Source organism: Micromonospora sonchi, from assembly GCF_014646235.1.
Lineage (GTDB): Bacteria > Actinomycetota > Actinomycetes > Mycobacteriales > Micromonosporaceae > Micromonospora > Micromonospora sonchi.
Window position 1 is genome coordinate 1 of the sequence record NZ_BMNB01000037.1, and the last position, 56519, is coordinate 56519.

Sequence of the window (56519 nt, forward strand, 5' to 3'; positions counted from 1 at the left end):
ACAGCCCCGGACGCGGAGAACCGGCGCACCCGCAGCGACACGCGACCAACCCACACCCACCACAGGCAGACAAAACGGTCAAGCCGAAACCGTCAAGCAGGGATCAAAACTCTCTGACGAATCGAGGGTAAGGGTGGCAGCAGCCCGCTACACGCGAATCATCGAGGTTTGCGGTTCTCGGTCTTCCCTGATACCAGAAGATTCGCGTTTGGGTAGCCGGGACACACCCGATCTTCGGGTGGGAGTGTGGTCGGCTGAGTTGATGTGCTGCGGTCGATGCATGTCTTAGCGTCACCGGTCGTGCGATTCCTTCACACCTCGGACTGGCATCTGGGTCGCCATCTGCACGGTCTCAGCCTGCACGATGCGCACCAGGCATTCATTGATCATCTGGTCGAGATCGTTCGTAGTGAACGGATCGATGCCGTGCTCATTGCCGGTGACCTTTACGACAGGGCGGTGCCGCCGCCTGACGCGGTCGGTCTCTGGGACCAGGCCCAGACCCGGCTCGTGTTGGAGGCACAGACGCAGGTAGTCGTCATCGCCGGCAACCATGACTCGCCGGCTCGGTTGGGTGTCAGTTCCCGGTTGCTGGAGCGAGCCGGTGTCCACGTGCGCGTGGGCACGGGTGCGGTTGGCACGCCGGTACTCCTTGAGGATGAGCAGACGAGAGTCGCTTGCTACCCGATACCGTTTCTCGAACCAGCCTCGGCGGTAGCCGACTGGGGAATCGAGGATCGGAGCCATGCTGCGGCCCTGCGTGCCGCAATGAAAAGGGTCCGGGCGGATCTGGCCGGCCGCGCCGGACACCGGTCTGTCGTCATGGCGCATGCTTTCGTCTTCGGTGGGCAGGGCTGTGACACCGAGCGGGACATCAGTGTGGGTGGCGTGCAGCATGTACCCAGCGGGGTCTTCGAGGGCGTCGACTACGTGGCGCTTGGGCACTTGCATGGCCGCCAGCGTCTGGCCGACGGGCTGCGGTACAGCGGTTCGCCGTTGGCTTTTAGTTTTTCCGAGGCTGCTCACGTCAAGTCGTCCTACCTTGTGGACTTCAATGACGGGCTGAGCCGGGTCGAGGAGATTCCTGCCCCGGTCCCAAGGCGGATGGCCCGGCTCACGGGCAGCATCGAGGAGCTGTTGAACAGCCCCGTCTACAGCGAGTATGAGCAGTGCTGGGTCGAAGCGACCTTGACCGACCAGGTGCGACCGGTTTCGCCGCATGAGCGGCTCAAACGCCGGTTCCCACATCTGCTGAAGCTCGTCGTGCCGAGCCTGACCGCTGACGTGGGAAGCCGGGACCTCGCCGACCTTGATCGACTGGCGCCCGTCGAGGTGGCGCTCGACTTCGTCACCGAGGTACGCGGTCGACCCGCCGACGGCGACGAGGTCGACCTGCTGCACCGCGCCTTTGACGAACTGCGCCGCTTGGAGGCGACCAGCTGATGCGACTTCACCGGCTGACCATGACCGCGTTCGGACCGTTTCCCCAGACGGTCAGCGTCGACTTCGAGGCGCTCGCGGTTGACGGCTTGTTCCTGATCCACGGTGACACCGGTGCGGGAAAGACCACGATTCTGGACGGGATCTGCTTCGCGTTGTACGGAGCCGTACCCGGCGCACGAGACGACGCCAGGTCGCTGCACTCCCACCACGCCGACGCTGGCTGCGGCCCACGTGTCGAACTGGACGTCACCCTGACCAACAGGCGACTGTTGATCACACGTACCCCGGAATGGAACCGTCCCCGTAGACGCGGTACCGGAACCACCCGCGAACGGGCACATGTCGAGATCGTCGAGCAGCGACCGGATGGTACCCAGTCGTTCGTCACCCGTGATCACCGGGAAGTCGCCGACCTGACCACGGCGGAGATTGGCCTTGACGTCCACCAGTTCTGTCAGGTGATACTGCTGCCCCAAGGCGGGTTCGCCAGATTCCTGCAGGCATCTCCCGACGACCGGCAAGAACTCCTGCGCCGCCTCTTCGACATCGAGATCTTCACTCGCGCCGAGCGTTGGCTGGCCGAGCACCGTACGCAACTCGGCCAGCAGGAACGTTCGGCCCTCGGCTCGATTCGTGACCTGGCGCAGCGCTTCGCCGAGGTGGTCAAGGAGGAAGTGCCGGCGGATCTCGACAAGCCCGAGGCCTTGGTCGAGCTGAGCACATGGGCTGCCTCGCACCGAGCCCGGTTCGATGAGCTGGTCGAAGCCCTGACCCAGCAGGTGGCTGCGGCCTCGGCAGCGGAACAGCGCCTCGACCAGACCCGGCAGGCAGCCGTGACCCTCGCCGGGCAGCAACGCGAGTACCATACGGCGATCCAGCAGCGCGACGAATTGACAACGCGTACGCCCGAGCGTGAACAGTGGAAACACCAGCTTGACCTCGCCCGCGCGGCAGCGGCGCTGAAGCCGTACCTCGACCAGGTCGACCGCCGATACAACCACCTGGACCTGCTCCGTCGGGCGGCGGTCGCACACCTCGAATCCCTGCCCGCTGACGTAGTGGTCCTGCCGGACCGTACCTCGTCGCCTGACTCGGGCAGTTGGGACGACATCAATGTAGCCGACCTCGACCCGGAGGCACTGGCCGGCGCTGAAGAGGGCCGAACCGCGCAACTTCATCAGACCCAAGGCGCACTCGACAGCGAGGCCCAACGGGCCAAACTGAGGCGGCAGCGGACAACGGCCAGCAAGAAGCTTGAGGATCTGGCCAGCAGAAGCGAGAAGATCAACACCCTCCTCGCCGAGTTGCCAGTCCAGCGTGCGGAGCTTGCCGCCCAACAGGAGCAAGCCCTTGCTGTGGCCGTTGGTCGGAAAGCTGCCGAACTAGTGCTGGCCGAAGCGCAGAAGCAGGCCAAAATGTGCAAGCGGCGCGACGACCTCGCCGGGCAACTCACGACCGCCGAGGAGCAACGCCGTGCCGCCACCGACAGCCACCAGGTTGCGGTGGCCCGGCACCTCGACATACGGCAGCGCCGACTCGCCGGCATGGCTGCGGAACTCGCCAGTGAGCTGCGGCCTGGACAACCCTGCGGGGTGTGCGGCTCCCCGGAACACCCCGATCCCGCGCGGGCCGCAGCCGATGCCGTCTCTGCCGCTGACGAGAAACTCGCCGAGACTGAGGCCGGCGAGCGGCTCAATGGCCGTCAAAGCGCCGAGATCGCCGTCGAACGCATCAATGCCCAGCTGAAGGAAATCATTGATGCGGTCGGCGACCTGATGACAGCCCAGGCGACGTTGAAGGTCACCGAGGCGCGCCGGACGGTCCGGACTGCCACCGAGGCAGCAAAACTGGCCGAAGAACTCGGCGCCCAACTGGAAACACTCGACGTGTTGCTGGCCGACCAGAACCGCGAGGCCGCCGAAGTCGACCGGGACACGGCAGCAGCGACCACCCAACAGAGCACACTGACCGAGCAGATCACCGAACTCACCGCAACCATCGACGCCATCCGCGGCGAGGACAAGAGCCTCCAGCTACGGGTGGCGCGACTGACCCAGGAACTCGCTCAGATCAAAGCCGCAGCGACCAGTCTAGGGGAGTGGCGACAGGCAGCAAAGGAACTGACCGACGCCCACCGGGAGGCACATCACCACCTGCGCCAGTCACAGTTCGCCGACGCCGTGGCAGCGCGTAGCGCAGCCCTAGCCGAGCCCGCGACGCTCGAGCTGCAGGAGCGAATCGACGCCTTCGACAGCGAATACAGCAAGATCACAGGACGAGTGCAGGACCCCACCCTGCTCGCGGCCGCACACGAACCACCCCCAGACGTCGAGGGCAGCGAACAGGCCTACCAAACGGCGAAACGCCATGCCACCGAACTGCACACCCAGCGTGACCTTGCCGCCGGGCAACACGATCGCCTGAAGCAGTTGGGCCCCGACCTGGACAACGCCCTCGCCCAATGGAAGCCCATCCGCACGGCCTACGAGATCGCCAACCGCCTCGCCCAACTCGTCGAAGGCAAGAGCACCGACAGCAACACCCGGATGACCCTCACCACCTATGTACTGACTCAACGGTTCCGGCACGTCGTGACGGCCGCGAACACCCGCCTCGGGCAGGTCACCTACAACCGCTATTTGTTGCGCCACGTCACCGAGGCAGACACCGGCCGCCGCGCCGGACGGAACGGCCTCGGCCTAGCAGTCGTTGATGCGTGGACCGGCCAGGAACGCCGCCCGGCCACGCTCTCCGGCGGAGAAACCTTCCTGGTCTCGCTGTGTCTCGCCCTCGGCCTCAGCGATGTCGTCCTGGCCGAGGCAGGCGGCACCCAACTCGGTAGCCTCTTCGTCGACGAAGGCTTCGGCAGCCTCGATCAAGAGGCGCTCGATCAGGTGCTCGACGCGCTCGACGCCCTCCGCTCCGGCGGCCGGACCGTCGGACTCGTCAGCCACGTCGCGGAACTACGCAGGCGCATCCCATCGCGCCTACACGTGCGCAAAACCGCCACTGGCTCCTCCGTGGTCGTCGAGGCTCAGGTACTCGACTGAGATCACCGCCGCCGGTCGAGTGGCTCTCATTTGGCCTGCGCAGTCCCGGGAGGACCTTCCGGTCGGCGGCAGGTGCTGTGATGTGGACCGGCGACCCGCGTTCGTTAGATGGAGAGCAGGAGGTCTGCTCTGCCTCAGCCTGGGATGGTCAGCGGGGTGAATCGTCTGGTTCCGTTGATGACACGAGGTCGGCCAGTGACGCCGCAGGCGGAGAATCCGCCTGCGGCGCACCAGCGCACCGTCTTGTCGCTACCAGCATCCGCCCGGATCTGCCCATGCCAGAGCGCGGCCTATCCGTGCACTCGGCTGCGCTCAGACGGCATATGTCTTCATGAAGAATTTTGACATGTCCAATATGAGGCAATGCAGGCATGATGAGTGCGTTGAGGGGCAGGCTGGCCGCTTGTGATCGTCGGTGTTGGCGATCAGGTGGCGCGGCCGAGGATGTCGCGGGCGGTACGGGCAACGGCAGCGTCGATCATCCTGCCGTCGGCGTCGACGGCGACGCCGAGGCCGGCCTCGACCGCGTCGGAGAGGCGTGCGACGAGGTCAAGGGCGCCGGCGACCTCCTCGGGGGAGGGTGTGAAGACCTCGTTGATGACGGGCACCTGGGCGGGGTGGATCGCGGTGCGGGCCCGGAAACCCTGGCGGAGCAGGATCCGGGTGCTCCGATCGAGGCGGTCGGCATCGCGTACCGCCGTCTCGACCGGACCGACGGGCGGTGCGAGGCCGGCCGCCGCCGAGTGGAGGACCACCTTGGCCCGCAAAGACCACAGCTCCTCCTTGTCGGGACCGGGCCGCAGGCCCAACTCGGCGGCAAGGTCCGCCTCGCCGAGGCCGAGTCGGCAGACCCGCGGCGCGGCGGCGACCCGGTCCAGGGCGATCACACCGCGCGCTGTCTCCAGCAGCGCCAGCACCCGGATGGCGCCGGGGGGCAGCGCGCGCTCCGACTCGGCCCGCCCGAGTGCCGCCGCAACCTCAGCGAGCAACTCCGGTTCGGCCTTGGGTATGACCACGCCGTGCAGGGCCGGGCACGTTACCGCCGCGATGTCGGTGGCGGCCGAGTCTGCGTTGATCCGCACCCACCACTCGCCGTCGCGGTGCGGTGGGTCTGCCAGGAGCGCGGCGACGCTGTCCCGGGCGGCGGACTTGCCCGCCGGCGGGACAGCGTCCTCCAGGTCGCAGATCACCGCGTCGGCCACGCCCGCGGCGGCCTTGGCGAGCTTCCTCGGCTCGTTTCCGGGGGCGTACAGGTAGCTGCGGGGCGTACGGGTCATCTCGGTGCTCCGGTCACGCCGGCCGAGCCAGATAACGCCCGCGCGGAGCGCCGATGACCTTGCCTGCTTCCAGCACCCGCTCGCCGCGTAGGAAGGTGTCGGTGACCTGGGCGGTCAGCTCGATGCCCTCGAACGGGGTGTAGTCCTGCGTCGACTCGGAGTCGGCGGCGCGGACGGTCCAGGTGTGGTCCGGGTCCACCAGGCAGAAGTCCGCGTCGAAGCCTTCGGCGATGTCGCCCTTGGTGCGCAGCCCGAAACGCTTGGCCGGGTTCCACGCGGTCAGCTCCGCGATGCGGTGGTACGGCAGGCCGCGGCGCGCGCCCTCTGAGACCAGGCCGGGCAGCAGGTACTCGGCGCCGCCGAAGCCGGACTTCGCCAGGAACACATCGTCGCGGGGATCGCCGAACTTCACCTCGTCGCGGCAGCAGGCGTGGTCGCTGACCACCCAGTCGATCTTACCGTCCAGGACGTACTCCCAGAGGGCCTCGACGTCCTCGCGGGGCCGGATCGGCGGGTTCACCTTGGCTCCCACATCAGGCGCGGTGTCGATATCAGTGAGCAGGTGGCCGATGGTGACCTCCCGGCGGAAGTCGATGTGCGGGAAGGCCTGCGACATTCGGACGGCGGCGTCGACGGCCTTGCGCGACGAGAGGTGCAGCAGGTTGATCGTCGGCAGCTGGGTTTCGTGAGCAAGGTACGACGCGATGCTGATCGCGAGGCCTTCGGAGTGCGGCGGTCGGGAGGCGTGGTACGCCGCGAGCCCGGATAGGGACCCGTCCTCCTCCACCATTCGGGTGTACGCGTTCATGATCTCGGCTGTTTCGCAGTGCAGCGACAGCGAGATCTCGTCGGCTAGCTCGGGGAACCGCTCCCGGGCCGCCTGCACGCCACGCATGACGAACTCGAAGTGCGCGTAGTCGTACCGCTCGTCCTCGGGAATCATCAGGAAGCTGCTCTGGTCGGCCGAGCGTCCGTGCAGGCCGTGGCTGCCGTAGAACATGAAGACCTTGAACGACGTGACCCCGTGTTTGTCGATCAGCTCGGGGATCTCCGTGATGTGCTGCTTCGACATCGGCGCGAGGTGGAAGGTGTAATCCACATAGCTCCGCTCGGCGGTGGCGGCGAGCACCTCGGGGAAGAAGTCGGCATACGCGCCGCCCCGGTTGAGGTAGTACTGCCCGGTGCGCATGTACGTGATCGCGGAGGTCACCCCGCCCTGGGCGCAGGCCCGGCTCTCCGTGGCCGCATCCTGGTCGAGCGGGTTGTAGATCCCCCAGTGCTGGTGCGCGTCGACCACACCGGGGAAGGCGAGCTTGCCGCCGCCGTCGACCACCGTGCGGGCCAGCGCCCGGTCGATGCCGGCGGCGACCTGGACGATGCGGCCGTCGCGGACGGCGATGTCCACCTGCCGCGGCATGGTCCACGCGTGCCGCACCACGCGTACGTTCGTCACGAGCAGGTCAAAGGACATCATGGGCTCCTCCGTAGGGTGAGTGGGTCGGGATTCAGGCGGGCCAGTGTGCGTGGGATCTCGTCAACGGAGTCGAGGTCGTCGAGACGCAGCACCAGGTCCTCGACCCGGCGTGCCGTCTCGTCGGTGAGGCGACCGGCGACGTTCTCCCGGAACTTGACTGCGAGTTCGTCGTCGGTGAGCGGGTGCTGCGGGCCACCCCGGTTCGCCAGCACCTCCTCCGTCCACTCCCGCCCGTCGTCGGTCCGGACCGTGACGATCGCCGGGAACTGGTACGGGAAGATGGCGTCGCAGCGTTCGTCGGCGAGAACGTTCACCGTGGCCATCAGCGCTCGGCGGCGTGGATCGCGGGCAAGGTCGTCGGTGTAGTCGGCCAGCCCGACACCGAGCCCGGAGCCGCCGAGGAGACCGGCGACCACCGCGTACGGACCGGAAAACTGGGCCTGGTATCCGGTGTCCGGAGCACGTTTGACCTCGATCGGCTGGCCGATGGTGCGGATCACCGCCGCCGGGACCCGGAGGTCGATCCGCGTGATCCGGTCCACCGGCACGCCGCGCTCGCGCATCCGCAGCCCGGCATCGATTGCCGCGTGGGTGAAGTGGTTCGCGGGATACGGCTTGAAGAAGATGTCCGGCACCGACCAGAGCTCACCCAACCCGTCGGAGACCTGGTCGAGGTCGACCTCGCCACGCAGGAACGCCCGGAAGAAGCCGAACCTGCCCTCCAGCACAGTGGGCGGGCCGGTGAAGCCACGGCGCACGAGCTGCGCGGCGGTGATCGCGGAGTGGGCCGCCCAACCGCAGTGCAGCCGCTTCACCGTGCCCCCGGTCCGGTTCGCCTCGATGATGCCGGCGGCGAAGGAGGCGGTCAGGCCGAGGGTGTGCGAAACGCCCTCGGCGTCGAGCCCGAACAGCAGCGCCGCCGAGACGGCACCCCCCATCGCGCCGCAGATGGAGGTGGCGTGCTGGCCGTGCTCGAAGAAGACGGAGTTGCCGAGCTTCCGGTCGTAGCCGGCCATGCCGAGCCGGACGGCCACCTCCAATCCGGCCGCCACCGCCGCTGCCAGCTGCTCCCCGGTGGCGCCTGCCGCCTGCGCGGCCGCCAGCGCGGCCGGCACCACGGCAGCGCTCGGGTGCAGCACCGACGGCAGGTGCGTGTCGTCGTAGTCGAGCGAGTGGGCCAGCACCCCGTTGGCGAAGGCGGCCTGTGCGGCCGGCACCGCTTCGGGCAGGCCGACCGCGTGCGCCTCGGGCCGACCGCCCTGCTCCGCGACGAACCCGACCGCTGCGGCGCTGGTCGGCAGCCGGTGTGCGGCGACACAGAGTCCCAACACGTCCAGCACCCGTTGGCGGACACTGTGCCGGACATCGTCGGGAAGCCCGGTACGCATGGTGGCGGCGGCGAACGCGGCGAGCTGTTCGGCCAGCGTGGTCTCAGCCATTGCCGACCACCGCCAGCGGGCGGACCGGGGAGCCGGTCGCGCCGAAGAGCGGGAGCGGCGCCAGGACCAGGGTGAACTCGTGCACACCGGCGGCAGCGAGTTCCTCGAGCGCCATCGCCTCGATGATGTAGACCCCGCGTTCCACCAGGAGCACCCGGTGCGCCGGGAGCACGCTGTGCCCCGCTCCAGGACGTAGGCATTCGAAGGCGATCGTGTCGGCGCCGACCGCGTGCACTCCGTGGTCGGCGAGCCAGACGGCCCCGGCCTCGCCCACACCGGGCACGCCTGACGTGAGCCCGACGTAGACGGTGCGGTCGGCGTGGTCGAAGAACCGGCCCCAGCCGCTGCGCACCAGGACGATGTCGCCGGCGCCGATCGGCGTGTCCTGAGCCGCCTCGGTTGCGGCAAGGTCGTCCGGGGTGATTTCGTAGCCGGCCGGGCAACCTTCGCCGGCGCTGAGCGCCCGGGGCACGTCGAGCAGCACGCCGCGACGCACCATCGGGGCGATCGTGTGTGCGCCCAGCTCCACGTACCTGCCGCCCCGGCCCGCCTCGACCGCGTCCGCCCCGCCGTACAGCCGGCCGTGGTGCGACACGTGGGCGAGCGCGTCGATGTGCGTACCCACGTGTGTGCCCATGGTGATCATGTCGTTGGCGGCGGAACCGCCGTCGGACCGGACCATGTCCCCGTGCCGGCGCGGAAGAGAGTGCCAGTAGGCGGGGTGGTTGGGAGACTGGGGCATGCCGACGGAGAGCGGACGCCCGAGGTCGTAGACGCTCACCCCGCAGCGGACGGCCGCGAGCAGCGGATCGGCGACGGGGGCATTGGTGGGGGGTATCACGCGATGGTTCCTCACTTTTCCGAAATCGAACGACCGACCACAGGGGGCGGTCAGGCGACGACCTTGCGCTCGCGCAACTCGGCCAGGAGCTCGGGTGGGCAACCCAGCTCGGTGACCAGCAGCTCGTCGGTGTCGGCGCCGAGGGGCCGTCCGGTGAACCGGATCCGCCCCGGCGTCTCCGACATTCGCCACATCACGTTGTGCATGCGTACCGGGCCCAGGTCGTCGTCCAGCACCGTCGTGATCATCTCGGTCGCCCGGACGTGCTCGTCCTCGATCAGGTCACGGGCGTCGTAGACCGGTGCGACCGCCGCGCCGGCTGCGGTGAACTCACGCACCACCTCGTCCCGGGTGCGGTCGCCGATCCACGCGCCCACGTACCCGTCGAGGAGGTCGGCGTGCGCAGCCCGGCCCCGGCCGGAGCGGAACCACGGCTCGTCGATGACCTCGGGGCGGCCGACCAGGCGGAGTACCCGCTCGGCGATCGCCTGAGCACTGGTGGAGACGGCGACCCAGCGCCCGTCACGGGTCCGGTAGGTGTTGCGTGGAGCGTTGTTCGTCGACCTGTTGCCATGCCGCTGCGGCACGACGCCGAGCTGGTCGTACGCCGTCGGTCCGGGACCCACCGCGGCCATGATGGGCTCCAAGAGGCTGAGGTCGACGACCTGCCCGCTGGCCCCGTGGGCCGCGCGTGCGTAGAGGGCCATGACCGTGGCCGAGGAGGCGGCGATGCCGCAGATGCTGTCGGCGAGGCCGAACGCGGGCAGCGTCGGTGGGCCGTCCGCCTCGCCGGTCAGGTGCGCGAAGCCGCTCATCGCCTCCGCCAGCGTGCCGAACCCGGGCCGGGCGGCGTAGGGGCCGGTCTGACCGAAGCCGGTGATCCGGACGATCACCAGGCCGGGGTTGACCTCGTGCAGCCGTTCGGGGCCGATGCCCCACCGCTCCAACGTCCCGGGGCGAAAGTTCTCCACCACGACATCCGCACTGGCGACGAGCCGCAGGAAGAGGGCCGCACCGTCCGGATCAGACAAATTGAGTCCGACAGTGCGCTTGTTGCGTGAGATTTCCTTCCACCACAGGGGCACGCCGTCCTTGGCCTCGCCGTGACCGCGCATACTGTCGCCCGAGACAGGGTGCTCGATCTTGATGACGTCGGCGCCGAAGTCACCGAGCAGTTGGCAGCAGAGCGGCCCGGCCAGGATCGTCGAGACGTCGAGCACCCGGATGCCGTGCAGCGGGCCGTGCCGATCCTCCGCCGTGTCCCTTTGAATCACCGCTGGTCCCCTCCCCATTCGTGCCGACCGGGTCATGCCGTCCACAGTCCGCCGTTGACATCGACCGTGGCGCCGTTGATGTAGCTCGCCCTGTCGCTCAGCAGGAACGCGATCGCCTCGGCGATCTCCGCCGGTTCGGCGGCCCGGCCGAGCGGAACCTGGCCGACCAGATCTGCCATCTCCCTCGGGGAGAGGCGCTCGGTCATCGCCGAGCGCACCGGCCCGGGCGCGACCGCGTTGGCCCGCACACCCCGGCCGCCGAACTCCTTGGCGATGTTGCGGGTCAGCGCCAGCACGCCCGCCTTCGCTGCGGCGTAGGCCGGCCCGGACAGGGCGTTGCCGCCGTGTCGCCCATTTACTGAGCCCATCAGCGCGATGGCGCCGCCGCCGGTGGCCAGCATCCCCGGCAGCACCGCCCGGACCACGGTGAAGGAACTGGTCAGGCTGTCGTCGAGAATGTCGCGCCACTGCCCCGGCGAGACATCCAGAAGGCCGCCGTAGCCAACCGACCCGGCCACGTGCGCCAGCCGGGTCGGTGGCCCGGGCAGCCCGTCCAGGAACTCCTGGACCTGGCGCGGGTCGGCGGCGTCCACGCCGTCGGCCCGGTCGAGGACGTACACCATGAGGCCGTCCCGGCGTAGGGCGTCGACCACGGCGGATCCGATCGCCCCGCGGCCCCCGACCACCAGCGCGGTCATGATCGGCGGGTCCGGGTGTTGATGCCGGTCAGGTCGGCGGCGGGCGTGACCCGACCGGAGTCGATGGCAGAAAGCCACAGGTCGGTGGCCCAGAGCAACGCGTTGGCCCCGCGCGGCAGCAGCAGGTAGCTGATCGCCTCAGCCACGTCCCGCTCCTCGGCCCCGGCCGCGTACAGCCGGTCGAGGTGGTGAAGGAACGGCTCCTCCTGCTGGTGCACCGCGTGCACCACCACCGCGACGAGGTCGACCTCGCGCGTCGACAGGTCCGGCGCAGCGGCGGCGAGGAGGGTGCGGTACTGCGCGATGCCGTCCATCGGCAGCGCGTGCGCCCAGGCCCGGGTGGCGAAAGAGATCGGCCGCCAGGCGGCGGCGACGCCGGCCAGCCTGATCGCCTGTGACATCTCGTCGGCGGTCAGCCCGGCGGCGAAGCCGCGCTCCACGTGCAGCGTGCCCACCGCCTCCTCGTCGGCGACGAGGAGGCCCACCCAGATCAGCTCCCGTTCCCGGGCCGAGAGGTGGCGCGCGTCGAGGGTGAAGCGGCGGTAGAGCCTCAGGTAGGCGTCGAGAAATCCGGGCTCGGTGCGGGCGTAGAGCTCGTGGTACGAGAGCGTGTAGCCGCGCTCGGCTCGGATGCGGGCGATCTGGTCGAGCTGGCTCATCGCGGGGCCGGGGTGAGGCTCGGCGTCAACGAGTCGTCGTGGTCGTAGAAGGCGGGGATGAGACTGTCGAGGTCGTGGCCGGGCAACGGCTCGCGGTAGTCGGTGCTACCGAAGTCGTTCTTCCGGATCAGGGAGAAGTTGCCGTTGCGGCTGTAGAGCGGGCCGTGCCAGGTCTGCGGGCTGCGGAAGAAGTAGCCGCCGGGCTTGACCACACCGCGGCGCCCCATCATCAGGTCGCCAGCGATCTTGAAGGACTCCTCGTAGACGGGGTGTTTCTCCTCGTTGAGCGCGGTGTAGCCGGGCAGCATGCCGACGATGAAGACGATGCCCGCCTCGTCGCGGCGCAACCACCGGATCCGGACGTCGGCCGGCTGCGGCTCGTCACCGCGCCAGCTCATCGAGGCCCACTCGTCGCGGCTTTCGTGCAGCACCGTGAGCGCGCCTGTGCCCTGCCCAGGTGCGAAGTCCGGTGCACCGTGCGGTCCGAAGAAAAGTACCGTTCGACCTACGCCGGGGACCCAGTCGATCTCGGTCATCGCCTGGGCGTGCACGTACGTGCCCGGGGCGTACGGCTGGTCTTTCACGGTGCCGCGACCGGTGAGCACGTAGAAGTCGCACGCGACGCGGAGCACGCCGCGCTGCCGGTTGGTGATGGCCAGCAGGTCGGTGCGGGCCCCGTCCTCCTCGTCCACGGAGAGGGTCTTGCGCAGGCCGCCGCCGTGGCCGGCCCCGAAGAATCCACCCGGGACCGGGGCCCAGGGCAGGTCATGGGTTGAGATGAAGTCGGCGTCCGGACGATTCCACATGTCAGGCCTTCACACCTTTGCCTCGGAGTGCCCGGGATGTCGGCACGGAACGGCTAGCGTTCCGGTCATGCGAACGACGGTTTCCCAGGCGGAACTGACTGGATACTGTCGTGCGACGACCCGGGCTGTCAACGGCCCGGGCGATCCACTTGTTCGAATCAACAACTGGAAGGTGGGTGGCCCTCATGGGTGTCGAACCGGACCGGAGCGACACGGCGGGGAGTGGCGGAGGTGGCGTCGGTGCGCTGGTCCCGCCGGAAAATCCAACGGTGGCGACCGAACTGCGTGCCCTGCTACCTGGGGATCTCGGCGTCCACATCGCGCCGCTACCGGTGATCCCAGGGACCTTGCGGGAGCGTCTGCTCGGCTACAACGACGCGCTCACCGCGACAGCGGGGACCATGCGCGCCGTCCAGCCCGACGTCGCCTATTTCGCCTGCACCGGATCGTCCTACCTCGTGGGTCCGGATCGCGACGCGGCGCTGCACGGCGCGATCGAGGCGGCGGGGGCCGGACGGGCCCTCACTGCGGCCCGGGCGATCCTGGAGACCCTGGCCGAACTGGAGCGCGAGCGGGTGCTGGTGATCTCGCCGTACCCGGGCTGGCTGACCGATCTCGCGGTCGCCCACTGGGGTGCCGCCGGGCTCGCGGTGGTGGACGTGCGGAAGGTGCCGGCACCGAACGGCATCTACGCCATCACCCCGGGCGAGGTTGCCCGGCTGCTGCGTGACCTGCGGCCCGACCCGGACGCGGCGGTGCTGCTCAGCGGCACCGGCATGCCGACGGTCGAGGCGATCGCGGAGGTCGGCGATGGACTTGGTGTGCCGGTGCTCTCGTCGTCGCTGGCGGCCGCGTACCGCGCCCTGCACCGCCTCCCGGGGGCAGGGGCGGTGCCGGCGTGCCTGGCCAACGACCTGGTCGGCCGCTGGCGCTGACCGCCGTCGGCCGTTTGTACCGGCTGCCGATCGACCCTTGACGGCGCTCGGGAGCAGCAACTAGCGTCCCGATATCCATAACCGGACCGGCGTTCCGCAGGGACGAACGACTCCAACTCCTCAGCTTGCGCCCTAGGACGGGGTCGCCAGGAGGGTGATGACCATGCACGGCTGGCGAGCCCGAATCGGATTGATCATTCCCCATGTCAACATGACGATGGAGCCCGAAATCAACTCCGTGCTGCCCAGGGGCGCGTCCGCCCACGCGGCGCGGATGGTGATTCCGCAGCTCGACCCCGAAGGCCTGGTCAGGATGGCCGAGGACGCCCTGCGCGCCGCAGATCAATTGTCCGAACTGGACGCCGATGTCGTTGTCTTCGGCTGCACATCCGGCAGCTTCGTCGGTGGCCAGGACCACGAATCAGACCTGGTGAAACGGATCGCTGGGCGAGTTGGTTGCCCAACGCTCTCCACATCGGGCGCCGGCGTCCAGGCTCTTCGCGCTCTCGGCGTCACCCGGGTCGCTGTTGCCACGCCCTACGACGACACCATCAACCAGCGGTTGGGCGCGTTCTTCGCCGCTCACGGCCTTGACGTGGTCAGCCTCGTCGGCCTCGGCCTACGGGAGCGCACCGCTCACTTCCCGCTCGCTCGCACACCGGTCTCGGCTATCGCGCAGCAGTCCGAGGAGGTCGTCTACCGGCTTGCTCGTGCCGCCGCCCGTCCTGACGTCGAGGCGTTGTTCATCAGTTGCACGAACCTGTCGACTCTCGGGCTTGTCGCCGAGCTCGAAAGCGACCTCTCAATTCCTGTGGTCACCGCCAACCAGGCCAGCTTCTGGGCTGCGTTCCGGGCGGCCGGCCTCGGCGACTCACCGGCCGCCTTCGGCTCCCTCGGCCGGTACTGATCCGCCACCACCTCATCCCCTAACACTCACCCCCTCCGGGAGTAGCCATGTCGTACGGAACACCCCTGTCCCGCCGCCACCTGTTCAGACTCGGTGCCCTGGCCGGCGCCGGCGGCCTGCTGGCCGCGTGCTCCCGCCCCGATGGCGCGCCGGCCGGTGGCGGCAACGCCAACGCTTCCTACACCACGATCCGGTCGACCGCCGTCTCCTACATCTGGGCTCCTTTCCTCATCGCGGAGGCGAAGGGCTACTTCGCCGAGGAAGGGCTGAACCAGAACGGCAAGGTCGCCGGCCAGGGCGTAGTGGCCAACATCGTCCTCGCCGGCGACGCCGATTTCGTCGTCGGTTCGCCGATGGACACCATGAAGTCCACCGCGGTGGGCCAGCCGCTGATCAGCTTCTGCGGCATGGTGACGACGCTGGCCACCAACATCGTCGTCAGCGCCGAGGCGTTCGAGAAGGCCGGCCTGACCGAAGCGAGCACCGCAGAGCAGCGCGGCGCGGCCATGCGCGGCATGCGGCTCGCCTCCACCGGCGTCGCCAGCACACCCGACCTGCTGATCCGGTACGTCTCCAGCAACCTGGGCAAGCTCGACCCCACCAAGGACCTCCAGATCGTGCCCATCCAGGGCGGAGGGTCGGCGATGCTCGCGGCGGTGCAGAACAAGCAGATCGACGGGATGGCAATCTCGTCACCGATCTCGGACCAGGCGATCTCCGACCTCGGCATGAAGTACCTCTTCGACATGTCGAAGGACCCGGTCGAACCGCTGGTCGGGTTCCCCTACATCGTGGCCTCCTGCAAGCAGGAGTTCCTGGAGAAGAACCCGGACGCCATCGGCGCGTACTGCCGGGCGATCCAGCGATCGCTCAACTTCATCAAGGCCGAGAAGGACGAGTTCCGCGACCTGCTCGCCGGGATCTTCACGGACATCAAGCCCGAGGTCTTCAAGACGGCGTTCGAGTCGAACTACCCGATCTACGGCGACAGCATCGTCCCGACCCCAGCCCAGTTCGAGCAGGCCAAGCAATTCGTCGTCACCGCGTTCGAGATCAACGGCAGCGTCAGCGAGGCGGAGGCCGCGAAGAAGATCGGCTTCGAGGACAGCTGGAACGCGAAGATCGCGCAGGAGGCCTTCGACAAGGTCGGCACATCCTACTGATTCCCACCGCCCACAGCCGGCCTGGCGCCGGCTCCTCGACCAGGAGGCGATCGTGACTGTGGTACCAGGAGTGAACTCCGCTCATATCAAGAACTTCGGGGACCTCAAGGCCGCCGCCCGGAACGGGGCGCGCCAGGCCGTGTGGGACTTTCTGGAAGGTGGCGCGGGCGCCGAGCGCAGCGTCGCTGCCAACACCGACGAGTTCGACCGCTGGGTGTTTCGGCCGCGAATCCTCACCGGCAGCAAACCGCCGTCGCTGGCGACCACCTACCTCGGGTGGCCGTTGCGGATGCCGGTGGCCACCGCCCCCTTCGGCGCGGACGGACTGTTCCACCCGGACGGCCAACTGGCCGTTGCGGGGGCCGCGCAGGACGTCGGCGCGCTGGCCCTGGCGCCGCACGTCTCCACCCATCCGCTGGAGAAGATCCGCGAGGTGGCGCCGGAATCGGCGCTGATGTTCCAGCTACACCCGGTCGGTAGCCTGACCAACTTCCGGCGGCTGGTCCGCCGGGCCGAGTCGGCCGGCTACCGCGGCCTCGTCATCACCGCCGACTGCCCGACCGCGGGCTACCGTGACCGTAACCTCGCCAACCAGTTCGTGTACGAGGACGTCATGCGCGGCAACTACCAGGGCGAGAAGGATCACGCCGAGGAGATGTTCGGCGAGTTCCGTGCCATGAGCCAACCTTTGTGGACCTTTGACTACCTGGCCGAGGCGCTCGCTGAGACCTCCCTCCCGGTCGTCATCAAGGGCGTCCTGACCGGCGAGGACGCGCTCCTCTCCGCGGAAATGGGTGCCGCCGGCGTCATCGTCAGCAACCACGGTGGACGCCAGCTCGACTGCACACCGGCCACCCTGCGGCAGCTACCAGAGGTGGTCGAGGCCGTCGGCGGCCGGATCAGCATCGCCGTTGACGGCGGCATCCGGCGCGGCACCGACGTGCTGAAGGCACTCGCCCTCGGCGCCGATCTTGTGGTGATCGGCAGGCTGGCGGCCATGGGGCTCTGCGCAGGTGGCCGGGACGGCGTGCGGCGGGCCCTCGAAATGCTGGCGGCCGAGATGGTGAAGTCACTCGCCCTGCTCGGACGCTCGAGCATCGCCGAGGTCGACCGCACCATGCTGCAGCCGGCCTGACGAGCAGATACGGGAGATTCGGATGCCTGCAGCACAAGCCGGGGCAGCCCGTACCGCCGTCGTGTCGGCGGAGGGCGTGTCCATGACATACCACGGGCGACGCGGCACGGTCAGTGCCTTGTCCCATGTAGATTTCACGCTCTGGCAAGGAGAGTTCGTCGCCCTGCTGGGGCCCTCCGGGTGCGGCAAGTCGACCCTGCTGAACATGGTCTCCGGATTGATCGCACCCACCAGCGGGAGGCTCGCCTACCGCGGCAAGGCCATCAACGGCCCGAACACCAACATCGGGTACATGACCCAACGGGATTCGATCCTGCCGTGGCGGACGACCGCCCAGAACATCGAGCTCCCACTCCAGATCCGCCACCTGCCAGCACGGGAGCGCAGGGAGAAGGTCGCCACCTACATCGAGATGGTCGGCCTCAAGGGTTTCGAGAACACATACCCGTCGGGTCTCTCCGGTGGTATGCGCAAGCGGGTCGGCCTCGCCCAGGCGCTCGTGTACGAGCCGGAGACGCTGCTGCTCGACGAGCCGTTCGGCGCGCTCGATGCGATCCTGCGGCTGCGGATGCAGGCCGAGCTGCTCGCCCTCATGGAGAAGCTCGGCGCGACGGTGCTGTTCGTTACCCATGACATGGACGAGGCGATCACGCTGGCCGACCGGGTCGTGGTGATGAGCGCCCGGCCCGCCCGCATCATCGACGAGATCGAGGTCGGCCTGCCACGGCCGCGCAACCTGGAGCAGCTGCAGTTCACGGCCGAGTACCAGGAGGTCCGGCGCCGGGTCTGGGACAACCTCGGGCGGGAAATCCACTCCAGCGAGAAGGAGATGGCGAACCAGTGAGTGACACCGAGACACTTCCCCGCAGCACGGTCGCCAACTCGCTCGCCAGCCCTCAGCCGCGCCGCAAGCTCAACCCGACAATCAAGATCGTCCTGGGTCAGATCGCGGTGGTAGGCCTCTGGCTCGGCTCGTGGGAGTGGATGTCCGGACGGCTGATCGACCCGTTTTTTTCCAGCTCCCCGAGCGCCATCGGGCAGCAACTGGTCGAGTGGTTCCGTACCGGCTCGATCTGGCCCCACCTCCTGATCACGCTCCAGGAATTCAGCGTCGGCCTGCTGGTAGGCAGCGTGGTCGGCGTGCTCGTCGGCTTCACCCTGGGCCGGCTGCCGACCACCGCGGCCGTGCTCAACCCCTTCGTCACGGTCGTCTACAGCATGCCGAAGCTTGCGCTCGCACCGCTGTTTGTGCTCTGGTTCGGCATCGGGTTCGGATCCAAGATCGTCCTGGTCGCTCTGATCTCGTTCTTCCTGGTCTTCTACAACACCTTCACCGGCGCGCGCGATGTCGACCCGCTTTACATCAACTCGTTGCGGATCATGGGCGCCAACCGACTGACGATCTATCGCAGAGTCGTCATTCCATCGGCCGCCGTGTGGGTGATGACCGGCCTTCGCATCGCCGTGCCGCAGGCGGTGATCGGCGCTGTCGTCGGTGAGCTGATCTCATCGAACCAGGGCGTCGGCTACATCATCGCCAACGCCGGAGCCTTCTTCAACACCACCGGCGTGCTCGCCGGCGTCGCACTGGTCGCCTGCGTTTCTGTGCTGCTCTCCCAGCTGATCATTGTCCTGGAGCGCTGGGCGACCCGATGGAAGCAGGGCTGAAATGAGTCCAACTGCCACCCTCGCCCGCTGGGCCGCCGACGTGCGGTACGACACGCTCCCGCCCGGCGTGGTCGACCGGGTACGGGAGCTGCTGCTCGACCACCTCGGCGTGGCGCTGCTTGGCAGCACTCGTGACCACCACCGGCGCTGGGTCTCGACCGAGCTGGGCATGGCGGGCGGTGAGCCCGGCGTGAGCACCGTGATAGGCACCGCACAGCGCGTCGCGCCCGACCGGGCGGCGTTCCTGAACGGCGTCGCCGGCTCGTCCGGACCGAACCTCGACGACGTCTGGCACGGCTCGCTCGGACACCCAGGTGTCGGAACGTTTCCGGCGCTGCTTGCCCGTGGCGAGGAAGTGCGGGCCTCCGGCGCTGCCGTGATCGAGGCGACCGTGGTGGGTTATGAGGTCGCGATGCGGATCGGTTCCGCTCTCGGCCGTTCCGCCTTCGACCGGGGCTGGCATCCGCGTGGCGGCTGCAACACCGCTGCCGCCGCCGTCGCCAGCCTGAAGGTCACCGGCGAGGAACGCGCCGAGGTCTACCAGGCGGCCATCGGCCTGGCCGTCAACGCCGCAGCCGGAGTGGTCGGTGCCGCATACTTCTCCGATGCCTGGTACGCCCTGTCCGGGCAGGCGTCCAGGGAGGGTCTCCTCGCCGGGCTCGCCGCGCGGGCTGGCCTGCGCGCCACCGACGAGCCACTGGCGGCCGACCGCGGTTACCTGGCCGCCGCCTCCGATCGGGTCGACCTCGGCATCCTTACCGACGGGTTGGGCGGCGAGCCGATGCTGATGCAGGCAGGCCAGAAGCTGTACCCCTCCTCCGGTGCGACACACGCTGCACTGGAGGCCGCGGTGGCCGCCCGCCGCGAGCTAGGGTGTGACGCCGCCGATATCGTGGAGATCAACGGCTGGGGCTTCCGCGAAATGGTCGACGTGCTCGGCCAACCCAACCCGTCGGCGGCGCTGGCGGCGAGCATGAGCACTCCGTACGTGATCGCCTGCGGCGTGCGCGACGGCGGATTCGACCTCTCGCACCTCGACGCGGGGCGGATCGCGGACCCGGAACTCGCGCGCCTGCAGTCGGTGACCCGGCTCGCTGTCGACGACCGGCTCGACCGGCTGCCGCCCAAGCACCTTGGCGCCCGGATCCGGCTCGTGTCCAAGGACGGCCGAGAGGCCACCGCCGAGGTGCTCGCCGCGAGCGGGCACGCCGGCAACCCCCTCGGCTTCGAACGGGTCGCCGACAAGGTGCGGCGACTGCTGGCCGGGACCTGGCCGGACACGCTTGTCGACCGGCTGGTCGACGAGGCGGCAGCCCTGCCGGAGACCGATGTGGAGAGCCTGATGCCGACGCTCCGCTCCGGGGATTAACGTTTCGGCTCCACCTTCCGGCACCATTGACACCAACCGTTTTGTAAAGGAGCCATGCGAGATGGCCGCATTGGGCGCCCGCCCGGTCGATGTAAAGGCGGTCGCGCAGCCCGAGGCGACGCTGCGCCGACGACCGGCCGACGACGCCGACCCGGAGAACGCCGATGGCGCCGCTCGGGCCCGGTCGGGTCTGGCGCGGACCTTCTCGATCATCAATCTGCTGGCTTCCCGGGCACCCGAGACGCTGGGTGTGTCGGCGATCGCGCGCGACCTCCAGATGCCCAAGGCGGTCGCCCACCGGATTCTCAAGGAGCTGGTGGCGGGTGCCTTCCTCGTCTTCGACACCGAGACCAAGCAGTATCAACTCGGCCCGGGCGCGCTGACTGTCGGGCTGGCGGCGCTACGTACGCTCGACGTCCCCAAGACCGCCCGGCCCTACCTCGTACGACTGGTCGAAGTCAGCGGTGAAACTGCCACACTCTCCATCCGCCAGGGCTGGCAGCGGGTCTACGTCGACCAGGTGCTCTCCCCGCACGAGGTGCGGATGTCGGTGGCGCTCGGCCGGATGTACCCGCTCCACGCCGGGTCCTCGTCGAAGGCCATCCTTGCCGCGCTCCCCGACGAGGTGGTCGAGGAGTTCCTGACTCAGCACAAGCGCGTCAGCCTCACTCCGCGGACGATCATCTCGGCCGACGAGCTCCGTGACGACATCGCCGGGATCCGCGAACGGGGCTACGCGGTGAGCTTCGGCGAGCGCCAGGCTGGTGCGGGCAGCGTCGCGGCCGCCATCCGCAACGCCTTGGACGAGGTTGTGGGCGCTATCTCACTCTGCGGTCCGCGGGAGCGGCTCGCCGAAAACGCTCTGCGCCATGGTGCCGAGGTGGTCGAAGCAGCCCGTGCCGTGTCCCGTGATATCGGCTACCGCGGCCCCGGCTGACCCGATTGCCGTGCATCGAAGACGGCGTGGTGGCCCGGTTGTTAACGGTGAGCCGGGCACACTCCGGGTGCCAATTCGTCAGAGACTAAGTGGTCCACTCCGTAAATCCTTCGGGGGTTGACGGCGGAGCCTATGTATGAAGTCGTGGTCAGGGTGCGATCGGGCCTACGTGGATGTGGCAGACGAAGTCGAAGGCTTCCTCGGTGCTGCCGCTGAGCCAGATCTGGTTTTCGTAGCTGTTGGTGCTGGCCACGTAGATGGCGGTGCCCCAGCGGTGAGCGGATCCGCCGTACCGCAGCCGCATCAGCGGCATCTGATCACCGTCGGCGAGTTCACCGGTGACGTAGGCGAACTGGCCGTGGTAGCGCACGTGCACCGCGGCCAGCTGCGACCAGTTCTGCTTGGCGTGCTCGCGTAGCCTGTACCGTGCCAAAACTCTGTTTCAGGCTTGTGGCCTGCGATTTTGTGAGTAGATCAAGCTGCCCGGTGATACTCGTTGATGACGCCGCCTAGGACGCGGCGCCGCTGGATCGGCGTGTCGATCGGGACGACCACGCCGGGGTCGTAGTTGGGTGGATGCTGATCTAGGCTTTGGTGCGGCCGGTGCCGGTCGAAGTGGCCCTCGTAGTCGCGTAACACCGTCCGGGCGTGCTGTTCGTTGTAGATCAATAACCGGTCGGTGCACTCGGCCCGGACACTGCGCACGAAGCGTTCCGCGAACGCGTTCGCCCTGGGGGTGCGTGGCGGAGTCTTCACCACGTCGATGCCTTCGGCGGTGAACACGGCGTCGAACGACGCGGTGAACTTGGCGTCGCGGTCGCGGATCAGGAACCGGAACCGTGTCATTCGGTCACCGAGGTCCAGCATCAGGTTGCGGGCCTGCTGGGTAGTCCAGGCAGCGGTCGGGTGGGCGGTGACGCCGAGGATGTGCACCCGCCGGGTCGTGAGTTCCATGACGAACAGCACGTACAACCGCCGCAGTGTGACGGTATCGATGTGGAAGAAGTCAGTAGCCAGCACTCCGGACGCCTGCGCACGCAGGAACGTCCGCCAATTGGTGTCGATCTCGCGTGGGGCGGGACCGCCCTTCGAGCTGGCGAGGATGCGACGGATGGTGCCGGCGCCGACCCGATGGCCGAGTCCGACGAGCTCACCTTGGATGCGCCGGTGCCCCCAGCGGGGATTCTCCCTGGCCAGGCGCAGGATCAGGTCACGGATGTCGTCGCTGATCGGCGGTCGTCCGGGTCGGTTCGGGTAGGTCCAGTGCCGGCGGACCAGCCGGCGGTGCCAGGCCAGCAGGGTGGCCGGGGTGACGATCCGACGCCTCCACAGGTCCCGTGGCAGGGCCCGGACCGCGGAGAACACCGCCCGCTCCGGCCAGGACAGGTGCGGCCGACCGACCTGACGGCGTAGCACCGCCACCTCGTGGCGCAGCACCAGCAGCTCGGCGAACATTGCGGACTCGCCGCGCGTGGCCTGCGACAACCAGCCGAACACCTGCACCGCACTCAGGTACAGCAGTCGAACCAACACCCCTGCCATCCTGCGTCACTGCCGCGAAGCAGCAGCTCACAGCGTGTGCGACGAGTTCTGGCACGCTACAAGCGCAGCCGATCCACCAGCGCTGCCCGCACATCGTCCGCCACGTCCCCGCCACGCTGGCGTAACTGCTTGCCCGCGTCTGCGCGGTAGATGTCGTCGTCCACTGCTGCCGGGCCGCCCCCGTCATCGTGAAGTCGTGCGGCAGCCGGCCGGCGGCGGATTACGGTGCCAGGGCGGGCAGGAGGAACCGGCCGGTGAGGTCACCGGTCGCGCCGAAGACGACGAGGCGTCCGATTATCCGGCGAACTCGCGTACCGGCCGGCCGGCGATCTGCGGGCTGGCCCGAAACAGCGCGCCGGCCAGCGGGTCCGCCCCCTCCGGCAGGCCCTCCCGTGAGGTGGTGATGAACAACTCGTCCAGCCTCGCTCCACCGAAGGTACAGGCGGTGACCTTGCGGGCGGGCACCGTCAGCACTTCGTCGAGACGACCGTCGGGCGTGTACCGGTGCACGGCGCCGCCGTTGACGATCGCCGTCCACACCCCGCCCTCGACGTCGACGGTCAGGCCGTCGGGTTGGCCACCGTCGGGGATCTCGACGAACGTACGCCGATCGGTCAGGCCTGACTCGCGGTCGTAGTCGAACACGCTGATCCGGTGTGTGGCGGTGTCGTTGTAGTAGGCGCGAGAGCCGTCCGGGCTCCACTCGAGCCCGTTGGAGACGGTGACGCCGGAAAGCACGACCGCGACGGTGAGATCGGCGTTGAGCCGGTACAGGCTGGCGGCGCCCGACCGTTGGTCGTAGGCCATCGAACCGCAGTAGAACCGGCCGTCCGGGTCGCAGCCGCCCTCGTTCATCCGCACGTCGTCGCTCGACCAGAGTTCGGGCAGTAATGTGCGGGAGCCGTCTGGGTCCTCCAGCAGGAACCCTCGCTCAATCCCGATCACCGCGCCACCGTCCCGGCGCGGGCGCAGCGCCGCGGCAACGGGACCCACGTGACTGCGCGAGACGTTCCCGTCGCCGTCGAGGGACAGCACGTCACCGGCCAGCATGTCGACCCAGCGCAGGCCGCCCCACCGGGGCGACCACACCGGCCCCTCGCCGTGGTAGGCCACCGGGGCCGTCACCTGCTCAACCCGCATGACACTGCCCCTTTGGGTATGACCGGCACCGCTTACCGCCAGACTAGGGGATTTCCTCGTCGCCGAGAAATAAAAGACGACAGGCGCGACGCGATGGATGAGGAGGTGCCGCCGAGTTTGGCTGCCCGAGGCTCGGCCCTGTCGGGCTATCCGCGAGCCGCACTGCGGCGGGCGCGGGAACGCCTCGCCACGGGCGTGCGGCTGCTGCAGCAGGCCCTGGCAACGACCACGGCCTGGGTGATCGCCGACCTCGCGATCGATCACTACCATCCCTTCTTCGCGCCCATCACGGCGGTGATCGCCCTCAATGCGTTCCTGGGTCAGCGCGGCGCGAACGCCCTGCGGTTGCTCCAGCAAGTGATCGTCGGATCGGAGGCGGTGAGCTGACCCTCGCGGTCCTCGGCAGGGGCTACGGGCAACTGGCGATCGCACTGTTCGTCGCCATGGCGGTCGCCCAGTCGACCAGTGGAACCCGGATCACCGTGGCCCAGGCGGCGATAGGTGCGATCCTCACCGTCACGAGCGGCGACGCGGGAACCGGGTTGCAGCGGATCGGCGACGCGTCGATCGGCGCAGGTGTGGCCCTGGTGTTCACCCGGGACCGGTCTGCACCTGGGCGTGGCGCGGGTCCTATTCGATGGGCTGGCGATCGCCGTCGTCGGCTTGCCAGTCGGCGAACAGTTCGGTGAGTTTGGCTTCTGTCTGGTCGTTGAGGATCTTGGTGGCGTCGTCTCCGAGTGGTTTCAGGGCGTGTTGGCGTACGGCGGGGTGTTGTGCGGGTGCTGGGCAGATGAAGACGGCGAGGACTCGTAGCGCGCGGAGGGCTTCGTCGCTGGAGAGGATGTCGAGTAGGGGGACGCCGGTGAAGGCTGCGGTTTGGAAGGCATGCCATGCCTTGTCGACGATCAGGTCGATCACGGCCTCGGTGACATGGGGCCGGTCTGCTTGCCAGGCTGAGAGCCGGATCATGCGTTTGACTGTGCCGGGGATGCTGTCGAACGCGGACCGGGTGGTCTCGATGGTCTGAACCAGTCCGATGAAGAGGTCGCACCAGCCGTGGTTGGTGAGTTCGCGCTTGACGGTGGTCGTGTCTGGCGTGGCGCGGTGGAGGTCGGCGGCGATTTCGTGCCAGGCCCTGCGGCCCATCTCTTCGGCGAGGGCGGTCACCTGCTCGGCGGGTGACGGGTAGGGCTCGTCCCGGTTAAGGCGAGCGGGTGTCGGGCGGGCGGCGAGCCAATCGGCGATGTCCACGCGAGCGAGGTCGATGGTCGCTTTCTGGTTGTGGACGGTCGGCTTCAGGCGCGGTGGATGGTCATCCGTCCAGGCCAGCTTGCCCTCGAGGTCCTCGCGTTTGCGCTGACGTGCGGTGTGATCGCGGCCGACGTGGTCGAGCCAGCCTTGCACGCCGTGCTGAGAACCGCCACAGCCTGTGCAGCGGCAGACGTGTTGCTGGGCTGTCTCGCAGCGGGAGTTGTGGGTGCCGTTGTCCATCTGCGGCCACCTCGCTGGTCCGGTCGTCCCGGCGCTGTGGAGCTCGATCGGTCGCTGACTGAACGGATGTGTACCTGCACGTTACGTCACTGGATGGTTTGTGCCAACGGGCTACACGTGCAGCGAAGTCGGCCGTGCAGGCGACATCGACAGCAGGACGAAGCTGTCATGACAATCGATCTGTGGAGTGGCTTGTCTGCGGTCGAGAGGCCGCGTAGCGTCGGGGGGTAGCTGGCTCTTCCAGCTGGCGCAGCTTCTGCGCGTGCCGCTCTGTAATGCGGAGCCCAAGGCCGCAGGCCGGGACGCGTTGACCGACGCCGAACTCAGCCACATCCGGGCCTGCTATGCCGGCGCGGTCGCCTACGGCCGCGAGCAGAACCCTGCACTTGCCGAAAATCTCATCCGCGCAGTTCAGGCGGCATGTTCGTACTCATGGAGGATGCCTCCAAGCCGATCGCGTCGTCGGATGTCGAGCCGGGCAATTTTGTCCGGCTCGCCGATCTGCGCGGGCAACGGGTGCAGTGGCCGGGCGTTCGCGATGCCCTGATGCGGACGGTGTCCGTTGTAGAACTTTTCGAACTCGCGCAGGGCATGAAGCAGATGCCGCTGGTTCCAGATCAAAGTCCGGTCCAAGAGCTCTCGGCGGCAGGTCTGCACCCAACGTTCCATGATCGAATTCATGCGAGGCATCTGGATGCCGCTGAGCACGACCTCGATACCCGCGTCCGCGAGGACGGCATCGAACAGCTCAGGGAACTTGCCGTCCCGGTCGCGGATCATATAGCGCGCCCTACCTCCGGCATCTTCAAGATCCATGACCAGATTCCTCGCCACCTGTGCCACCCACGAGGCGGTTGGGTGTGCGGTAGCGCCCAGAATCCGTATCCGACGGCTTGCGTGTTCGATCACCGCGAACACGTACATCCGCGCCCCGGTCAACGTGACCGTTTCGAGGAAGTCACAGGCCAGCAGGGCATCGGCCTGTGAGTGCAGGAAGGCAGCCCAGTTGCTCGAGGACCGTTCAGGCGCTGGATCGACCCCAGCCTCTTTGAGGATCTCCCAAACCGTGGACGCGGCGACCTTCACTCCCAGAACCAGCAGTTCACCGTGCAGTCGCCGGTAGCCCCACTGAGGGTTCTCCCGCGCCAGGCGCAACACCAGGGCGCGCACGGAGCGCAGCGTTCGGGGTCGGCCGGGCCGTTTGGGCCGGGACTCGGCAGCATGGCGGCGTGCGACCAGGTCGCGATGCCAGCGCAGCACCGTGTCCGGACACACCAACAGCCGAAACCTCCGCAGGACGTCCAACGGCAGCCGGTGCAGCAGCGCCGCCAAGAACGCCCGATCGCTCGGGTCGAACCGCACCTTCTCCTTGCCCAGATGGCGCTCCAGTACCGTGATCTGATGGCGCAGGGCCAGGATCTCGATGTCCTTGGTCCGGTCGCTCATCGGCAGCAGGCGCAGCACGGCGAACGCGTTCGTCACGCCCAGGTAGGCCAGTCGCAGCAGCACGGTCGATCAGCATGCCGCAGTGCTCGCCAGCCGCGCGAGAGCACTCGCTTGAGCGACCGCGGTCGACACCGCGCGGACCGGATCCCACCAGGGCGGATGAGTTTTCGGCAAGGGCAACGCCGAGCACGTCGAGCGGCCGAGCGGAAAGCGGGGGTACGAGGGTGACGGACACAACCACCTCCGGGATCGGAGGACCCCGGAGTTACGCACCGGGCCGGGGTCCGCGCTTGCCCAGCACCGGACGGGCTGGGCCCGGTCATCACCCGGGGCACCCCACCGCGAACTCGACGAGGGTTGCCGGCCAGCAAGCCGGGGCTTGACGCTGGCGCTCGTGACCTGGCGACAGCATACCCGCAGGTGAATCGGGCCGGACCGGCGGCTGACCTGCGTGCGCGAGTACCAGGCGAGTACCGCATCCCGGTCAGTCGTAGAGACCGTTGCGCTGTCCGAGGCGGACCCCGAGCGGCATGGCCTCGCCCGAGTAGGAGATGCCGTCCTTGAACACTGTCCGCGGGCGGCGCAGCACCTGCCAGCCCTCCTTGAGGAGGTCGCCTTCGGCGATGACGATGTCGGCGGTCTTGCCGGGCTCGAGAGTACCGGTGTGGGACTCCACGTCGGCCAGTTCAGCGGCTGTCGCGGTTGCGCAACGGAGGACGTCGATGATTGGTGCGCCGGTGGCCTCGGTGATCAGCTCGAGTTCCTCGACCACTTCACCGGACGTGTCCGTGCCGGTGGCGATGGGCACTCCGGCGTTCCACGCCATCCGCACGCTTTCCATGTGTGGGCCGACGATGTCCTCGAGGATGCGCTTGTACATGTCGTCGTTGCCGACGAGTCTGTGCTGAAACGCGATCGCGATCACGCTCGAAAGGGTCGGTACAAGGCCGGTGCCGCGCTCCACCATGGCTGCGACGGCCTCCTCGTCGAGGAAGGCGCCGTGCTCGATCGTCCCGGTGCCGGCGCGGACGGCGTTCAGGATGGCCTGGGTGCTGTAGGCGTGGGTCGCGGTGCGCTTGCCGAACTTGTGCGCCTCGCTGATGCCGGCCGTCAGCTCCTCCGGGGTCAGCTCCGGAATGCCCGGGTCCTCCTCGGGGTAGGTGCCGAGCCCTCCGGAGCCCATGAACTTCAGCACCAAGGCGCCCGCGTTGATCTGCTTCCGTACCGCGGTCATCACTCCGACCGGGCCGTCGGCCTCCATGGCGCCCCAGTTGCTGGCGTGGCCGCCGGTGATGCAGATCGGATCGCCGCCGGCCAAAATCGTCGGACCCGGGATCACGCCCTGTTTGACCGCACGCGCGGTCTGGATGCCGGTGGAGCCGGGCAGGCCGTAGTCACGAATGTGCGTAACGCCCGAACGCAACTGGGCGAGGATGTTCGCCGCCGAGTGCAGCGCGAGGAACGGAAGCGGCTGGCGCATCAGGATGTCGGCTTGTGCACGGTAGGTCGTCGCCTTGTCGGAGATCCGCAGCTTCTTGCGGGCGATGTGGTCGTGCATGTTGAACAAGCCGGGCGTGACCGTGCAGCCGGTCGCATCGATGCGGTTGACCTCACCGGTCGATGGCACAGGTGAGTCGGAGACCTCGGCGATCCGACCGCGGTCCACGACGACGGAGCCGTTCTCGATCACCCCACCGGGTTTACCGGTAAGGATCAGGGCGTTTTCGATGACGGTGTACATACTGATTCGCGTTCCTGGTGTGTCGGTCGGCCGCGTCAACGGTCGACGGTGGTGGTCAGGTGACGTGCGACCGCCGCTCGTGCACGGCCAGGATCTGGCGGGCGATGCGGTCGGCCTGGACGATCGTCCGCGCGCCGGTGTGCGGCTGCGGCAGGTTGGCGATGTTCCACTCGAGTGGCTGGACCGGAAGTCCCAGGGCGAAGATCGATTCCCACGGCGTACCGTCCGCGGCGATCACCCGGCAGGGGCGCGGGTCCTGGGCTCGGGTCACATCGAGCCCGCCTGTCGTACGCGGCCCCGCTTCGTCCTCGAGCGATGCGGGTCGCGCCGTACCGCTGGAGAGCAGTTGGCTGACCAGGCGGGACGTGGTGTGCCGCAGGTCCTCGGCGGGCAGGCGTGCCTCGATGACCGCCCGGACCTGGAGGCCGGCCAGCGTGTCCGAGCCCAGCACGAACGACCCGACCTCCTCGTCACAGGTGAGCACGGCCCGGCGTCCGGCGACCCGGACCAGCCCCGCGTCTATGAGCGCGGCTAGTTGTTCGACCCGTTCGACGGGCGGTCCGGCCGCGATGAAGCCGCCGATGCTGCGGAACCACCCCTGCAGGTCGCCGAGCACGGAGTCGGCCGTGAAGGCTTCGTTCGCGACGAGGTGCCGGACGACGTCCTTCGCTATCGCGAGTCGCTCGCCGACGGCGGTGACGGGTCCGCGCGGTTGTGCGTACGCGGAGGCCACGTGGGAGTCGAGTACGTCGCGGAGCCGGCGCTCGACCTTGGCGGGGTCGGCGATGCCCTTGAGGGGATCGCAGAGTTCCTCGAGCCGGAAGGGTGCGATGTCGGGGAAGGTGTGGGCGCACCACCGGTCGACCTCGGGTCCCTCGGCAGGCAGCCGCGTCAGCGCCGTGGCGAGTTCGAGCGGCTCGACCTCGCGGCCGGCCTGCTCCAGGGCGGCCTGGTACCAGGCGTGCCGCATGTCGCGTACGACGTCGGGCCACACGTCGGTGTTCAGGTCGAGCCGGCCGCGGCGGATGCGGGCGGCCACCCAGTCGGCGGTCATGACCGCCAGCGCATTGGCGGACGCCCGCTCGGCGCGCGCCACGTAGGGGACACCGCGTGCCGAGCCGACCCAGAGGACGGGCTCCTGCCCGGAGGGCACGTACCGCAGCCGGCCGTCGAGGCGCTCGAAACGCCCGCCGCGGCTGAGGGTGCAGAGCGCCATCACGTCGTAGAAGTTGAGTCCCGCGCCCAGGACCGCGACCGGCTCACCGGCGCCGATGGCGTCCATAGCTGCCTCGGCGGCGGGCCCCGGCGGGACGTAGACCAGGTCGTGCGCCTGCGCGAAACGGGCCCACTCGGCCTGCTGGGCCGTCGAGGCCATGGGCAGATGACCGAGGGCGAGGACGACGGCGTCGGCCCGCAGGGCAGCGCCGGACGCCAGCCGGACCGTGTGGTCGCCGTCGGCGTCGGGCTCGATCGCGACCGCCTCGTCGGCGTGCACGACCGCGCCGGCGTCCCGCAGCCGGTCGAGCACCCAGTGGGTGTAATGGCCGAACAGCGCCCGCGAGGAGAAATCGTCGGGCCCGAGCGACCGCAGCTCTGCGGCTGCCTCCGCGGGCAGGTCGAGGTGGGGTGCCGTCTCGGCGCACCAGGTGGCGAAGGTGGGGCCGGCAGCGGTGCGGACACCGTCGATGGACTCGTCCGCGAAGAGGGTCGCCTGACGCAGTCGGGAGTTCATGAGCAGGTTCGGGTCCTGCTCACGCCGCCACACCCGCCCGCCGGGAAACAGGTCGACCAGGTGCACCTCGCACCGGTCCGCCGCCAGGTCGAGCAGGCGCGCGGCGGTCGCCAGGCCGCGGGGGCCCGCGCCGACCACGACGACCCGAGCAGGTCGATCCGTTTCGTACGTCACCCGAGCTGCCTCCGTGCCGCCATGCCTTCCAGCCGACGCAGCAGCAGGTCGATCGCGATGACGACGAGCGCGGTGATCACGAGCCCGGCGAAGATGTCCCCGGTACGCAGCGTCGACTGGCCCTGCAGGATGAGGTAGCCGAGGCCGACCTTCGAGCCGAGGTACTCCGCGACGACGGCGGCCGAGAACGCGAATCCGAGGCTGCTGCGCAGGCCGACGCAGAGCCACATGAAGGTGGCCGGCAGATACAGCTTGCGATAGAAGTCCCAGCGGCTCGCGCCGTACAGCCGCACCTGGGCGACCAGCTGCTTGTCGACGTTGCGCACGCCGGGGTACACGCTGAAGAACACCAGGACGACGACGGCCAGGGCCGAGGCGAAGACCTTCGAGGTGGTGCCCAGGCCGAACCAGATGATGAGGAACGGCACCAGCGCGATCTTGGGAATCGAGTAGAACCCGGTGAAGAAGGGCTCGAGCGCCGGGCCGAGCCGCCGCGTCGTGCCGAGCCACAGGGCGAGTACCACGCCGACGAAGGCGCCGAGGACATAGCCGGCGATCGCCTCGAACAGCGTGATGCCGATGCTGGGCAACAGCACGGCCTCGTCCCACCAGCGGCCGATCGACTCGACAACCGCCGACGGGGAGCTGTAGAAGAACGCGGGCAACGCGCCGCTGCGCGCGCCGACCTCCCACCCGCCGATGAGCAGGATGCCGGCACCGACCCGCAGGAGGAGCGTGGTCAGCATCGAGTACTGCGGCCTTGTGAAGCCGTAGTTCAGGGTACGGGTACGGCGGCTCGGCGTCGCGGGGTCAGCCGACATGCTGCACCTGCCTGCGGGCCTCGTCGTCGGTGCCGAGCTCGCCGCGCAACTCCTCCCAGAGGCGGCGGCGGGCCTCGGCGAACCCGGGCAGCGACTGCACGTCCGTGACGGCACGGTCCCGGGGCAGGTCGATGGTGTGGACCGACTTCACCGTGCCGGGCCGCTTGGTGAAGACGGCCACCTTGTCGGAGAGCGCGACGGCCTCGTCGAGGTCGTGGGTGACGAACAGGACGGTGGCCTCGGACGAGCGGCTCAGGTCGAGGAGCAGCTGCTGCATGCTCGCTCGGGTGAAGGCGTCCAGCGCGCTGAACGGCTCGTCCATCAGGATGATGGACGGCGAGTACACCAGGCTCGCGGCCAGCTGGACCCGCTTGCGCATGCCGCCGGACAGTTCGGCGGGACGCGCGTCGGCGAACTCGGCGAGCCCGACCCGCTCGATGATCGCGTCGACCCGGTCGGCCATGCCCTTGCGCTCTCGACGGATCTCGAGCGCAAGGCCGACGTTCTGCCGGACGGTGCGCCACGGCAGCAGGGCATCGCTCTGCAGCATCATGGCCGCGTCCCGCCGGACGCCCTCGACCCGGGCGCCGTTGATGCTGACCGAGCCGGTCTGCACCGGCATCAGGCCGGAGATGAGCGAGAGCAGGGTCGACTTGCCGCAGCCGGACGGGCCGACCACGGATACGAACGACCCGGCTTCGATGTCGAGGGAAACGTCGTGAATCGCCCGGACGTCCTGGGTCCTGGTCGCGAAGGTGTGGGACACGTGCTCGAGTCGGATCATGGTGAGGGTCTCATTTCAGCGAGCGGCTCTCGAACCGTGCGGACAACGACCCGACGAGCGCTGCGATCACGGCCGCGACGAGAGCGATGAGGACGAGGGCGGCGACGGCGCGGTCAAGGTTGGACACGCTGCGCGCCGAGGCGAGCAAAGCGCCCAGGCCGGTGGTGGCGCCCATGTACTCGCCGACGACCACGCCGAGGAAACCGAGCCCGATCGACGCCTTGAGGCTGGTGACGATGCGGAACGCCGTGACCGGCAGATACAGCAGCCGGAACACGTCGTACCGGCGCGCGCCCAGCAGCGTGAGGTTGTCCAGCAGCCGCCGGTCGACCCCGAGCAGGCCTTCGTAGACCGTCAGAAAGGCGTGGAAGAAGATCAGCAGGGTGGCCATGGCGACCTGGGTGGTGGTCCCGATCCCGTACCACAGCAGAAACAGGGGGGCCAGCGCCGCGCGCGGCAGGCCGTTGATCGCGACCAGGTACGGGTTGAGCGCCACCGCGAGCGGCGGGATCGCCGCCAGCACGTACGCCACGACCGTGCCGCCGAGCGTGCCGATGACGACGCCCAGGACCAGCGCGTACGTGGTGGAGCCGAGGTTCGGCCAGAGGGTGCCGTCGGAAACCCAGGTGCTCAGAACCTGCGCGACGCTGCCCGGCGGCGGCAGCAGCCGCGGCCCGACCACCCCGGTCGCGGTGAGCAGCTGCCACAGCGCGAGACCGGCGACGACGACGCCGAGCCGGATCAGGCCGACGTAGGGGTCGCGCCGGCCGCGCCGCCGGGCGACGGCGTCACGAGGTGACGTCGCGTCGCCCGGCGCGCGCTGCTGGACAAGCTGGCTGAAACTCATCCAAGATGCCCGTTGTCGTACAGCTTGTCGACGTCGATCTGCTTGTCCTTGTCGATCGAGCCCTGCTGCTTGTCGATGTCGATGATCGTCTTGAGCGCGGCGGGATCGGTGGCGGGGTTCTCGGGGAGGGCCTGCTCGATGCGACCGAACAGCTCGGCGAAGATCGGCTTCAGGTTGGCGTACGTGTCGGGCAGCTCCGCGAGCACCGCGTCGGGGTTGTCCTTGTGCTCCTTCATCCAGGTCATCGACCTCTCGAAGGCCTTCGTCACCGCGCGCACGGCGTCGGGGTTCTTGCTGGCGAAGTTGCCGTTGGCCATGAGCGTCACCGAGGCGTACGACCCGCCCATGATCTCCTTGACCAGCGCCCGGTCGAAGAAGTCGTACATGACCTTGCCGTCTCCGTCGGTGACGGTCTTGGAGATGACCGGCTCGCCCGGCAGGATCGCGTCCACGTCGCCGCCGGACAGCGCCGCCTGGAACGTGGACTGGTCGCTGATGGTGAGGAAGTTAATCTTGGAGGCGTCGACGCCGTCGCGCTCGAGCGCGGCCAGCAGCAGCGGGTAGGCCGCCGTCGCCTTGCCGGTGAAACCGACCGTCTTGCCCTCGAGGTCGGCCGGCTTGGTGATGCCCGGGGCGACGACGAGCGCGCCGACGCCGGCGTCGTTCAGCGTGGCGGTGATGACCAGATCCTGCCCCTGCACCTGGGAACGAGCGGCGTTCTGCGCCAGCTGCACGTCCATGTCGATCTGGCCGGCGGCTAGCGCCGCGAGGCTCTGGCTCGAGCTGTCGAACGGAACGACCTCGACCTTCTTGCCGACCTTCTCGGCCTCCTCGTCGAGGTAGCCCAGGCTGTCCGCCAGGTACCCGGGCATGTAGGTCAGGGTGCGGGCCAGACCCACCTTGAGGGTGTCGCCGCCACCGCCCGACGAGCCCCCGGTGGCGCATCCCGCGAGCATCGCGGTGCCGAGGACTGCGGCGAGCGCAGCCAGGACAGGTCGGCGACCGAGGCGCGGTCGTCGGATGAGCCGGGTTCGGGCGTGCGACATCGTTGGGGCTCCTTGTGGCCTGCTGCCATTGCTGTTCGTGGGGCGCCGAGGCGGTCAGCGTGGGGACACCTCGGGCGCCATACGTCGCTCGGCTCGGAGTGCGGCACGGTTGCCGTGTGCCGAGGACATGGCCGCCAGTCTGCCGTTTGGAATCCGCAAACCTCAAGGAATTGGGGGTTAAGCTGGGCTGCAGGTTATGTAGGTCACATATAATCTGCCGTTATGCCTCGTCGGTGTCACGCGATCGTGACACTCCCGAGCTCTAACCGGCCTCGGCCAGGCCCAGGTCCCGGGCGCTTCGCTGCAGCTCTTCCAGCATCCTCTGGACCCCGGGCAGGTGCATCAGGGCCTCGGTGGTGACCGCGCCCACTCGCCGGGTGTTCAACGGCTCCAGCGGGCGGAGGACCAGCGCGCTGTCGCTCGGCGCGACGGCGTGCATCAGCTCGGGGACGAGGGCGACGCCCAGGCCGAGGGCGGCCAGCCGGTGCAGCGCGAGGTAGTCGTTGGTCTGGAAGCCGATGCGCGGGCTGAACCCGACCGCCCGACACGCCCGCAGCAGGTGGCTTCGGCACAGCGCACAGCCGGCGATCCAGGTGGCGTCCTCGAGGTCACCCAGGTTCACCCACCGTCGCGCGGCCGCCTCGTGGGAGGCGGGCAGCGCCACGTGGACCCGCTCGACCAACAGCGGCGTGAGCACCTCGTTCTCCTCGAGTGGAACCTCCTCGGTCACCTCGCCTCCGGTGCTGCGGGAATACACCACCGCCAGGTCGCACTCGCCACTGCGCAGGAGCTCGAAGGCGCGTGGGGGGTTGGCCTCGACCATCTCGATGCTCAGGCCGGGGTGCTCGGCCTTGATGGCGGCGAACGTCTGCGGCAACAGCGCGGCGGCGGCGCTGGGGAAGCTGGCCACCCTGATGCGGCCGGCGCGCAGGCCGGCGACGGCCTCGACCTCCGCCTCGGCAAGAGACACGGCGGTCAGGATCTGCTCACTGTGTCGCAGGAGGACGAGACCGGCCTGGCTCAGCTGGATGCCACGGCGGCCGCGTACCAGCAGCGGGGTTTTGAGATAGCGCTCCAACCCCTGAACCTGTTGCGTGATGGCGGGCTGGGAGCACCCGAGCTCGCGGGCGGCCCCGGAGAGCGTGCCCTGGCTCTGGATGGCTCGCAGCAGTCGTAGGTGCTTCAGTTCGATCACATGCAAACTATAACGAAATGTGATGATAGTGTGAAGGAGATCTCTCTTGAACTTATACGTCTCGCTCCTGCACGGTGGAGAGGCCCACGGCTGGGCGGGCGAACGCGCGAAAGACATCACCGAGGAGGATCCGGGTGGCAGGCAGACCGCTTCTTGAGCTGGTGCGTGACGACATCCGGAGCTTCACCGCCTCCGTCGACGCCGAGGTGCTGCGACCGCACGACGACGCAGTGGTGAGCCGCGCCGACCGACTCCGCGTGGCGATCTGCGTCGCCGCCGTGAACAACCACCAGTCCCTGCTCGAGCAGTACGCCGCGGAGCTCGACACCCTGGAACCGGGCGCCGCCGCCGTGGTGGCTCAGGGCCGGTGGACCCAACTTCCCGAGCGAACCGCTGCGCTGCTGGATCACGCGGAGCAGGTGGCGCTCGACCCGGCCCACTCCGGCGAGGAGGAGATCGGGCAGTTGGTGCAGATGGGGATCACCGCCACGGAGATCGTCGTGGTGACCCAGATCGTGGGCTACGTCAGCTATCGCACCCGCCTGCTCGCGGGTCTGTCCGCGCTGGCCGCCGCGGGTCCGGGGGCCACCACCGCCGCGCCCAGCAGCGCCCAGCAGGCGACCTCACCCGCTCTCCCGACGCCTTCCGTCCGCTTCCCGACCTACCGCTGGCGGCCATTTGTCGACGCTCCCGCACCTCCGGAAAAGGAGGCGGGAGCCGACGCGAGAACGCCGAAGAAATGGTCGCCGTTCTACCTGACGCTGCTGCACGACCCCCGTGTGCTCGGCGAGCGCACTGCGTTGTACGACGCGATCATGACCGGAACCGGCAAGCTGGACAGGGCCGACCGCGAACTCGCGGCGCTGGCGACCTCGCTGACCACCGGGTGCGAATACTGCGCCTCGGTGCACGGTCGCCGCCAAGTCCAGCTCTCCAAGGACCAAGTCACCGCCGTCCTACTCGCCGAGGCCGGCCCGTCGGCCCTTGCCGACCCCAGGCAGCGGACGGTCGCCACCGTCGCCGCCAAGATCGCACCCACGCCGCCCACCGTGGACGCGGCCGACGTCGACAGCCTCCGCAGCGTCGGTCTCGACGCCCCGGCGATCGCTGACTTCTTCGCGGTCAGCGCCATGTTCGCCTGGGCAAACCGGCTGATGATGACCCTCGGACAGGCCGAGCTTCCCCCGTCGAACCGGACACCCTGATCCCTGGCAGGAGAGCCAGGACAAAGGATGTCTTGGGGGCACGTCCCTCGCAGTACACCGAACAGTTCCGCAAGGACGCGGTGCCGTTCTACTACGCCGACGGTGCGCTGGACCCGGTCACCACCCCGAAGGACTCGCCGAGTTCGGGGGAAGCCGCTGCTGCTCGCCGGTGAGTACGACGTCGGGCTGCCACCGCGGAACGCCACCGAGCATGCCGGTCTGTTCGAGCATGCCGAGTTGGCGGTGCCGCCCGGAGCCGGGCACTTCGTTCCGGGTGAACGTGCTCATCGGTCCGATGGAGGATGTAGAGCCTGAGGGTGTGCCCGCATTTTCGGACATCTACTCGGACTGGCAGTCTCGGATATTGACGCGATTGCTGTTGGTTTGCATGATGCGCCAGGCATCGACGTCGGCCTGGTCAGCCGGCGAGCTGGCGGCCTCGGCCAGCGAGCCAGCTGAGCAGGGCGGTGGCTTGGAGGATCTGTTCGCCTGCGTAGCGGCGCCCGGCCGGGCTGATCGGCCGGGTCTCGGCGCAGGCGCCGAGCCGGGGCATGACGTGCCAGGTGGCGAAACGGCGCAGCAGGTGGGCGTGGTCCGGGTCGCCGACGTCGGCGAGGTGTTCGTGTAGCCATCGCTCGAGCAGGATCTACTTGTCGATCGCGGTCACGACCCTAGATGCCCCTGGACCTGGCGTAGCTGCTGCAGCGCCGTCGGCGGGTCGACCGCGAGCTGCTGGTGGGCGCGGGCCAGGTCGATGGCGAGCGGATCCTCGTCGAGCGGCTTGCGGCGGACCGCGCCGAGGTCCAAGTGCCGCCAATCGGCCACGATCTGCGAGTCGCGGCGGAAGACCTCCAGCACGACCGAGTAGTAGAGCAGGGCGGCGGCCAGCGCGGTCGATGCTTCGGTCGGCTCCGGGTCGGCGAGCAGCTCGTCCGCCGCCGTCCGCAGCCCGCGGGCGGTGATTTTCGGCCACTGCGGGTCGGACATCAGCTTCACCAGCTTCGGGTCCCCGCCCTCGGCGACGTCGCGCACGATCCGCTGCTGGAAGCCCCGCTTCACTGCCTGCACCTCAAGAGCCACGAGCTGGGCGGTCATCGCATCGAGCTCCTTGCCAACCGTCGACCTGCGGTGCAGCTCGAACATCATCCGAGCCACCCGCAGCACGTCCCGCGGCATGCCGCCGGCCAGGCAGTGGCAGAGCATCCAGAAACACGACGGTACGCCGGACAGCCGGTGCCGCAGCAGAGTGACCGAGTCGGACATCAGCATCGGGCGCAGGTGAACGACGTGGTCGAAGGCGCTGTCGAAGACCGTCCGGGTGCGCACCACCCGCCGCTCGAAGTTGACTAGTGCCTCCTCCGAGACTGATACCAGATAGGCGCAGTGCTTTATCCCGAAGATGGCCTTGATTTCGTTGAGGAACCGCTCCGCCAGCTCCGGTTCGGCGATCCGGTCCAGCTCATCGATCGCGATGACCAGCCTTCCGCGGTTGTCGGTCTCGTCGCGCCACCATGCCGCCACCTCGGTGGTGAACTCGCGGTAGGCGGCCACCACGTCGGGCAGGCTCAGCGGCTGCTCGGCCCACTGCCGGCCCCACTTCCAGCCGAGTTGCACCGACAGCGGCGCCGCCTGGCCCGAGTGCTCGACCGAGAGCGTCTGCAGGAACCGGATCTGCCGCAGCCGCCGGGTGGCCTCGGCGGACAGGCGTACCCCGCTGGTCTGGCCGCCGGCCCAGAGACGGCGCGCCATCAGGCAGCATGCGACACCGAGCACAAGGTAGGTCCCGGCCAGCTGGGGCAGCGTGCGGCTTTCCCGCCCTCCCTGGCCGGTCGTGACTCCGGCGACTACTACGAGGCCTCCGTTGCCATAGGACTCGCGCCCGACAGGCAATCCCGCGTTCGTCTCTGTCGTACGTAGCAGCGTGACGTAGGCGCCCCACTCATCTCCTTCAACGCCCTCGCTGGGCGTCGCCCCGCGCTCCGAGGGCGCATCGGCCACAAAAGACTCCGACACAGAGCGCGGCACCGGTTTCAGACGCCGTTTCCGGTGGATGGGAACTTGCATCGACTGGAGATTAGGGTGCAGGCAATCCAGCTTTCGCCATATCACGTCCTCGTCCTGCCGCTGGGCTGGTCTGGAACCTGGGATGTGCACGAGACCATCCGGAAGGTCTACGTGCTGGTCGACTGCGCCTAGGCGTACTGCAGATCTTGTAGTGGTTGATCGCCGACGATGTATCGGTGGTGCGTCGTGGCGAGTTGACTGATGAGGCGTGGGCGGTGATCGCGCCGCTGCTACCTGAGCCGGGCGGTGTGTGGGGGTGGTGGCGGGATCACCGCCAGGCCAGCGCTGGTGCTGGATTCCGGCCGCAGGATCCGGGACGTGGGCCGGGAGTTGGGCGTCAACCACGAGACGCTGCGTAACTGGGTGGCTCAGCTGCGGCAGGAACCGGTGCAGCAGGGTGTGTCCTTGGCGCCCGATACAACCCGTTAGGTGATGATTGCCAGTAGTAGTGACCGCGTGGGGAGGGGGGCGGGCGATTGGCCGGAGGCGGCGGGTTGAATCGGCTGTCCCGTACCGTCGGTCTGCTGGGGCTGCGCTATCCCGGCGGGCCGGGGCTGAACGAAGAGCGGCATGCCACCTGGCTTGAACTCTTCTTCGATCTGGTATTCGTCCTGGCCCTGTTGGGCGTGACCGCGCGGTTGGACATCCGGGCATCGCCGACTGCAGCAGAGCTCGTCGTTGCCGTCGTGCTCTACGTGCTCATCCAGTGGTCATGGATCGGCCAGTCTTTCTACGACACCCGCTACGACCCGGACGACACTCTGCACCGACTGCTCGTGCTGGCTGCGACGGTTGGTGCTGGCGCCATTACCCTCGGGGTGCAGCAGGCCCCCTCCGGCCTGCTGCTGCCGGTCGGGTACCTGATCGTGCGTGGCTGTCTGCTCCTGATGTACCTGCGAGTCCTCGCAGCCGACCGGTCCGCCTGGGATCTGGTCGCCGTCTATCTCACCGGATTCGGTACCGGGTGGTTGCTCTGGGCTGGGTCACTGGCCATCTCCCCGACCGTACGACCGGCAGTGTGGATCACCGCCCTGGCTGTTGAGCTGCTCACCCCGTGGCTCGGCCGCCGCTGGCTGCGCCGCCATCCCGTACACAGCACCCACCTGCCTGAACGGCTGGGGCAGTTCACCATCATTCTGCTCGGCGCCACGCTGACCAACCTGCGTGACGCGGTACCCACCGCCCACCCGCCCGCCCGCGTGGTGGCCGCCGCCGTTGCGGCCTTCCTTCTGCCCGCCAGCATCTGGTGGATTTACACCACCTACGTGAACAGCAGGCTCGCTGTGCCGCAGTTGGGCAGCGGTCAGGGCTACGCCTATCTCCACACACCCGCCGGCGCGGCCATGCTCTTCCTGGGATGGGCGCTGGGCGTTGTGGTGTACGAGATCGGGCAGTCGCGTCAGATGCCGCTCAACGCGCGACTCGTGCTGGGCGGGTCGATCGTCACGTGGATGCTGTCCGGGTTGGGTCTGCACCGCTTCGCTCTCGGTCGCATGCCCCGGCGCCGGTTCATCGTCGGCCTGGCGGGAATCACACTGGCCATCGTGGTGACGCTGGTGGTCACCGAACCCGGCCTGCTGCTCGGGCTCACCTCGGCGCTTCTCGTCGGGTACGCCATCGTGGTCAGCCCGCAGATCGTCAAGGCCACCAAAGGTTATCGATGAGCTTCCCTGTCATAACGGGGGCGCCCGCCCGAACGAGTGCCCGCTCAGCCCTGTTGGCGCCGTTGCGTTGTGGGATCGGATCGGAAGACGCGTTATGCCCGTGCCGCATGGGCGGGTCAGATCGCTTGGGCGAGTTCGGTAAACGCCGCTGCGACCCGCAGAGCGGGCGGGGTGTCGATGGCGAGTTCGTAGTGGCCGCGGCGGAGGTTCTGCATGAAGGCGTGGCCGGCGATGATCACCTGTGCTGTCTTGTCCGTTCGTAGCCCGCGCATGGGTCTCAACCGGTGTTTCAACTGGCTGTGATCCGCTTCGATCGGATTGTTCGCGTACCGTTCGACGTGGTGCCACGCGGACGGGATCAGCTCGTCGAGCACGGCAGGGTAGACCGCGGCGGCGTCGGTGACGATCTCGCTGGGTGTCACCTTCAACGTGGACAGCGCGCGTCGGAAGAACCCCCGGGCGGCGCAGGCGTCACGGCGGGTCGAGACCAGCACGTCGATGACCTGCCCATACTGGTCGACCGCCCGGTACACGTAGTGCCATACGCCGTTCACCTTCACGTATGTTTCGTCGACGTACCACCTGTCACCTGGCGAGTGGCGGGAGAATCGGGCGGCGTCGACCAGCAGCGGTGTGAACCGCTGCACCCACCGGTAGACGGTGACGTGATCGACCTCGACCCCACGTTCGACCAGCAGTTCCTCAACGTCGCGATACGAGAGGTTGAAGCGCAGATACCAGCGGACCGCGACCACGATCACCTCGGTCGGGAACCGGAACCCGGCGAACGCCGATGTCGGAGGCAGCCACGGGCGAGAGCGGGTCGATGGCTTCACTGCTCAAGCCTGCCTCGATCTTGCGAACGCTCAATGCAACGGTGCCCTCGGTCGGGGTGATTGATTCGTGTCGAGCATTGAGGAGATCGCCGGCGAGCTGCGGGCTGTGACTGCGGGTCTGGAGCGGGCACAGAGTCTCACCGCGGCGGCTGATCATCAGGTTCAGCAGGTCGCTGCCCGAGCCGTTGGTGCGGGGTTCGCGGCGGTCGCGGCCGGGATGGCGCGGGTTCGCGCCGCGATTTCCGCTGTTCAGGTGGGGCTGGGTGGGGCCGCCGGGACGGTGGGTGAGGCGGCTACCGCTGCCGTGAGTGTGCCTCGGGAGGCTGCTACTCCTCAGGAGACCATTACTGGGTTGGCGCAGGTGCAGCAGGCCGTCGCGGGTGCCCGTGAGGCCACCACCGCGGTGATCGGTCATGTCGATCAGGCCAGGCAACTCGTCGGTACGGTTTTGCGGGGCGGGCAGCCGGGCCCGCTTTTGCAGTCTCTTGACGGCGTCAAGCAGGTTTTGGTGCTTGTGGTTCAGCGGTGTGGTGCCGTGCAGCAGGCTGCTGAAGCGGCGGTTGGGCAGGCGCGGGGGTTGGGGTCGTCGGGAAACTGATCGGGGCCGGTCGTCCTGCACCGGCCAGCCCTGCGCCGATGATTCGCGGCGATGCGTCGCGCGTGGTGTCCGAGCAGCAGCAGGACGATCTTTCGGCGTGGGGTAGGAAAGCCACGGGGACCGAGAATGGCACGCCGACTGGGCCGCGTACCAGGGTCGGAGCCAGGGCGGATGACAGCAGTCGACGAGCTTTGGAGTTGGAGAACGAGTGTGCCGATACCGTTGCCGTGAAGGGGTACCGGGTGCGTCAGAATCCCACGGGGCAGCAGGTCGGCGATGCCCGCGCCCGTACCGGTGACCGTGGTAACCCGGACAAGGATCCGGACTATCTGATCGAGGGGCACGTCTTCGACTGTTACTCGCCGCAGGCCCGGACGTCGGTGCGCAACGTGTGGAGCCAGGTCCGGGAGAAGATCGACGATGAGCAGACGCAGCGGGTGGTGCTGAACTTGAAGGATTGGGAGGGTGACGTGGTGGCTTTGCGGCGGCAGTTCGACCAGTGGCCGATCGGCGGGTTGAAGGAACTGGCGGTGGTCACCCGCGACGGTACGATCCGTCAGATCGTCCGGCGAGACTAAAGGGGGCACCCTGATGGCCGTGGAGTTCCGCCTGGTCCTGGCCGGTGACCCGCCCGTCGCAGAGGTAGCTGCCCTGACCGCTGCCGACCCCCGCGAAGTCCCACGTCCGACGTCGAACCCTGCCCTCTTCTCCGCCCGGCTGTACGATCAGCGCGGCTACGCCATCACCGTCCGCGCCGGAAGCGACGGCTACTGGGATGCCGAAGCCGACGGCGAGGCCCGGTGGGAATGGGAACCCGCGACGTACGTGTCCGTCACCTTCTCCATGCGGGCCGACGACATCGTCGAGAAGGGAATCCCCAACATGGTCGCGGCGGTCAGGAGAGTCCTCGCCAGCCGCACCGAGGACGCGGCGTTGGTGCAGGACGGCAACTACCTGCTCCTGACCCGAGCCGACGGCATCATCCACACTCACCGCCCGGACTGGTGGCACCACTACCACCTCGACGGATCCTTCCCCGGCTGACCCTCACCGCGATCGAGCGGGCAGGACGCAGTGTCAGTGACCGCGTGGACGCTTACCCCGATCTGGCAGTTGGCGACCTTTCCGAACGTGCCGGAGTGCTGCCGGGCAACACCAGGTGAGCCAGTGCCGTCCTTTTCGGGAAGGCGCGGCGGCCGGGGAACAGCCAGCGCGAGTCGCGGTTGGTGGCGGTGCGCATGTTGGCGCGCCCCGAAACATCGCCGGACGGCCCCGTCGGTGTTGCCGTGTCCGGCTCCCTGGCGGCCTGCGGCCGGCATCGGCCGGTACGGCAACACCAGATGGGGCTAGGTGCCGGAGACTCCCCTACCCGGCCCGGGTCCTTCCCGGCTGATTCATCGCCCGTGGGATCCCGCGTCAGGGCCGCGACCCACTCTCGCAACTGTCTCGTGAGACGGGTTTCCTTCACCAGGATCGCGATGCCGAGGCCGATGAGCGCCACCCCGAGGCCGATGAGCGCTGCCCCGGCCAGCAGGGTGACGGCGGTATCGGTGGTGTTGGTGGTAAGAACGGCGATGATCGTCAGGGCGGCTGCGGTCAGAGTGGCGTAGGCGGCCCAGGACGCCGGACCGACGGCGGCCACGATTGCGTCGAGCAGGGCGAGGGCGAGCAGGGGACCGGGCGGTGTAGCGAACCAGGGGCGCGCGGGGCGGCAGCCGGCGCAGCGAGGCAACAGCCGACAGGACCGCGCCGGCCACGGTCGCGCCGGCCACGCCCCGGTAGCCGAAATCGTTGCTCAGGACGTTGACGCCCATGCCGCCGGCCGCACCGAGGAGCGTCACGGACAGCCGTCCGCGCCACTCCAACCGGGTCCGTGGCCCGTCGGGTTCACCGCTGGTGGTCACCCTGACCGCATGACGTGACAGTTCGGCGGTGGCCATGTGGTCCTCGAGTTGTTGCTGCAGCGCATCGTCGTCGAGTTCGTCGTCGAGCAGGTCGGTCAGCGGTCGGTCGCTCTGCTGGATGTCCGTGTAGATTCGGTGTCGTACCGGCTCGGGTGTGTCCTGGCCTTCGACCAGGTCGACGACTTGACCGCTCACGCCGGGAAATTGGATGCCTGCGGGCAGTCGCGATGGGCGCGAGCCGGTCGCGCCTATGCGTGAACGAGAAATCCACGTCCTAGGACGCTCTAGAGGGTGTGCCAGCGACCTCCGGCCTCAGCCGGTTGTCGTGTCGCTGAGTAAGACACGATCGGCGGCATGACAGAGCGTTGGATCGCAGCGTTCTGTTACAGCGCCGAGACGTTGGGATTCCGCTCGACTTGTCGTCGATGAGCCTTCCCACCCGACCGCCGGCGTCGGGCCTACAACCTGGCGGTGCCGAATGGATTGTCGATGACGTACCGCCAGTAGCCATCGGGGCCACGGCGTGCCACGTCGGTAGCGGTGCCTTCTAGGTGCACATGCTGCCCGTCGGTGCCCTGGCCGTCGATCGTCCAGTCGACAATCAGTAGGGCGATATCGTCGGCCACGTAGATGTGCCGTGGACAAATGTCGATCGGCAGGCCCAGATCGAGGAAGCGTTGATTGGCCGCCGCCCTGGCGGCGCCGGTGACAGCTTGGCCCGGCGCGGCGACAAAGACACCGTCTGGTTCGTAGACCTGTTCCACAACAGCGGCATCACCGGTATTGAAGGCTCGAGCGAAGGCCCAGGGGTGCTGGCCGGCGTCGCCGGTCAGGAGGACGCTGTCAGGGTGGATGCTGAAGTCGGAGGTCATGTGGTCAGTCAAACCGAGCCCGCCGCAGGTAACCAAACGGTAAGCAACGGCTGGGATCGTGATCTGGTCCCGGACACCCGCGGCGAGACAAGACATCCCGAGCCAACCTGCCCCGTGGAAGTTGCGCTCGCCGCTGTCGGCGGCCGATGGACGACGCTCCTCCTGCGAGAACTGATGCATGGACCCCGCTCATTCGGCCAATTGCGTGCCGCGCTGCCAGCGCTGAGCGCGAAGGTCTTGAGCGAGAGGCTGACCAGGCTGGCACTGGACGAGCTGATCGAGTGCCGTCGCCAGAAGGGATTCCCGTCGCATACCGTCTACCGGCTCACTGCCGCCGGTCAGACGCTCAAGCCGTTACTGATCGAGCTTTACCGGACCGGCGACGCGCTTCTACGTGAGACCTCAGCGCATTGTGGCCGCAGCGGCACCTGACCAGGGCCGTCGGAACATCGAGCGACATTCTCAATTCGGCACGATCGGACGAAGGGCGTCCGCGATCCTCGTCACGCTGGGTAGCGCCCGGTCGGCGGCAGATGAGGGCGCGCTGTCTCAGCGACGCGAGGGTCTCAGAGGGCGGCGATTGAGGTGGGAGCTCGTTCTTGCCGAGCCAGTGCGCGTATCACGTCCAGGGAACCGTGTCGCCAGACGGCGAGGCTACTCAGCAGATGGATCGTCGTTTCGGCCGCTGCCGCCGGCATCAATGGCGCCGGCAAGCTGAGGCTGACAGCGAGGTCGTCGACGTGCACGACCAGCTCCATGACTCGGGTCAATAGGAAGTCATCGACCCTCAGACCCCAGTCGCCGAGGTTCACGATGCGGTCGAGAGGTTGTGCTGGCACTACGGCCCGCAGCTCGGTCAACGCGGCATCGACGGTGACCGCCAGGTCCGCGGCGGTCGTCGACGCGGCTGCCTGCTCGCTGCGGCGCCGGATGCCGATGTTGTCAGCGCTGTCAATGCCTGAAGTCACCCAGGTGTTGCCAGTGAAATGCTCCAGCACCGAGATCGCCGACTGTCCTGGCGCGGCGCCCAGGAAGGTCACCGTGTGAGTTACCTGGTAGGCAAGATGACGCGCCAGGCCGCCCGTCGAGAAGTCGGCCAACGCGCTGGGCGTGGACCACCGCTCGGCCAGCATCGGTTCGCGCAACAGAGCTGCGGCGGTCTCGGCGGCGTCGAGGAAGGCAGGTCGGATCATCGAGTGCACGCTATGCCCTGCGGGCACCTGTTGTCATGGGTGCTCCTACCTGCGAGGGGCAGTTTGTTCGTGGGCTGGAGTGCCCGCACATCCGCAGGATCGCGCGTCGAGGGCCGCTCCGGTCCATCACTCAACGTGACTCACCATCTGCGGCAGATGCGGGCGTCGTGCGGGCCGGTCGGTAACCGTGACTAGCTCTTCTGATGGCCATGGAACCGGTCCCTGGGCGCCAGGCATGGCGCCGAGTCTCCGCCAAATGTCGCGAGGCGGTCGCGTTGGTCAGGGGGACAGCAGATCTGGGTGGCGGCACCTACGATGCCCGGCATGACGGGGACGATCGATTTCGCGGAGGCAGGTCCACTAACGAGGATTGACACGGTCCATGAGCCTGCGCTGGCGAACCTCCCGCACGAGGCCGTGGAGATCTGCCGCCTTGTTCACGATCTCGTCATCCAGCCGGCCGACGCGAAGGGCCTGAGCTTGCCCGACGAGCGGTTCGCCGAGAACCAGCTCCGTCCCGTCAACGGTTTGATCGGCGCCCTGCTTGCCCTCGACGCGACCCCGCTGACCGTCGCCCGCGAGCCCGCCCGGCGGGCGATTGGCACGTGCCGGCACTTCGCCGTGCTGAGCTGTGCCTTGCTGCGCTACCGCGGGATCGCGGCCCGAGCCCGTTGCGGCTTCGCCACGTATTTCCAACCTGGGCAGGGCGTGGACCACTGGATCACCGAGTACCGGCAGCCGCAGGACGGCCGCTGGGTGCGAATCGACTCCGAAATCCTGGGCGGCTCACTCGTGGCGAAACCGGAAGACCTCGCCGCCGACGAGTTTCTCACCGGTGGTGAGGCGTGGGCGGCCTTCCGGCGGGGGTATATCGATGCGGCGACCTTCGGCGTGTACGGCACCGAGAACTGGGGGCCGGCCGAGATCCGGGGAAACGCAATCAGGGATCTCGCCGCGCTGAACAAGGTCGAGATGCTGCCGTGGGACGAGTGGGGACGCATGGCGGCCTCCTACAAGGGCGACACCGGTCCCGAGTACGACGAACTCATCGACGCGATCGCCGCGGTCTGCGCCGCCGACGATCCCGACGCCATCACGAACCTCTACGCCTCCGAGGACCTCACCGTGCCTACCGCGCTACTGCAGTAACCCCACGGGCGGCTTCCCCCTGGCAACACCACCACGACGCTAATCGTCGGCGCGACCGCTCGTCGAGCGCCCACCGCAGGTCTTTCCCGCTCGATAACGCCCGATCTGCGGCAGATCCGGACGACGGTTCAGCTGACGATTCGCCCGATCAGCCCCGTATGACGCGCGAACGGTGCCACGATGCCGGCAGGGTGTGCCGGCGGTGGCCGCCCCCAGTCGAGAGGGGCCGACGTGAGCACCGTCCCGCCGGGCACGGCCTGCTGGGCCGACCTGGCCACCCCGGATCTCGCCGACGCACGGCGCTTCTACCCGGAGCTGTTCGGCTGGACCGGGCGAATCACGCCCGCCACCATCCCGCCGAGAGTTGCCCGAGCAGAGGAAGCGAAGCCGAAGCCATGACAGATATTCCACCAGGGGCACCCGCCTGGGTCGACCTGGTCACCACCGACCTCCCCGGCGCGGCGCGCTTCTACGCGCCCTTGTTCGGCTGGGCCGTCGCCGAGGCGGACCGGCAACCCGCGGCTGACGGTCACCTCGTATTCCACCAGCAGGGCAAACCGGTGGCCGGTGCCGGGCTGGGAGCCGGCCCGCAACGGCCGCCTGCCTGGATGCCCTACCTGGCGACTGACGACGCCGAGAGGGCCTGCCAGCGGGTGAGCGCCGCCGGCGGCCGGATCCTGACCGAGCCCTCCGACGTCCCCGGCTCCCGGCGGACGGCGCTCTTCGCCGATCCGGCCGGGGCGCCGTTCGGGGTATGGCAGTCGCTCGGCATGCCGGGGGCCGAGGTGTTCGACGTGCCCGGCTCGCTGACCTGGCCCGAGCTGACCACCCGGGAGTGGGACCGGGCGAAGGAGTTCTACGGGTCGGTGTTCGGCTGGACGGCGGACGACCGACCGATGGGCCCAATCACCTACACCACTTGGCAGTTGGATGGCCGCCCGGTCGCCGGGATGATGCCCATGATCGGCGAAGATTGGGGTGACCTCCCGTCGCACTGGATGGTCTACTTCGCGGTGTCAGACACCGACGCCGTCGCCGACGAGGCGCAACGGTTGGACGGGGCGGTGTCCGTGCCGCCGACCGACCTGACGCGGGGCCGGTTCGCGGTGCTCACCGATCCACAGGGAGCGTTCTTCTCAATCCTCGGGGCTACCTCGCCAGCCTGACCAGACGCGGCTCCGGCCACACGCCCACGACGCCGGCCTCACCGGCTGACACCGGAAACCTTCTGGCCCCCGCCCGCACCCGGCGTGGGCAGGCGAGCCGACCCGCTGGCCGGCGAGCCGGCCAACCCCTCACCGCCAGACAGCTCAGGCAGGGCCATCGACCACTTGCTATTGCCCAACTTTCGCACATCGGCATGAGCGCGCACCGCGTCGGGTCGTGAAGGTGCGTCCGGCTGAGGGGGCTCGCGCGTAAAGACGGGTCCCGAGCGCCTGGCTCGGGACCCGTCAGTAGGCTGATCCCGGCTACAACTGGCGCTACCTGGCGGCGATGTGGCCACTCATGCACGCCGCGCGAAAGGACTGGGTCACCAACCCTGCTCGCCCCAGAGCCGCGCACGACAGGGCTGACCATCAGCAGATCTGGCCGCTGGGGCACCCCGTTATTTGGGTATCGGGTTCGGCGAAGCCCAAGCCAAGATCGACGGCGCGTGCATGTTCGGAGCCCGCGTCCAGCTGCCGCCCACGATCACGCTCGGCGATCTCGTACAAGAACTCTCCAGCCTGTACAGCCTTATCGATGACATGGCCAAAGTCGCCCCACCCGAGGCAACGCAGTAAGCGTTCGACGGTGTTGCGCGCCGTTTGTGGGGCTACGGTTCCGCTGTTCGAGGGAGCGTGCCGGGTTCGCAGCGACGGCGACAATCACGGTACGCCCCTCGCACTGGAGACGCCGTGGCGCAGAAGCCTCGATCCGCCCGAGCCCTCAGCTCAACAGCCGCCTGAACACGACAGGATGTCGGCCGTAGAGCCCCCACCGGCACCAACCGTGTCGGCAGGACGCCATCTCGACAGGCAAGTGTGGGCGTCGTCCTGCTGGTGGTGGCCGTGGGCGGGCTGCAGGTCGGCGGGTTGGGCGTGGGCGGCGCCACCAGGTAGACAGTCTCGCGGGTGCGTTTGCCGGCCATGGTGCGGGGGCGGGTGATCCGGACGGCCTGCTGGGCGTGGGGGAAGCCGAGTAGGGGTGGGCTGGCGCTGGTGTGGCCGTATCGGCATCGGTATCCGGGTCGTCCATGGACCCGGTGCGCGTCGGCCGCAGGTTCGGCAGATGATCAGTCCGGTGAGCAGGTACCGGCGTGGTTGGCCGTCCTCGGGTGTGGCGACGGCGTTGACTTGCTGCCGGCGATGCTCGGCGCGGTGGCCGTGACCGCGGCGGCGCTCCGCGACGCGATCGACTGGCTTGGAGTTCTGGCCATTGCCTGGGCTTTTCACATCGCCATCGACCGCGCCCTCGGTTGCGGCCTCAAGATGACCGAGGGGTTCGGACACACTCACCTCGGTCCGATCGGGACGGCTCGGCCTGCCGGTTCGACCTCCGACACCGGGTTATCGGGCGGGCTCGGGGCCTGCGCCGAGGACGGCAACCTGTCGGGTGGACCGTCGGGGCGACGCCCGGGCAGCGGACGGCAGGGGTCGGGCTGAGGGGACCATCAGTCAGTTAGCCGACATGCCAACCGTGTATCCAGTGGCGGCCTCCGTCGTCTTGCTTGTGGCGCGGTTCGCGCGCCCTCGTCGAACGGGAGGTTCCCATGTCACATCAACGTTCTCGCAGCCGGTGGTGGCGGCTCGGCCTTGGCTTGACCGTCGCCGGCACGACCGGAGCCGCAACCCTCGCTGCGTCTGGCGTCCCGGTCGCCGCCGCCGTGACCGCTGAACTGCCGACCTACCAGGTCCGCGCCACAGGCATCAGCGAAGCCCAGGCCGCCGCGCTGGGAAAGGCGTTCGGCATCGAACGCCTTTCCCGCTCCCAGGATGGCAGCGTGCGGTTCGCGGACGAGCAGGGCTTCCTCGACATCCCGTCGATCACGGTCGGCGAGACGGGTAAAGACGAGGATGGCAACCCGACGGTCGGCAGCGTCCTGGACGAGGCGGCGTTGGCTCGCCTGCGTCCGATCGACGCCGACAAGGCGCTGAGCCTGACCCGCGAGGCGCTGACCCGCGCCGGCCTGTACCCCGAGCAGGCCCGGCCCACCGTCGGTCACACCACCCTGGAGATGGTCGACTCCAAGGGAGAGCAGAAGGTCTCGGCGGCGCTGGACACCACCGTGTCGTTCTCGTTCGACCTGAATGGGCTCCCGTACGAGGGTCCAGGCGCAAAGATCAGGGTCGGCTTCGGCCCTGACGGCGCGGTCACCCAACTGTCGTACAGCACGCGCGTCCTGGAGCGGGGCGAGCCAGTGCGGGTCCTCGACCCCGAAGCCGGCCGGGAGCGGTGCGCCAAGGCCCTGCAGGGTGCCGTACGGATCCAGCAGGCCGACTACGCCTACGCGGCACCCGCCCTCGACGCGAAGCTGGAGCGCATCGAGCCGAGCTTCCGCTGCTCGGGGGTCAACGCCGATGGCTCGGCGGCTCAGATCACCTTCGTCCCGGCGGCCGTGGACGCCGAGTTGCCCGAGGTCACTCCGTCACCGGTGCCGCCGCGGCGGTCGGCGGCGGCGCTCGCGGCACCGCGAGTTCAGGCCTACGGCGTCGTCGATGTGGGCAGCGAGGGAACCGGCCCTTGCTCCGGTCTGCCGTGGACCGGCAACAACCTCGCCTCGTTCAACGGCCAGTTCACCTCCCGCGGCATCCCGGTCGAGTTCAGTTGGTTGAATGCCAACGCCTGGGAGCGGGATTTCAAGGACCCGGCGTACGGTGGTGACGACAGCAACTGGACCGACCACGTCGACATGACCTACTGGCAGGGTCACGGGTCGCCCACCGGGTTCAGCTTCGCCGGATGCAGCAGCAAGGACGACACGTTCCTGGCGAACACCGAGGCCCGCTGGGGTAACGGAGATGTCGAGTGGATGAGCCTCTTCACCTGCCTGGTGCTCGCCAAGGAATCCGGCGGGAAGCGGTGGTGGCAGCGCTGGGGTGGCGCCTTCGACGGCCTGCACCAGATCAACAGCTTCCACACCGTGTCGTACCACAGTGCCAGCCACGGCGGAAAGTTCGCCAACTACATGCTGCGTACGCCGTTCCTCTGGTGGAACAAGCCGATGCCGGTGCGTAAGGCATGGGCGCAGGCCTCCATCGACGACCAGCCCGCGTCGGTGGTGTGGTCCACCATGGGTCCGATCGGGCCGGGCGGTCTGGTCAACTTCGACGACTACTTCTGGGGCAAGGGCGGTGTCGGCCCGGACGTGCCCAAGTCGTCATTGACCGGCTGGTGGTACATCTCCGGCACCTCCTGAATCTCTGACCCGCCGGGGGCCGTGGGCAATGCCCGGGCCCCCGGCGCGGTCGCTCAGGCCGCCCCATAGGCGGTCAGACCGCACCAGGTGACGAAATCGACCGGGGAGGCCGGCGGCTCGGCGGCCCGCACGGCCCACAACGCGCAGGCCAGCGATTCGCCGCGCACGATCCGGTCGTGCAGCCGTGGCATCAGCGCCAGCGACGCGCCGTCGGGCAGCGGTACGCCGGACGCGATCACCCCGGCCGCACCGCCCGCCATCAGCGCGCTGACAAACCCCAGCACCTCGTCGCCCTCGTAGTCGCGCTCGACTCCGGAGTCACAGGCGGCCAACACCACCCGGTGTGGGGCGACGGCGCGACTGTGCAATTCGTACACGGTGAGCGGACCGTCGCTGAGTTCGAGCGCCGAGAAGAGCGGGCTGTCCGAGCGCAGGTGGCCGTGGCAGGCCAGATGCGCGAGGTCGGCCTGCCGGAGTGCGGCGACGACGGCCTCCACGGTGCTCTTCGGTGGCAGCAGCGCCGTCGCATGGGGGTGACGGGCTTCGAGGGCCTGAACCTCGGCCACGGCGCCGGTCAGATTGGGCCCGGCCACCAGCGCGACCTGGTGTCCCGGCGGCCGGGACTGGGCCGCCCGCCGGCTGCGCGCCCACATGGTGGCCGAGGGTGCCCCGCAAACCGGTCCCTGGTGCAGCGGGGACCAGGGAACCCGCAGCAGCTTCGCGGGCGGCACCACGACCAGCGGTGCCCCCGGCGGGACCCCGAGTGGGGCAATGAGCAGTTCGGCGAGGGTGTCCAGGGAGGCCCGGGCGGCCGATAGGGCCTGGTCGGTGTAGCAACCGCCGCGGAGCAGCCGCCGCAGGGCGAAGTGCAGCGCGGCAGTCTCCCGTGCCACCACGGACAGTGCGCCGAGCCGGATCCGGCGGGTCCGGCGCGGTCCGACGACGACGGCGACGACCGTGTCGTCCACCGTCGCGAACTCGGCGAGCCAGCCGCCGTCGAGCAGATCACGGAGTTGGCCCGCGGTCACGATCTCGGCCGACCGCGTCGTCTTCCCTTCGCGCCCCCAGGATCGCCGCCGGATCTGCGCCTCCAGCGCGGCCTGGCGGGCCAGCAGGTTTCGCGGTAGTGGGCCATGTTCGCGCCGCGCTGCGCGCAGTTCCTGCTCGACCGTGCGCAGCGCGATCACGAGGTCGTCGATGTCGTCGTGGGCAGCGGGTTCCACGGTCAGCAGGGCAGCCGCTCGGGTGCGTTCCAGCCAGTGCAGAATCCGGCTCGGGGGCGCTGTGCGCAGCAGGTGGCGCAGACCGAGGTCGCCGAGTTCCACGCCGTGCCCAGCGGCCAGCACGCGCAGTTCCACCGACGGCAGCGCCGCCCGGTGGCGGGCGAGGTCGGCCAGTCCGGCCCCGCAGTGCCGCAACACGGCACCTGCGTCGGGCGCTGCCGGGTGGGTGGCTACCCCTTGGCCGTACGCCGATGCCGTGCGGGGTCGAGCGGTCGCGGTGGCATCTGCGCCCTGGGCGGCTTGCGCCGCGGCGTCGGCCAGCAGTGCCAGCGCCAACCGTCCGCGTAACCGCACCAGCAGCGTCTGCCCGCCCGCCAGTGCGCCGGCCGCGCTCAGGTGGCGCCTCGCCCGCCGCCGCTCGTCCGTGGCCAACGCCGCCCGCCCGGCAACCAGATGAGCCTCCACCGCGTTGGCCCGTAGGCCGAGACGATGCAGTGTGGCCGCCGCGTGACCGAGTCGGCGTACCGCCATGGTGGTGAAACCGTCCACGACAGCGCCCGCCTCCACGGCGGTGACGACGGCCCACGCCGCCCAAGCGGTGCGGCGCTGCCGCCGGAAGTCACGCACGGCGCTGATCGCGCGTCTGCGCGGGCCGAGCCAGTATCGCCCAGCGCAAGCGCCAGCCGGGCACAGCGCAGCCGCGCCTCCGCAGCCATCAGCCGGGCACCGTGTCGCTCGAGGTCGGCAGCGGCCAGCCGGGCGACCGCGGCGGCCTCGTCCAGCAGGCGCAGCTCGGCCAGTGCGTCGGTGTAGTCCAGATAGTGTTCGCCGAGCGGCAGCCCGGCTGCGGTGTAGAGCCGGCCAGCCTCCTCGAACCCGCGCAGACTCTCGGTGAACCTGCCGGCATGGAAGCTGGACCAGGCTCGGCTGTTCTCGATGACCGCCGACAACATCGGTCCCAGTTCGCTCGCGAGCGAGGCGGCCCGGTCCAGGTAGGCCAGCGCCGCCTGCGGACGACCGAGCTGGGTCTGCGCGTACGAAAGGTTGTTGGCCGCCTTCACCCAGATCACCGGCGGGCAGGCGGGCTCGGCGAGCACCAGCCGGTACTGACGGGCGGCCGCGAGCACCCGACCGGCGTTGTGGTCCAGGATGGCAAGCTGCATGAGCAGTTCAGGACGCTGGTGCGAAGACACCAGGTTCGCTGCTCGCCGCAGGTCCCGCGTCGCCGCGGGATACCGGCCGAGTTCCTGCAGCGCCACCGAGCGGGTGAGGAGCACCTCCCCGAGCCGGCGGTGCAGGCCATTGCGGGTGGCCAGCCGGGCCGCCTGATCCAGCAGGCTCTTGGCCGTTTCGTTGTCCAGTATCGCGTGGCGGGTCCAGGCCAGCGCACGCAGACCCGCGATCAGTGCCTCGTCGTTTCCTGTCCGGCGGGCCAGTTCGACGATTTCCCCCGCCGCAGCGGTGTATCTCGCGGGGTCGAGGACGACTCTGGAGTACGCGGCATCCGCCTCCGCCACGAGATCCGTGCCAGGATCAGCCGTCATCGTGGGACCGCTCGCCGCCATACGTCAATGGCTGCAGTCTATCCACACTCAGCGTCAGGTTATTGCTGGTGGTACCAGCGAGCCGTGGCCGACTCTGGCTGCCGTCACGGCAGCGAGAATCACCACGATCTCCGATAGGAGCGTCACTGTGAACATGAAGACCAGGTCCTCTTCGGCGCCGGCCCCGGACGAGTTCCCGGAGCACCGGTCCAGGGAACAGCTGAAGATCGATGGCGCCCACGTACGCCGCCAACTGCAGGTGTTGACCGCCGACGCGAGACAGGGGCGAGCCAGCAAGATCATCGACCAGATGCAGGAACGGCAGGACAGGGCGCCGGAGCGGTTCGCCCTGCCGTTCGACCGGTACCCGGTGACCGACCTGGCCGGGCGACCGACCTACGTCCTCGTCGCGCGAGGTCAGTTGGTGGTCGAGATGGATTCGGCCGGACCGGGAATCGACCCGCAGCAGGTGCTGAGCAAGTTGGGCTACCGGCCGTGGAAGCGGGCCGTGCCGTCGCCGGAGCGGCGTACGGGGGTATATGAAGGCCGCAAGCGCCCGCAGGAGTTGGCCGGTGACGTCCAGAAGCTGGCCGAGCTGGGCATCACCGCCGCGCCGCATTTGGTCGTACCGCTCGGGCACATCATCAAGGGCGACGACTATCCGTTCGCCACCGCCGCCCTCGGCGACTTTCCGCCGGACGCCGCCGAGGGCAAGCTGGGCGTCCCGGCGGTGCGCGTGGCGGTCATCGACACGGGCATCACCCCGGAGGATCGGACCGACAGCTGGCTGGACGCCATCGTCCGGCGGGCGGACAACACCGAATTCCTCGACGTACTGCCGGTCACCGACGGCCGCGAGGGGGACGGCCGGCTCGACTGGTCGGCCGGGCACGGGAGCTTCGCCGCCGGCATTGTGCAGCGGGTGGCGCCCCGGTGTGAGGTGACGGCATATCGGTTCACCCGCAGCGACGGGCTGGGCACCGACAAGGAGGCCGCCGAGGCGATGCTGCGCGCCGTGGACGAGGCAGCCGCCGACGGCGTACGGCTGATCATCAACGCCTCGATCGGCACTCCCGCCGTCGACGGTGTGCCACCGCTGGCCCTACAGAGCGCGGTGCGGATGATCGCGGATCGGTTCCCAGAGGTCCTGATCGTGGCGAGCGCCGGAAACAACGGCAGCGAGGATCCGATGTATCCGGCGGCCTTCGACGGCGTGGTCGCGGTCGGTGCGCTGGCCTCGGACCTGCTACCGGCCCCGTTCTCCAGCCACGGCGACTGGGTCGACTGCTCCTGCGTCGGCCTCGGTGTGGTCGCCACGTTCGTGGCCGGCACGCTGCCGCCGGTGCCGGACCCGGCGGTAACCGACTACTCGTTTCCGGAGAGCTCCTGGGCGGTCTGGAGCGGCACATCATTTTCCGCCCCGCAGATCAGCGGCATGGTCGCCAGGGCCTGTGTGGACGATCCCGGCCTGGCTCCCCGTGACGCGCTGGACGCCCTGCTGGCAGGGCGGGGCACAATCCCCGGTTACGGGCGGGTGCTGCGGGTACTGCCTGGTACGCCGGTCTGAGGATTCACAGGTGCCGGCCGGCGTGACGCCGGCCGGCACAGTCAGTCCAGTCTGACCCAGGCTGTGGTGATCGCGTTCCGTCCCGGGCGATACCAGGTCAGACGCATCAGCCCGACCCCGACCACCTCCACTACGAATCGTCCTTGGTCATCGGCGTCCACCTGACGGACGGCGTCGCCCTCGGGCTGCCGTACCTCGATCCTGGCCGGTCCCGGCGGTTGCAGTTGGCCGAGCAGCCGACGGTACCGGCCGGAGCGGCTGACCTCCACCTCGACCGCCTGCGGCTCACCGGTTTCGGTCGGGCCCTCGAACTCGAAGGTGAGCAGCCGTGGGACGGTTCCCCCCTCGCCGGCGCGTACCGCTGTCCCGACCGCGTCCGCCGCCGAGTCGGCCACGAGCGCCGCCAACTCGGTGTCAACCTGGCGCAGACCGAAGCTCTGCTTGGCCAGCTCCACCGCCACGGCCGGCGGTGCGTCTTCCGCCCGGATCAGATCGCCAAGGGAAGCCAGCAGCCGATCGTCCGCGCCCGGAGCTGGCGTCTCCGGCCCCGCGTGCTCGTCGTCCACGATTCCTCCCTCAGTCCTCGGGTCGTCGTCAACCGCTTCTGCTCCTACGAGTCGCGTAACACGTCACTGATACCCCCGGCGTCAAGTAGGCCGCGTAGTCTTGCCAGGCAGCGCCCCCGGATCGGGCCGAGACTGCCCACCGGCATGTCCAGTGCCGCGGCGACCAACTTGTAGGAGACCCGGTCGCCGTCCGGTTCGATCAGCAGGAGCCGCAGGATCTTCTGGCAGCGGACGTCAAGCCGGCCAAACTCGCGCCAGAGCCGTGCGTTCCGGTCCGCGATCAGCGCCGGCTGATCGGCCGACGAGGACGATCCGCTGAAAAGGTCCAGCAACCGATCGTCATCCGTGGGCCAAACACGCTTGTTGCGTCGGAGGAGACTCAGGCACTCCCGGCGACAGGTGGTGCCGAGCCAGCCGGGCAGGCGGGCGGGGTCGTGAATGGTGTCGATGTGCTCCAGTAGTCGCAGCCAGGTGAGTTGAAACGCGTCAGAGGCGTCGGCTGAACTCAGACCGTAGTGCCGGCAGATGGACCAGAGCAGCGGGCTGAACCGGTCCACGAGGTCGTTCCAGGCGACCTGGTCACCGGAGGCGGCGAGCCGCAGTTGGTGCGCGACGTCATCCTGCACAGCGGGCACCGGTTGAGGCGAACCCGCTGCGACATGCCTCTCTCTCATGCGAAGCCTTCCGACGTGCCGGCCCGC

General features: G+C 68.8%; 55 protein-coding genes, 3 pseudogenes and 1 riboswitch. Of the genes and pseudogenes, 29 read left to right on the forward strand and 29 right to left on the reverse strand.

The features are described from left to right. Nucleotides 1–300: 300 nt before the first annotated feature. Nucleotides 301–1443 carry an exonuclease SbcCD subunit D gene (locus IEY61_RS27020; RefSeq protein ID WP_189049323.1) on the forward strand — a complete coding sequence of 381 codons (1143 nt, stop codon included), beginning with the start codon at nt 301–303 and terminating at the stop codon, nt 1441–1443. Further along, complete coding sequence (locus IEY61_RS27025) at nt 1443–4493, forward strand: AAA family ATPase (protein WP_268240695.1); 3051 nt, start codon at nt 1443–1445, stop codon at nt 4491–4493. Before IEY61_RS27020 ends, IEY61_RS27025 begins: the two co-directional genes overlap by 1 nt. Before the next feature lie 425 nt (nt 4494–4918). Here IEY61_RS27025 and IEY61_RS27030 read toward each other — a convergent pair whose 3' ends face one another. From IEY61_RS27030 to IEY61_RS27065, 8 genes are read right to left on the reverse strand one after another with little or no spacing between them, the layout of a single operon-like run. Next, nucleotides 4919–5770: an HpcH/HpaI aldolase/citrate lyase family protein gene (locus IEY61_RS27030; protein WP_189049327.1), complete on the reverse strand. Its 852-nt coding sequence runs from the start codon at nt 5768–5770 to the stop codon at nt 4919–4921. A gap of 13 nt (nt 5771–5783) precedes the next feature. Then, a complete protein-coding gene (locus tag IEY61_RS27035; RefSeq protein ID WP_229706478.1) occupies nt 5784–7241 on the reverse strand; it encodes a dihydroorotase in 1458 nt (485 codons plus the stop codon). Next, entirely contained in the window at nt 7241–8683 is a 1443-nt protein-coding gene (locus IEY61_RS27040; RefSeq protein WP_189049331.1) for an MmgE/PrpD family protein, read from the reverse strand. The genes IEY61_RS27035 and IEY61_RS27040 overlap by 1 nt, the downstream gene beginning before the upstream one ends. Further along, nucleotides 8676–9524, reverse strand: a complete 849-nt coding sequence (locus IEY61_RS27045) for a cyclase family protein (RefSeq protein WP_189049333.1) — start codon at nt 9522–9524, stop codon at nt 8676–8678. Before IEY61_RS27045 ends, IEY61_RS27040 begins: the two co-directional genes overlap by 8 nt. 50 nt (nt 9525–9574) lie before the next feature. Next, nucleotides 9575–10798, reverse strand: a complete 1224-nt coding sequence (locus IEY61_RS27050) for a CaiB/BaiF CoA transferase family protein (RefSeq protein WP_229706479.1) — start codon at nt 10796–10798, stop codon at nt 9575–9577. A 32-nt stretch (nt 10799–10830) separates the two neighbouring features. Next, a complete protein-coding gene (locus IEY61_RS27055; protein WP_189049337.1) occupies nt 10831–11496 on the reverse strand; it encodes an SDR family NAD(P)-dependent oxidoreductase in 666 nt (221 codons plus the stop codon). Further along, nucleotides 11493–12155, reverse strand: coding sequence for a carboxymuconolactone decarboxylase family protein (locus tag IEY61_RS27060; RefSeq protein ID WP_189049339.1), 663 nt, complete (start codon nt 12153–12155; stop codon nt 11493–11495). The genes IEY61_RS27055 and IEY61_RS27060 overlap by 4 nt, the downstream gene beginning before the upstream one ends. Then, the gene (locus tag IEY61_RS27065; RefSeq protein WP_189049341.1) at nt 12152–12961 is read right to left on the reverse strand and encodes a hypothetical protein; all 810 of its coding nucleotides are present in this window, start codon (nt 12959–12961) and stop codon (nt 12152–12154) included. Before IEY61_RS27065 ends, IEY61_RS27060 begins: the two co-directional genes overlap by 4 nt. Before the next feature lie 185 nt (nt 12962–13146). Here IEY61_RS27065 and IEY61_RS27070 point away from each other — a divergent pair, with 185 nt between their 5' ends. From IEY61_RS27070 to IEY61_RS27105, 8 genes are all read left to right on the forward strand, one after another. Further along, nucleotides 13147–13896: a maleate cis-trans isomerase family protein gene (locus tag IEY61_RS27070; RefSeq protein WP_373293224.1), complete on the forward strand. Its 750-nt coding sequence runs from the start codon at nt 13147–13149 to the stop codon at nt 13894–13896. 157 nt (nt 13897–14053) lie between these two features. Further along, nucleotides 14054–14803, forward strand: coding sequence for a maleate cis-trans isomerase family protein (locus tag IEY61_RS27075; RefSeq protein ID WP_189049345.1), 750 nt, complete (start codon nt 14054–14056; stop codon nt 14801–14803). 47 nt (nt 14804–14850) lie between these two features. Further along, on the forward strand, nt 14851–15966 hold the full coding sequence (locus IEY61_RS27080; protein ID WP_189049347.1) for an ABC transporter substrate-binding protein: 1116 nt from the start codon (nt 14851–14853) through the stop codon (nt 15964–15966). A gap of 52 nt (nt 15967–16018) precedes the next feature. After that, nucleotides 16019–17101: an alpha-hydroxy acid oxidase gene (locus IEY61_RS27085; protein ID WP_229706480.1), complete on the forward strand. Its 1083-nt coding sequence runs from the start codon at nt 16019–16021 to the stop codon at nt 17099–17101. Between the two features lie 118 nt (nt 17102–17219). After that, nucleotides 17220–17945, forward strand: a complete 726-nt coding sequence (locus IEY61_RS27090; protein ID WP_229706481.1) for an ABC transporter ATP-binding protein — start codon at nt 17220–17222, stop codon at nt 17943–17945. Continuing rightward, nucleotides 17942–18769, forward strand: a complete 828-nt coding sequence (locus IEY61_RS27095) for an ABC transporter permease (protein ID WP_189049349.1) — start codon at nt 17942–17944, stop codon at nt 18767–18769. The genes IEY61_RS27090 and IEY61_RS27095 overlap by 4 nt, the downstream gene beginning before the upstream one ends. A 1-nt stretch (nt 18770) precedes the next feature. Beyond that, complete coding sequence (locus IEY61_RS27100; RefSeq protein ID WP_189049351.1) at nt 18771–20138, forward strand: MmgE/PrpD family protein; 1368 nt, start codon at nt 18771–18773, stop codon at nt 20136–20138. A gap of 61 nt (nt 20139–20199) precedes the next feature. After that, on the forward strand, nt 20200–21075 hold the full coding sequence (locus tag IEY61_RS27105) for an IclR family transcriptional regulator (protein ID WP_189049353.1): 876 nt from the start codon (nt 20200–20202) through the stop codon (nt 21073–21075). A 148-nt stretch (nt 21076–21223) separates the two neighbouring features. On the opposite strand, the gene IEY61_RS27110 is transcribed toward IEY61_RS27105, so the two are convergent. The 3 genes from IEY61_RS27110 to IEY61_RS27120 form a co-directional block, all read right to left on the reverse strand. After that, nucleotides 21224–21508, reverse strand: a complete 285-nt coding sequence (locus tag IEY61_RS27110; RefSeq protein WP_189049355.1) for a hypothetical protein — start codon at nt 21506–21508, stop codon at nt 21224–21226. Nucleotides 21509–21549: 41 nt separating this feature from the next. Beyond that, nucleotides 21550–22608 (reverse strand): integrase core domain-containing protein, encoded by a 1059-nt coding sequence (locus tag IEY61_RS27115; protein ID WP_229706482.1) that lies wholly within the window; start codon nt 22606–22608, stop codon nt 21550–21552. 303 nt (nt 22609–22911) lie between these two features. Further along, nucleotides 22912–23757, reverse strand: coding sequence for an SMP-30/gluconolactonase/LRE family protein (locus IEY61_RS27120; protein ID WP_189049359.1), 846 nt, complete (start codon nt 23755–23757; stop codon nt 22912–22914). 93 nt (nt 23758–23850) lie between these two features. Between IEY61_RS27120 and IEY61_RS27125 the strand changes: the two genes are divergently transcribed. Further along, nucleotides 23851–24144, forward strand: coding sequence for an aromatic acid exporter family protein (locus IEY61_RS27125; RefSeq protein WP_189049362.1), 294 nt, complete (start codon nt 23851–23853; stop codon nt 24142–24144). A gap of 243 nt (nt 24145–24387) precedes the next feature. Here the strand turns inward: IEY61_RS27125 and IEY61_RS27130 are convergent, their stop codons facing one another. The 9 genes from IEY61_RS27130 to IEY61_RS27170 all read right to left on the reverse strand — a co-directional run bounded on the left by IEY61_RS27130 (nt 24388) and on the right by IEY61_RS27170 (nt 35034). After that, on the reverse strand, nt 24388–25248 hold the full coding sequence (locus IEY61_RS27130) for a hypothetical protein (RefSeq protein WP_189049364.1): 861 nt from the start codon (nt 25246–25248) through the stop codon (nt 24388–24390). A gap of 411 nt (nt 25249–25659) precedes the next feature. Then, on the reverse strand, nt 25660–26757 hold the full coding sequence (locus IEY61_RS27135; protein ID WP_189049366.1) for a helix-turn-helix domain-containing protein: 1098 nt from the start codon (nt 26755–26757) through the stop codon (nt 25660–25662). Between the two features lie 218 nt (nt 26758–26975). Continuing rightward, a riboswitch (SAM riboswitch) is annotated at nt 26976–27094 on the reverse strand. A gap of 84 nt (nt 27095–27178) precedes the next feature. After that, nucleotides 27179–28435: a metal-dependent hydrolase family protein gene (locus IEY61_RS27140; protein ID WP_189049368.1), complete on the reverse strand. Its 1257-nt coding sequence runs from the start codon at nt 28433–28435 to the stop codon at nt 27179–27181. A gap of 55 nt (nt 28436–28490) precedes the next feature. After that, nucleotides 28491–30341, reverse strand: a complete 1851-nt coding sequence (locus IEY61_RS27145) for an FAD/NAD(P)-binding protein (protein ID WP_189049370.1) — start codon at nt 30339–30341, stop codon at nt 28491–28493. Further along, nucleotides 30338–31162: an ABC transporter permease gene (locus IEY61_RS27150; RefSeq protein WP_189049372.1), complete on the reverse strand. Its 825-nt coding sequence runs from the start codon at nt 31160–31162 to the stop codon at nt 30338–30340. The genes IEY61_RS27145 and IEY61_RS27150 overlap by 4 nt, the downstream gene beginning before the upstream one ends. Continuing rightward, nucleotides 31152–31946 carry an ABC transporter ATP-binding protein gene (locus IEY61_RS27155; RefSeq protein ID WP_189049374.1) on the reverse strand — a complete coding sequence of 265 codons (795 nt, stop codon included), beginning with the start codon at nt 31944–31946 and terminating at the stop codon, nt 31152–31154. The genes IEY61_RS27150 and IEY61_RS27155 overlap by 11 nt, the downstream gene beginning before the upstream one ends. Nucleotides 31947–31956: 10 nt before the next feature. Continuing rightward, the gene (locus IEY61_RS27160) at nt 31957–32793 is read right to left on the reverse strand and encodes an ABC transporter permease (protein ID WP_189049376.1); all 837 of its coding nucleotides are present in this window, start codon (nt 32791–32793) and stop codon (nt 31957–31959) included. Continuing rightward, nucleotides 32790–33839 carry an ABC transporter substrate-binding protein gene (locus IEY61_RS27165; RefSeq protein ID WP_189049378.1) on the reverse strand — a complete coding sequence of 350 codons (1050 nt, stop codon included), beginning with the start codon at nt 33837–33839 and terminating at the stop codon, nt 32790–32792. Before IEY61_RS27165 ends, IEY61_RS27160 begins: the two co-directional genes overlap by 4 nt. Before the next feature lie 262 nt (nt 33840–34101). Beyond that, a complete protein-coding gene (locus IEY61_RS27170) occupies nt 34102–35034 on the reverse strand; it encodes a LysR family transcriptional regulator (protein WP_189049380.1) in 933 nt (310 codons plus the stop codon). Nucleotides 35035–35168: 134 nt separating this feature from the next. Here IEY61_RS27170 and IEY61_RS27175 point away from each other — a divergent pair, with 134 nt between their 5' ends. The 3 genes from IEY61_RS27175 (at nt 35169) to IEY61_RS27185 (ending at nt 36867) form a co-directional block, all read left to right on the forward strand. After that, complete coding sequence (locus tag IEY61_RS27175; RefSeq protein ID WP_189049382.1) at nt 35169–36239, forward strand: peroxidase-related enzyme; 1071 nt, start codon at nt 35169–35171, stop codon at nt 36237–36239. Between the two features lie 32 nt (nt 36240–36271). Then, complete coding sequence (locus IEY61_RS27180; RefSeq protein ID WP_189049384.1) at nt 36272–36412, forward strand: hypothetical protein; 141 nt, start codon at nt 36272–36274, stop codon at nt 36410–36412. A gap of 101 nt (nt 36413–36513) precedes the next feature. Then, entirely contained in the window at nt 36514–36867 is a 354-nt protein-coding gene (locus tag IEY61_RS27185; RefSeq protein ID WP_189049386.1) for a hypothetical protein, read from the forward strand. Between the two features lie 35 nt (nt 36868–36902). Here IEY61_RS27185 and IEY61_RS27190 read toward each other — a convergent pair whose 3' ends face one another. Continuing rightward, a complete protein-coding gene (locus tag IEY61_RS27190; RefSeq protein WP_189049388.1) occupies nt 36903–37988 on the reverse strand; it encodes a P-loop NTPase fold protein in 1086 nt (361 codons plus the stop codon). Nucleotides 37989–38318: 330 nt separating this feature from the next. On the opposite strand from IEY61_RS27190, the gene IEY61_RS27195 reads away from it, so the two are divergent. From IEY61_RS27195 to IEY61_RS27210, 4 genes and pseudogenes are all read left to right on the forward strand, one after another. Next, nucleotides 38319–38435 (forward strand): cupin domain-containing protein, encoded by a 117-nt coding sequence (locus IEY61_RS27195; protein ID WP_189049390.1) that lies wholly within the window; start codon nt 38319–38321, stop codon nt 38433–38435. Nucleotides 38436–38482: 47 nt separating this feature from the next. Then, a pseudogene (locus IEY61_RS27200) lies at nt 38483–38593 on the forward strand (IS5/IS1182 family transposase); the annotation flags it as partial. A gap of 28 nt (nt 38594–38621) precedes the next feature. Continuing rightward, entirely contained in the window at nt 38622–38732 is a 111-nt protein-coding gene (locus IEY61_RS32240) for a hypothetical protein (protein ID WP_189049392.1), read from the forward strand. Nucleotides 38733–38797: 65 nt separating this feature from the next. After that, on the forward strand, nt 38798–39967 hold the full coding sequence (locus IEY61_RS27210; RefSeq protein ID WP_189049395.1) for a low temperature requirement protein A: 1170 nt from the start codon (nt 38798–38800) through the stop codon (nt 39965–39967). Between the two features lie 116 nt (nt 39968–40083). Here IEY61_RS27210 and IEY61_RS27215 read toward each other — a convergent pair whose 3' ends face one another. Then, nucleotides 40084–40773 (reverse strand): IS6 family transposase, encoded by a 690-nt coding sequence (locus IEY61_RS27215; protein ID WP_189049429.1) that lies wholly within the window; start codon nt 40771–40773, stop codon nt 40084–40086. A gap of 97 nt (nt 40774–40870) precedes the next feature. Here IEY61_RS27215 and IEY61_RS27220 point away from each other — a divergent pair, with 97 nt between their 5' ends. The 3 genes from IEY61_RS27220 to IEY61_RS27230 all read left to right on the forward strand — a co-directional run bounded on the left by IEY61_RS27220 (nt 40871) and on the right by IEY61_RS27230 (nt 42445). Beyond that, nucleotides 40871–41401: a DUF6244 family protein gene (locus IEY61_RS27220; RefSeq protein ID WP_189049397.1), complete on the forward strand. Its 531-nt coding sequence runs from the start codon at nt 40871–40873 to the stop codon at nt 41399–41401. 191 nt (nt 41402–41592) lie between these two features. After that, nucleotides 41593–41979: a CdiA C-terminal domain-containing protein gene (locus IEY61_RS27225; RefSeq protein WP_189049431.1), complete on the forward strand. Its 387-nt coding sequence runs from the start codon at nt 41593–41595 to the stop codon at nt 41977–41979. Nucleotides 41980–41992: 13 nt separating this feature from the next. Beyond that, the gene (locus IEY61_RS27230; protein WP_189049399.1) at nt 41993–42445 is read left to right on the forward strand and encodes a SitI3 family protein; all 453 of its coding nucleotides are present in this window, start codon (nt 41993–41995) and stop codon (nt 42443–42445) included. Nucleotides 42446–42459: 14 nt separating this feature from the next. Here the strand turns inward: IEY61_RS27230 and IEY61_RS27235 are convergent. Next, a pseudogene (locus IEY61_RS27235) lies at nt 42460–42579 on the reverse strand (transposase); the annotation flags it as partial. Between the two features lie 762 nt (nt 42580–43341). Between IEY61_RS27235 and IEY61_RS27240 the strand changes: the two are divergent. Then, entirely contained in the window at nt 43342–43563 is a 222-nt protein-coding gene (locus tag IEY61_RS27240) for a hypothetical protein (protein WP_189049401.1), read from the forward strand. A 200-nt stretch (nt 43564–43763) separates the two neighbouring features. On the opposite strand, the gene IEY61_RS27245 is transcribed toward IEY61_RS27240, so the two are convergent. Continuing rightward, nucleotides 43764–44177, reverse strand: coding sequence for a YybH family protein (locus IEY61_RS27245; protein WP_229706483.1), 414 nt, complete (start codon nt 44175–44177; stop codon nt 43764–43766). A gap of 114 nt (nt 44178–44291) precedes the next feature. Between IEY61_RS27245 and IEY61_RS27250 the strand changes: the two genes are divergently transcribed. Then, nucleotides 44292–44609, forward strand: coding sequence for a winged helix-turn-helix transcriptional regulator (locus IEY61_RS27250; protein ID WP_189049405.1), 318 nt, complete (start codon nt 44292–44294; stop codon nt 44607–44609). A gap of 134 nt (nt 44610–44743) precedes the next feature. On the opposite strand, the gene IEY61_RS27255 is transcribed toward IEY61_RS27250, so the two are convergent. After that, nucleotides 44744–45370: a maleylpyruvate isomerase N-terminal domain-containing protein gene (locus IEY61_RS27255; protein ID WP_189049407.1), complete on the reverse strand. Its 627-nt coding sequence runs from the start codon at nt 45368–45370 to the stop codon at nt 44744–44746. Between the two features lie 324 nt (nt 45371–45694). Here IEY61_RS27255 and IEY61_RS27260 point away from each other — a divergent pair, with 324 nt between their 5' ends. The 5 genes and pseudogenes from IEY61_RS27260 to IEY61_RS27280 all read left to right on the forward strand — a co-directional run bounded on the left by IEY61_RS27260 (nt 45695) and on the right by IEY61_RS27280 (nt 50918). After that, nucleotides 45695–46519 carry a transglutaminase-like domain-containing protein gene (locus IEY61_RS27260; RefSeq protein ID WP_189049409.1) on the forward strand — a complete coding sequence of 275 codons (825 nt, stop codon included), beginning with the start codon at nt 45695–45697 and terminating at the stop codon, nt 46517–46519. A gap of 231 nt (nt 46520–46750) precedes the next feature. Further along, nucleotides 46751–46864 (forward strand): annotated as a pseudogene (locus IEY61_RS27265) (VOC family protein); the annotation flags it as partial. A gap of 50 nt (nt 46865–46914) precedes the next feature. Next, entirely contained in the window at nt 46915–47685 is a 771-nt protein-coding gene (locus tag IEY61_RS27270; protein WP_189049410.1) for a VOC family protein, read from the forward strand. 1170 nt (nt 47686–48855) lie between these two features. After that, nucleotides 48856–49164, forward strand: coding sequence for a DUF4260 family protein (locus tag IEY61_RS27275; protein WP_229706484.1), 309 nt, complete (start codon nt 48856–48858; stop codon nt 49162–49164). A 221-nt stretch (nt 49165–49385) separates the two neighbouring features. Further along, a complete protein-coding gene (locus IEY61_RS27280) occupies nt 49386–50918 on the forward strand; it encodes a DUF6345 domain-containing protein (RefSeq protein ID WP_189049414.1) in 1533 nt (510 codons plus the stop codon). A 53-nt stretch (nt 50919–50971) separates the two neighbouring features. Here the strand turns inward: IEY61_RS27280 and IEY61_RS31565 are convergent, their stop codons facing one another. After that, entirely contained in the window at nt 50972–52606 is a 1635-nt protein-coding gene (locus IEY61_RS31565) for a CHAT domain-containing protein (RefSeq protein WP_229706487.1), read from the reverse strand. Beyond that, complete coding sequence (locus IEY61_RS31570; RefSeq protein WP_229706485.1) at nt 52534–53685, reverse strand: tetratricopeptide repeat protein; 1152 nt, start codon at nt 53683–53685, stop codon at nt 52534–52536. The genes IEY61_RS31565 and IEY61_RS31570 overlap by 73 nt, the downstream gene beginning before the upstream one ends. A gap of 154 nt (nt 53686–53839) precedes the next feature. Here IEY61_RS31570 and IEY61_RS27290 point away from each other — a divergent pair, with 154 nt between their 5' ends. Further along, nucleotides 53840–55252, forward strand: coding sequence for a S8 family peptidase (locus IEY61_RS27290; RefSeq protein WP_229706488.1), 1413 nt, complete (start codon nt 53840–53842; stop codon nt 55250–55252). 41 nt (nt 55253–55293) lie between these two features. Here IEY61_RS27290 and IEY61_RS27295 read toward each other — a convergent pair whose 3' ends face one another. Further along, nucleotides 55294–55818, reverse strand: coding sequence for a hypothetical protein (locus IEY61_RS27295; RefSeq protein WP_189049418.1), 525 nt, complete (start codon nt 55816–55818; stop codon nt 55294–55296). A 44-nt stretch (nt 55819–55862) separates the two neighbouring features. Next, nucleotides 55863–56453, reverse strand: coding sequence for an RNA polymerase sigma factor (locus IEY61_RS27300; protein ID WP_229706486.1), 591 nt, complete (start codon nt 56451–56453; stop codon nt 55863–55865). Nucleotides 56454–56519: the final 66 nt, after the last annotated feature.

What these genes read in the sequence shown, in the direction of transcription:
- IEY61_RS27025 (WP_268240695.1), top strand. Translation starts at nt 1,443, where the DNA reads ATGCGACTTCACCGGCTGACCATGACCGCGTTCGGACCGTTTCCCCAG.
- IEY61_RS27030 (WP_189049327.1), bottom strand. Translation starts at nt 5,770, where the DNA reads ATGACCCGTACGCCCCGCAGCTACCTGTACGCCCCCGGAAACGAGCCG.
- IEY61_RS27035 (WP_229706478.1), bottom strand. Translation starts at nt 7,241, where the DNA reads ATGTCCTTTGACCTGCTCGTGACGAACGTACGCGTGGTGCGGCACGCG.
- IEY61_RS27040 (WP_189049331.1), bottom strand. Translation starts at nt 8,683, where the DNA reads ATGGCTGAGACCACGCTGGCCGAACAGCTCGCCGCGTTCGCCGCCGCC.
- IEY61_RS27055 (WP_189049337.1), bottom strand. Translation starts at nt 11,496, where the DNA reads ATGACCGCGCTGGTGGTCGGGGGCCGCGGGGCGATCGGATCCGCCGTG.
- IEY61_RS27060 (WP_189049339.1), bottom strand. Translation starts at nt 12,155, where the DNA reads ATGAGCCAGCTCGACCAGATCGCCCGCATCCGAGCCGAGCGCGGCTAC.
- IEY61_RS27065 (WP_189049341.1), bottom strand. Translation starts at nt 12,961, where the DNA reads ATGTGGAATCGTCCGGACGCCGACTTCATCTCAACCCATGACCTGCCC.
- IEY61_RS27070 (WP_373293224.1), top strand. Translation starts at nt 13,147, where the DNA reads ATGGGTGTCGAACCGGACCGGAGCGACACGGCGGGGAGTGGCGGAGGT.
- IEY61_RS27075 (WP_189049345.1), top strand. Translation starts at nt 14,054, where the DNA reads ATGACCATGCACGGCTGGCGAGCCCGAATCGGATTGATCATTCCCCAT.
- IEY61_RS27080 (WP_189049347.1), top strand. Translation starts at nt 14,851, where the DNA reads ATGTCGTACGGAACACCCCTGTCCCGCCGCCACCTGTTCAGACTCGGT.
- IEY61_RS27100 (WP_189049351.1), top strand. Translation starts at nt 18,771, where the DNA reads ATGAGTCCAACTGCCACCCTCGCCCGCTGGGCCGCCGACGTGCGGTAC.
- IEY61_RS27105 (WP_189049353.1), top strand. Translation starts at nt 20,200, where the DNA reads ATGGCCGCATTGGGCGCCCGCCCGGTCGATGTAAAGGCGGTCGCGCAG.
- IEY61_RS27120 (WP_189049359.1), bottom strand. Translation starts at nt 23,757, where the DNA reads ATGCGGGTTGAGCAGGTGACGGCCCCGGTGGCCTACCACGGCGAGGGG.
- IEY61_RS27125 (WP_189049362.1), top strand. Translation starts at nt 23,851, where the DNA reads ATGGATGAGGAGGTGCCGCCGAGTTTGGCTGCCCGAGGCTCGGCCCTG.
- IEY61_RS27130 (WP_189049364.1), bottom strand. Translation starts at nt 25,248, where the DNA reads ATGGACAACGGCACCCACAACTCCCGCTGCGAGACAGCCCAGCAACAC.
- IEY61_RS27140 (WP_189049368.1), bottom strand. Translation starts at nt 28,435, where the DNA reads ATGTACACCGTCATCGAAAACGCCCTGATCCTTACCGGTAAACCCGGT.
- IEY61_RS27150 (WP_189049372.1), bottom strand. Translation starts at nt 31,162, where the DNA reads ATGTCGGCTGACCCCGCGACGCCGAGCCGCCGTACCCGTACCCTGAAC.
- IEY61_RS27155 (WP_189049374.1), bottom strand. Translation starts at nt 31,946, where the DNA reads ATGATCCGACTCGAGCACGTGTCCCACACCTTCGCGACCAGGACCCAG.
- IEY61_RS27160 (WP_189049376.1), bottom strand. Translation starts at nt 32,793, where the DNA reads ATGAGTTTCAGCCAGCTTGTCCAGCAGCGCGCGCCGGGCGACGCGACG.
- IEY61_RS27165 (WP_189049378.1), bottom strand. Translation starts at nt 33,839, where the DNA reads ATGTCGCACGCCCGAACCCGGCTCATCCGACGACCGCGCCTCGGTCGC.
- IEY61_RS27190 (WP_189049388.1), bottom strand. Translation starts at nt 37,988, where the DNA reads ATGGCGCGCCGTCTCTGGGCCGGCGGCCAGACCAGCGGGGTACGCCTG.
- IEY61_RS27230 (WP_189049399.1), top strand. Translation starts at nt 41,993, where the DNA reads ATGGCCGTGGAGTTCCGCCTGGTCCTGGCCGGTGACCCGCCCGTCGCA.
- IEY61_RS27245 (WP_229706483.1), bottom strand. Translation starts at nt 44,177, where the DNA reads ATGACCTCCGACTTCAGCATCCACCCTGACAGCGTCCTCCTGACCGGC.
- IEY61_RS27255 (WP_189049407.1), bottom strand. Translation starts at nt 45,370, where the DNA reads ATGATCCGACCTGCCTTCCTCGACGCCGCCGAGACCGCCGCAGCTCTG.
- IEY61_RS27260 (WP_189049409.1), top strand. Translation starts at nt 45,695, where the DNA reads ATGACGGGGACGATCGATTTCGCGGAGGCAGGTCCACTAACGAGGATT.
- IEY61_RS27270 (WP_189049410.1), top strand. Translation starts at nt 46,915, where the DNA reads ATGACAGATATTCCACCAGGGGCACCCGCCTGGGTCGACCTGGTCACC.
- IEY61_RS31570 (WP_229706485.1), bottom strand. Translation starts at nt 53,685, where the DNA reads ATGACGGCTGATCCTGGCACGGATCTCGTGGCGGAGGCGGATGCCGCG.
- IEY61_RS27290 (WP_229706488.1), top strand. Translation starts at nt 53,840, where the DNA reads ATGAAGACCAGGTCCTCTTCGGCGCCGGCCCCGGACGAGTTCCCGGAG.